This is a genomic window from Collinsella sp. AM34-10, assembly GCF_003469185.1.
Lineage (GTDB): Bacteria > Actinomycetota > Coriobacteriia > Coriobacteriales > Coriobacteriaceae > Collinsella.
Map to the genome: position 1 here is coordinate 382 of NZ_QSIL01000007.1, position 57,671 is coordinate 58,052.

The following is a 57,671-nucleotide window of genomic DNA, read 5'->3' on the forward strand; positions in this document are numbered from 1 at the left end:
AGCGCGTCCGCGCGTTCCTCAACCGCGGCGTGACCGGCGACACCGACATCAACATCATCGACACCGCCGAGTTCGCGATCCCCGGCCTTGACGACGAGTTCCGCGTCATCGTGTCTCCGTGGATCCTTTCCTCGCTGATCACCGATCGCCTTGCCGCTTACTACGAGACGGTCACCAAGCACAACCTCAACTACCGTCGCTACTATCACCAGTTCGACTACTAATAGTTGACCACTCATTTAAGAAGCACCCTGCCCGGGCGCATGCGTCCGGGCATTTTTATGCCGAAATTCGCTAGGAAGGGGATCGAATGAGGCAGTTTATCGTGGCGTCCCATGCTCATTTCGCGTCTGGAATCGTCGAGAGCATCGGCCTGCTTTCCGGTGAGCGCGAAAACGTCCATGCGCTCTCTATGTATGTCGACGGAAACGAGGACCTGTCCAAGGAGGCTGCAGCGATTCTGGACGGCTTTGCCGCGGACGACGAAGTTGTCGTGTGCACTGACCTCTTTGGCGGCAGCGTCAACAACGAGTTCACCAAGATCGTCCAGACGCGTCCCAACACGCACCTCGTGACCAATATGAACTTGCCACTCCTTATTCAGCTGCTGTTCGTACCCGATTCCACTCCGATCGACGAGGCCATTCGCCAGATCGTCGAGGCGGACGACACTAAGGTCAAGTACGTCAACGACCTGCTGGGGCAGGCCGAACTCGATGAGTTTTAATCGTTAGGAGCACATCATGATTCAGATGATTCGTGTAGATTATCGACTGCTTCACGGCCAGGTTGCCGTTAGCTGGACCTCGGCTCTGGGTGCCGACTGCATCCTGTTAGTGAGCGACACGGTCCTCAATGACAAGCTTCGTCTGCAGGCCCTGTCCCTTGCAAAGCCCGAAGGATGCAAGGTCGTCGTCAAAAACACCGAGGATGCTGTCAAGGCGCTCCAGAGCGGTGTGACCGATAAGTACAAACTCTTCGTGGTTTGCGAGACGATTCAGCAGGCCGGTGCCGTCGCCAAGGCGATGGGAGTCAAGAAGATCAACCTCGGCAACGTTGCCTTTAGCGAGAATGCCCGCCAGGTCTCGACGAGCGTGTTCCTCACGCCCGAGAACGAGGCCTACGTGAAGGAGCTGCTCGGCGAGGGCTATGAACTGTTCATTCAGATGATTCCGGCAGATGCGAAGACTGACGCCGCGAAGGTCATCGGTTAGGGGCCGTCATGGTTATCAAGACAATCCTGATTTTCCTTATTGCCCTTTTGGGTTATTCCGAGTGGCTGACGGGCACGAGCTACCTCCAGCGCCCGATCGTGCTCGGACCTCTGGTTGGCCTTGTCATGGGCGACATGGTGACCGGCACGATCATGGGCGCCACGATGGAGCTTGCCATGGTCGGCGCCATCTCGGTCGGCGCCTATAACCCGCCCGATACGATTTCCGGCACTATCCTGGGCGTATCTCTTGCCATGCAGGCCGGCGCGGACGCTTCGGCGGCCCTGACCCTGGGTATTCCTATCGCCACGATCGTCCTGGCGCTCGACACGGCCCTGGGCCAACCGGTCATGCTGCTGCTGGTGCACCGTATCGACAAAAACGTCGAGGACGGAGACACCAAGGCCATCACGCGCAACATGCTCATCGCCGGTTACGCGCAGAGCTGGTGCGGCCTGCTGATTATTCCCCTGGCATTCTTCTTTGGTGCCGATGCTGTTGCCAGCCTGCTCAACATCATCCCCGATTTCGTTCAGACCGGCATGGATGTCGCCGCCGCCTTCTTGCCCGCACTCGGCTTTGCGATGCTGGCGCAGATGATTATGAACAAAACAGTGGCTCCGTTCTTCTTCGCTGGCTTCTTCCTCGTCGCCTACTTTGGCATTAGCACGACGGGTGTGGCGATCTTTGCCGCGATCATCGTCGTCGCGATGACGGTTTTGGGTGATAAGAAAAAAGCGGAGCAGCCCGCAGCGGCAACCGAGGATCCTGCGATTGGGAGTGGGTTCGATGAGTTTTAAGTTTGAGTCTTCTTACGACGGGCTGATTTCCCGCGCAGACCTTAAGAAGCTGTTCTGGCGCTCGATTCCCTATGAGCATTCCTGGAACTACGAGCGTATGGGCCATATCGGCTTTATGTGGGCCCTTATGCCGATCCTTCGCAAGCTGTATCCGCAGGATGCGGACTTTAAGGCCGCCCTTAAGCGCCATATGGAGCTCTATAACGTCACGCCGTACATCTCGACGCTTCCCATGTCCATCGCCGCTGCAATGGAGGAGGTCAACGCTACTGACGATAGCTTTGACACGAGCGCGATCTCTAATGTCAAGCTTGCTTTGATGGGGCCGCTGTCCGGCGTGGGCGATGCTTTCTACTGGGGCACGCTGCGAATTTTGGCAACGGGTGTCGGCACGTCGCTGGCGCTGCAGGGCTCTATTCTTGGCCCGATTTTGTTCCTGCTCGTGTTCAACGTTCCTCACTACATCATCCGTTACCTGCTGACGTTTGTGGGATATCGCTTTGGCTCGGACATGATCAGCAAGGTCCAGGAATCGGGCATTATGGACACGATCGTCAAGATGGCCTCTATCATGGGCGCCATGGTGATCGGTGCTATGACCATGGAGATGGTCACCGTGGACATTCCGCTCATGGTCGGTGCGGGCGATGGTGCTCAGACGCTCGCCGAGCTGCTCAACGGAATCTTCCCGGGCTTTGTCACGATGGGGCTGTTTGGAATTGTCTATCTCATGCTCAAGAAGAAGATGAATCCGCTGCTCATCATGCTTGTGATCCTGCTCGTGAGTATCGCTGGCGCGTTCTTTGGAGTGCTTGGTGTCCAGTAGGGTATCCGTCAGTATCCGTCATAATGAAAACAATGTAAGAGGGGGCGTCGCGCACACTGTGCTGCGGCGCCCTTTTGCCGAAAGGTGGACAAGATGGAGTATCCGCAGCTTGCCGTCATGAATATCAGCCATCGTTATTTTGACCTTGAGGAATTCTTTTCTTCGGCAGCGGCCTCGGGCTATACGTGTTGCGAGCTTTGGACCGGGGCGATGCATCTGTATGTCGATTGCCATGGATACGATTCGCTCGAGCGGGTACGGGAGCTGTCGCAGCGGTATGGGGTTCGGATTGTGGGGCTTTGTCCCGAACAGAACAACCCCAAGCCGTGGAATATCGCGGCGCGCGGGAATGAGGCGCGTGCCCGCACGCTCGCGTACTTTAAGAACGTTGTAGATATCGCGGCGGAACTTGGAGCCGAGCAGGTCATGGTCTCGAGCGGCTGGGCATTTTTGAACGAGCCGATCGAGGACGCGTGGGGTCGCAGCGCCTCGATGCTGCGTGCGATTGCCGAGCATGCGGGAGAGCGCGGCGTGCGACTGGTGCTCGAGGCCCTACAGCCGGTTGAGTCGATGATCGTGAACTCGGCGGCCGATACGAAGCGCATGATCGAGGCAGTTGATCATCCGGCACTTAAGGCGTGTCTGGATTTGGGCGCTATGGCGGTGGCGGGGGATACCATCGACGATTATTTTGATCTGCTTGGCGATGATGTCGCCCACGTGCATTTTGTCGATGTTGCGGCAGATGGCACGACGCATCTTGCTTGGGGTGACGGCGACCGCGATATGCGCGCCGACCTGGATAGGCTGGTGGCGCGCGGCTATCGCGGAGTTGTTTCGGCCGAGACCTATGATTGGCGCTATTTCGCCAATCCCGCGGCAGCCGACGCTCAGGTTATGGCGGAGTACCGACGCGCGATTGGCGCCTAAGTGGGACAGGGCGCCGAGTTGGCGTTTGACGCTTTTTGAGAAACGGGACGTGCTTTCCGCTTGAGGCTTCTGGCGGAAAGCACGTCCCAGAACAGGCGCTCAGAATGGGACACACTTTCCGCTGAGGACCTCAACCGGAAACCGCATCCCAGTTTTTGGCTGGCGGGCGGGACGCGCTTTCCCCTATGTTTCCAAATGAATACGCTGTGAGCCGAGAGAGACGATTTTCCCCGCAAGCACTCTAGTATGCTAAAGTACCCAGAAGACCGGCGGAGCTATGCCGGTCTTCTGCTCTATATGAAACACAGCATGAGGAGGCTCACCAGATGACGGCCACACCGTGGGGATTCCGGGACATATTGCCCGAGGAGGCTCAGGCGCGCGAGGAGATTGCGCTGACGGTGAAGGGCTGCTTCAGGGAGCATCATTACCTTCCGGTCGAAACGCCGCTGCTCGAGGACAAGGGTTCACTCGAGGAAGGCGGCCGCATCGCGGACACGCCGTTTAAGCTTTTTGACGATGATGGCCGTCTGCTGGTGGTCCGTCCCGACAACACATTGCCGATCGTGCGTCTGGTCTCGACCCGCATGCGCGCGGCCGACCTGCCCCTGCGCCTGCGCTATGAGGCGCCGGTGGTTCGCGAGTGCCAGCGCAATGCCGGTGGCTCGCGTCAGTTTACGCAGCTGGGCTTTGAGCTTATCGGTGCGGGCGACACCGCGGGCGATGTCGAGATTGTCTCGCTCGTGGCCGAGGCGGTGCGCAAGCTGGCGCTGCCCGCTGCGCGCATTATCGCAGGTAGCGTGCGTCCGTTTAAGGAGCTGCTCGCGGCGTGCGAGGATCGCGAGCTGGCTGCCGAGGCCCTGCGCTGCGTGCACGCCAACGACTTTGTGGGCCTCGATGCCCGCGTGGCGGCAAGCGCCGAGTCCGATGCCGTCAAGGTTGCCATTAGCGAGCTGCCGCGCTTGCACGGCGGCGCCGAGGTACTCGACCGCGTCGATGTGCTTCTGGCGGCGGCGGGCATTGTCGCGCCGCTCACGCGCGAGCTGCGCGCCCTGGTCGAGGGCCTGGCTCCCGAGGACGCCCAGGTGCTGTCGTTCGACTTCTCCATCATGAACTCGTTCGATTACTACACGGGTCTGGTCTTTAAGGCCTATGCCGGTGGCTTGCCCGATCCGGTCGGTTCGGGTGGACGCTACGACTCCATCTTTACCGGCGCATTTGGCGACGGCATCGAGGTACCGGCGGCGGGTTTCGCCTTTTCGCTCGAGCGTCTGGAGGCTGCGCACACCTCGGCCGAGGACGCTGCTTCCGATGGCGATCACGCCGCGGGCCGTGGCGCCGAGGGCCCGCTGCGCATCGCCGTGCCCAAGGGCTCGCTCAAGGCCGATACGCTCGACGTGCTCGAAGCCGCGGGCCTGGACGTCTCTGAGTTGCGCGATCCGGGCCGTCACCTAATCGTGCGCGGCCGCGACACGCGTGCCGGTGAGGGCGCGGTCGGAGATATCGAGTTTGTCATCGTGCGCCCCAGCGATGCGCCCGCCTTTGTGGGCTGCGGCGGTGCCGATTGCGGCATCTGCGGTTGGGACTCGCTTATCGAGGCCGACCTCAACCTGCTGCAGCTGGTCGATCTGGGCTACGGCCTGTGCACTTTCATTGAGGCGGAGCCCGCGTGGCGCGCCGGCCAGGCCGAGCGCAACTATGCCCGCCGCGGGTCGCTTCGCGTGGCCACCAAGTATCCGCGCATCGCGAGCGCCTGGTATGCCGAGCGCGGTGTGAACGCCGATATCGTCTCGCTGCACGGTAACATTGAGCTGGGTCCCATCGTCGGCATGACCGATCGCATCGTGGATATTACCGCCACGGGCGCCACGCTGCGCGATAACGACCTCGTTATTACTGGTCGCATTATGGACTGCACGGCCCGCTTCTTTGTCAATCCGGGTGCCGCACGTCTGGATCCGCGCGTACGCAATCTGGCAGATCGCTTGGCGGCAGCCGTGAAGGACAAGCATTTTGAGCCCGTTGCGGGCTCGGCACAATAGCGCGAGCACGCACGGGCGCCCCAACGTCCGGGCGGCGGGCCGACTGGCGCCGCCGCCCGGTCTCTCGTTTTTCGAACACAACCTCGACCGATAGGGGATACCGAAATGAAGACCATCAAGCTTGCTCCCGGTGAGCGCCTCGTTACCAACCAGCTCAACCGTAAGGGCGTGCTGCCGCAAAACATCGTCGACGCCGCTCGCGATATCGTGGCCAACGTGCGTGCCAACGGCGATGCCGCGGTGCGCGATTACTGCCAGCGTTTTGACGGTGTTGAGCTGCAGAGCTTCCGTCTTCCGCAGGAGCAGATCGATGCCGCGCTCGAAGGCCTCGATCCGGCCTTTGTCGCCGCGCTCGAAAAGGCTGCGCGCCAGATTCGCGAGTTCCACCAGCGCGAGGTCGAGCAGAGCTGGTTTACCACGCGCCCGGACGGCACGATGCTCGGCGTTAAGGTGACCCCGCTTGCTGCGGCCGGCATCTACGTGCCGGGCGGTCGCGCGCAGTACCCTTCCACCGTGCTCATGAACGCCATTCCCGCCAAGGTGGCCGGCGTCAAACGCGTGGTTATGGTGACGCCGCCGCAAAAGGATGACCTGATCAGCCCGTATACGCTCGCGGCGGCCAAGCTCGGCGGCGTGGACGAAATCTATATGGTGGGCGGCGCCCAGGCCGTGGCCGCGCTGGCGTACGGTACCGAGACCATTCCGCGCGTCGACAAAATCACCGGCCCGGGCAACGCCTTTGTTGCCGCTGCCAAGCAGATTGTCTCGGGTGACGTGGGTATCGACATGGTCGCCGGTCCCTCCGAGGTCTGCGTGCTGGCCGATGCCACGGCCAAGCCTATGGTGGTCGCGGCCGACCTGATGGCTCAGGCCGAGCACGATCCGCTGGCGGCCTGCTATCTGGTGACCTGCGACGAGCAGTTTGCGCGTGAGGTCGAGGCGGGTATCGACATTCTGGTAGCGCAGTCCCCGCGTGCCGAGATTACGTGCGCTTCGCTCGATAACGAAGGCGCCATCGTGGTGGCCGCCGACATGGCGGCCGCCGTCGAGGCCGTGAACACCGTGGCGCCCGAGCACCTTGAGCTGCACTGCAAGGATGCGATGGGCCTGCTCGGCGGCATTCGCAACGCCGGCGCCATCTTTGTGGGCGCTTGGAGCTCCGAGCCGCTCGGCGATTACGTTGCCGGTCCCAACCACACGTTGCCGACCGGCGGCACGGCCATGTTCTCCAACCCGCTTTCGGTCGAAGAGTTCGTTAAGCGCTCGAGCGTTATATGCTATACGCCCGAGGGCCTGCTCTCCGACGCTCCCGCTACGCAGCGTCTGGCCGAGGCCGAGGGCCTGTGGGCGCACGCGCTTTCGGCCGCACTGCGTCGCCGCGTGTTGGAGCAGGGCGAGGATGCCGTGAGCGCCGAGTCGCTCGCCGCGGCCGACCTGACCAAGGTTGCCTGGCCGGGCGACGCCGTGGCGACGGTTGCCGAGGGCGTGGACCTGGCGGCTGCAGGCGCAGATGGCGCTGGCGTAACCGGCGGGGAGGCCTAATATGGCCGAACTCACGCCTCGCATGAAGGAGCTCGTCCAGCCTTACCTGGCCGGTATTGAGCCCTACGATCCCAACTTTACGCCCACGCGCATCAACCTTTCGGCCAACGAGAACACCTATCCCGTGCCGGCTGGCGTGCGCGAGGCGGTCGACGCCGCCCTGGCTGCCACGCCGCTCAACCGCTATCCCGATCCCATGTCCAACGATCTGCGCGACGAGCTTGCCGCTTGGCATGGTGTGGCGCGCGAGAATGTCTGCGTGGGCAACGGCGGCGACGAGCTGCTCTATAACTACCTGTTGGCGTTTGGCGGCGCGGGACGGACCCTGCTCAACTGCCCGCCGTGCTTTAGCGAGTATGCGTTCTTTGCGTCGCTCTGCCAGACCGAGGTGCGCGACGTGTGGCGCGACCCCGCGACCTTTGAGCTCGACCAGGCCGCCGTGCTTGCGGCGGCACCCGAGTGTAACCTGGCAATCGTGACCTCGCCCAACAACCCCACGGGTGACGTGGCACCGCTCGACTTTGTCGCGGCGCTGTGCGATGCGTGCCCCGGCATGGTAATGGTTGACGAGGCCTACGTGGAGTTTGCCGACGATTCGTTTGGCGCGGCCACCACGGCGCAAGGCCTTATCGCCGAGCATCCCAACCTGGTGATTCTACATACGCTGTCCAAGGCGTTTGGCGCCGCCGGCACGCGTCTGGGCTATGTGATTGCGGCACCCGAGGTCGTCGACGTGTTCGCGGCGATTCGCCAGATCTATTCAGTTAACGTGCTGAGCCAGGCGGCAGCACTTGCCTGCGTGCGTGCCCGTGATGCCTACACGCCCGTGGTGGCACAGATCGCATCCGAGCGCGAGCGCGAGCTGTGCGCCCTGCGCGCAATGGCTGCCGATGGCATGCCCGTGGAGGCATGGCCGAGCGCGGCGAACTTTGTGCTCGTGCGCACGCCGCATGCCACGCGCGTGCGCGAGCGTCTGCGCGACGAGTATTCGATTTTGGTGCGCGACTTTAGCTACGCGCCGGGGCTTGCGGACTGTCTGCGCATCACTGTGGGTACGCCGCAGGAAAACGACGAGGTGCTGGCCGCGTTTGCCGCGCTGGTGAAGGAGGAGATGTAGATGGACCGCTATGCCGAGGTAACCCGCAAGACGGGCGAGACCGACATTGTCGTAAAGCTCGACCTGGACGGATCTGGCGTGTGCGATATCTCGACCGGCGTGCCGTTTTTCGACCACATACTCAACGCTTTTGGCCGCCATGGCCTGTTCGATCTGACGGTGCATGCGGTGGGCGACGTCGAGGTCGACGCGCACCACACCGTTGAGGACACGGGCATTGTGCTGGGCGAGGCGTTTTGCCAGGCGCTGGGCGACAAGGCGGGTATTACGCGCTTTGCCGACGCGGCGATCGCCATGGACGAGACACTCGTGATGGCCGCCGTGGATATCTCGGGTCGCGGGCAGGCCTATTGCGAGCTGCCCGTGCCGACTGAGCGCGTGGGCAGCTTTGATACCGAGCTGGCCGTCGAGTTCTTCTATGCCTTTGCGCGCGATGCCAAGCTCACGCTGCACGTGCGCGAGCTGGCGGGCGGCAATTCGCACCACATTATCGAGGCCGCCTTTAAGGCCGTGGGCCGCACGATGCGCCGCGCCTGCGAACTCGATCCCCGCGTGCAGGGTATCCCCAGCACCAAGGGCTCGCTGTAACCGTCACAAGGGTAAAACCACCACGAAGATGCCTGTCCTCTTTGTGGTGGTTTTGGATGATGAGAAGTGGAGGGGTCGCGTGGGCGAACCGAAGATCGTGGTGGTCGACTACCACAAGGGCAACTTGTCGAGCGTCGTGCGCGGGCTTGCGCGCGCCGGTGCTGCCGCCTGCACGTCGGACGATCCGGAGCAGATCCGCAACGCCGACGGCCTGGTCATCCCGGGCGTGGGTGCGTTCTATGACGCGATCGCCTTTATGCGTCAGAGCGGCGAGGAGGTGGCCGTGCTCGATGCCGTTGCCGCCGGAACTCCGCTGCTCGGCATCTGCCTGGGCCTTCAGCTGTTTTTTGAGCGCGGCAACGAGGGCGTGCCTGCGAACGAGGACGCGGACGCGGACGACGATGCCTCCGAGCAGGCCGGTGGTCCCTGGGTCGATGGCCTGGGCATCATGCGTGGCTCGTGCACGCACCTGGAGTCGAGCCGTCTGAAGGTCCCGCACGTGGGCTGGGACCAGGTGCGCATGACGCCCGCCGGTGCGGCCGATCCGTTGCTTGCCGGTTTTGCCGAGGGCGCCAACATGTATTTCACTCACAGCTACGCGGTGGCCGACGACGTCGATGCCGCCGATGTGTTGGCGCGCACGCACTATACACGGAGCTTCCCGTGCATCGTGCGCCACGGCAACGTGTGGGGCTGCCAGTTCCATCCCGAGAAATCCTCTGCGCTGGGTCAGCGCATCCTTAAGAACTTCGTGAGCATCGTCGAGGGGGCCGGCCGATGATTCTGTTTCCCGCAATCGATTTGATCGGCGGCAAGGTCGTGCGCCTGGAGCGCGGCGACCGGAGCCGCTGTAAGGTGTATTCTGACGACCCCGTGGCCGTTGCCCGCTCCTTTGCCGAGCAGGGCGCGAGCTGGGTGCACGTCGTCGACCTGTCCGCTGCCTTTGGCGAGGACGAGGACGCGTGCGCTGCCAACTTGGCAGCGATTAAGGCCATCTGCGGCGTCGACGGTCTGTCCGCGGACGTGGGCGGCGGCGTTCGTTCGCTCGCGCGCATCGACGAGCTGGCCGGCTACGGCGCGCGTCGCATCGCGCTAGGCACGGTGCTCGTGACCGAGCCGGGATTTGCCGAGGTGGCGGCGCAAGGCTTTGGCGAGTTACTGGTGGCAGACATTGCCGCCCGTGACGGCCAGGTCAAGGTGAATGGTTGGCGCGACGGCGCGGGTGTGGCGCTCGACGACGCCGTGGCGCAGCTCACCGAGCTGGGCTTTAAGCATCTGGTGTATACCGACATCGCGCGCGATGGCATGCAGACGGGCATCGACGTGGCGGCGTATCGCCATGTGGCCGAGGTCGCGGGCTTTCCCGTCGTGGCTTCGGGCGGCATCTCGATGCTCGACGATATCCGCGCACTGGCCGCGGTGGGCGAGGATGCCATCGAGGGTGCCATTACCGGTCGTGCGCTCTACGAGGGCAACTTTACGCTGGCCCAGGCGTTGGCCGCCGCCCGAGGGAAGGAGTAGCCCATGCTTGCCAAACGCGTGATTCCCTGTCTGGATGTTAAGGACGGCCGCGTGGTCAAGGGCGTCAACTTTGTGAGCCTGCGCGATGCTGGCGATCCGGTGGAGCTGGCGCGCGCCTACGATCGCGAGGGTGCAGACGAGGTCGTCTTCCTGGACATTACCGCGACGAGCGACAACCGCGCGACGACCATCGAGATGGCGGCGCACGCGGCCGAGGAGCTCGCTATTCCCTATACCGTGGGCGGCGGTTTCCGCGACTTGGCGGGCATGCGAACCATGGTTGCCGCCGGTGCCGACAAGGTGTCGCTTAACTCTGCCGCCGTGCGCGATCCGTCGTTGATCAGCCAGGCCGCCGCGGCGTTTGGCAGCCAGGCCGTGGTCGTGGCGATTGATGCCAAGCGCGTGGGCCTGCCCGGTCAGCCGGATGCCGACAAGTGGGAGGTCTTCACGGCGGGCGGTCGCAACGCCACGGGTATCGATGCGGTGGCGTGGGCCGAGGAAGCGGCTCGTCGCGGCGCCGGTGAGATCTTGCTCACCAGCATGGATCGCGACGGCACCAAGGCTGGCTTCGACCTGGCACTCACCCGCGCCGTGGCGCGCGCGGTGCCGATCCCGGTGATCGCAAGCGGCGGCGTGGGCACGCTCGAGCATTTTGCCGAGGGCGTGATCGAGGGCGAGGCCGATGCCGTGCTGGCGGCCAGCGTCTTTCACTTTGGAACTTTCAGCATTCGCCAGGTGAAGGAGTATATGGCCAGCCAAGGCATCCCTGTGAGGCTGGACTTCTAGTGCTGCGGCTTGCCCAGGCACCGCATCTTGCCGCTCAAACCGTCGCTCGCGTACCAAAGTACGCGTCGCTCCTCTTTCGCGGCAACCTGCGGCACCTGGACAACCCTCGCCGACCTGTGGGATTTCGTTTGTTACTTGGGAGAAATGATGACTGAGGTAATAAATGCTACCGAGCTTAAATACGACGCCCGCGGGCTGATTCCTTGCGTGGTTCAGCAGCATGACACCGGTGAGGTGCTTATGGTTGCTTGGATGAACGAGGAATCGGTGGGGCTGACGCTCAAGACCGGGACCACGTGGTTTTGGAGCCGCAGCCGCCAGGAGCTCTGGAACAAGGGCGCGACGAGCGGCAACATGCAAGCGGTCAAGGAGCTTTGGGCCGACTGCGATAGCGATACGCTGCTGGTCAAGGTCGACTCTCCGGGCCCGGCTTGCCACACCGGCAACCGTACCTGCTTCTTTAAGCGCGTGGAAGGGGGAGTGCGATGAAAGTCGTGACGCCGTTCGAGGTCGCCGAATGCAACACCGAGCTCCTCCGCGCGGGCGTGCCATGCCGCGTGCACCTGACTGATGCCTGCGGGGCGCAGTCGCTTTGGCTCGAGGCCGAGAAGGAAAGGCTCGATGAGGCCCATGCCGTCATCGTCGAGTTCTTTGAGAAAAAGGGCGCAAAGCCTCGGTTCGATGAGGCCGGTACCTACTTTACGCTGCAGTAACGAGAGGAAATAACCATGGGAGTCAGAACAGCTAACGTGCAGCCGGGAAACATCGGTGAGACGCTGACGGGACTGGCCGAGGTGATTCACAGTCGTCGCGACGCATCGCCGCAGGAGAGCTATACCGCGCGTCTGCTGACCGACGTCGAGGACGAGCTGCTCAAGAAGCTTGCCGAGGAGGCGAGCGAGGTGATCATGGCCTGCAAGGATAACGACCACGATCACATCCGCTACGAGGCCGGCGACCTGATCTACCACCTGCTCGTGACGCTCGAGCGCTACGGCATCACCCTCGACGAACTGGCCGGCGAACTCAACGCCCGCCGCCGCTAGTCATTGGGGACGTTCTTAAACGACTAGTTAGGCGAGGGGCGTGGATTCCCATTCGCCGGTGGGGTGGGGGATATCGAAGGCCCGGTAGCCGCAGTCGTAGGCGTGGGCCTGGGCCTCGCGGATGTTCCAGCAGATGTCGCAGGCGCGGTGCGCGTCCGAGCCAAAGGTGATGGGCACCTCGGCATGGGCGAAGCGGCGCAACAGCCCGGTCGCGGGGTAGTAATCGTCGAGCCCCTTGCGCGGTGCGGCGGTCGAGACCTCAACGCGGCGACCCGTATCGTGGGCGCATTCGGCCATCTGCTCCCAAAACGGCGCGGGGTCAAAGTCGGGTGCAAAGCCGTCCTTCGAAAAGCGCATGACCAGGTCGGGATGGGCCATCGCGTCAAAGTTGAGTGAGCTTTCGCAAGCACGGCACCAGTCGTCGACGTAGCACTCCCACACGCCGCGCACGCCTAAGTTTTCCCAAACATGCAAGTTGGTATCGTCGTCGATCCAACCGCAAAGGGAATCGGGTGTATCGGGGCGCGCGACGTCCTCTGTCCCTGCCGTGCCCGCGGCGCCTGCCGCAATATCGCCCGGGTTGCCAATCCAGTGCACGCTGCCCAGACGTACGACGGCGCCCTGGGACCAGTGCTCTACCAAGGGCTCGCAGCCCTCGTACCAATCGCATTCAAAACCGTAGATAAAGGTGAGCTCCGGCGCAATCTGCGCGGCGAGTTTGCGGGCGTCCTCAAAGGCCAAACGATGTGCCGGCAAGTCGCCCTCGACGACCTGCACCTCGCAGTTAGCATCCATACTGGCGGGCAGGGTAAGGTGGTCGGTCGAGACCATGACGCGGCAGCCGGCGGCAGCAGCGGCACGGACGTTGTCCTCGAACGAGGCGTGCCCGTCCGAGAACGAGGTATGAGTATGGCAATCGACCAGCGGGCAGGCGGGCATGGCGACTCCTTTGCATTTGGTGAATCCGCTCCATTGTAATGGCGCAGCTCTCAACACGCCGCGCACGCCGGGTGCCGAAATCGAGTGGAAAGGCGGGGCGGCGCGTGCCGGCGCCGGCGACTACTTGCTTCGTGCCGCCGCGCGTTTGGCCTGCACTGTTACCATCGCGTGTCTCACGGCGGTGATGGGGCGATAGCGGATCATACGCGGTCCCGACCAACGCATAACCTCGCGGATCTTCTCGCGCATGGCAGGCCGGTAACAATGCGAAGGACATGCCGAGCAAAATGTCTTGGTGCCCATGTGCGGGCAGTGCTCAATGCGCGCGATGGCGTATTTCTGCAGCTCGGCGCATTCGGGGCAGAGCGTAATGGTTCGAAGGCCGAGTTTCACGCGCACGGACTCATCGCCGCCAGCCTGTTCGACCACATGCCCGCCGCCATGATGCCCACGACACCACAGCGCAATCATCTGCGACACCATTTGGGCCTCACGCTCACGTTTGCGTGCTAGCTCCGGTGTGTCGACTGGGCGCGCCATTAGCTCAGCCTCCCGTGCTCGACCGAAAGCGAGAAATCGGCAAACGCGCAGGTGCTGGCACGGTGGCTTACGAGCACAATGGTCTTGCCGCGGCGCTTGAGCTCGTCAACGGCCTGCATTACGGCTGCCTCGTTGAGAGCGTCAAGTGCGCTGGTGGGCTCGTCGAGCAAGATGAAAGGCGCGTCGTTGAGGAAGATGCGCGCAAGGCCGATGCGCTGGCGCTCGCCGCCCGAAAGCGAGTCGCCCAGCTCGGCAACGGGCGTGTCGAGACCCTGCGGCAGGCGGTCGATGAGGGCGGTAAGCGAAGCGGAGCGGCAAGCGTCGAGCAGCTCGGCATCGGTGGCGCTGGCGTGCGCAACCAGCAGATTCTCGCGTACGGTGCCGCAGAACAGATGTGTGTCCTGGGTCATATAGGCCTCGTGGCTGCGTAGGCTCGCCGTGTTGATGTGGCGGGCATCGACGCCGTTCACCGTGATGGTGCCAGCTGCGGGGTCCCAAAAACGCATGAGCAGCTTAAGCAGCGTCGACTTGCCCGAGCCCGAGCGCCCCATGATGCAGGTCATGGTACCGGGCGCAAAGGTGCAGGTCACGTCGTCGAGGATGAGACTCGCAGCGGTGTCGTTCGCGATCTGCTCCGTGGCGTCCGCACCGCCCGCGTCCACGCCGCCCGCATAACTAAAGCTCACATGCTCGGCTGCGGCGCCGGCAAACTCAACGTCCTGTCCGTCGGCGACCTCGGCGCACTGGGGCTGCTCGTCGAGCAAATCGAGCACGCGTGCGCCCGAGGCGAGCGTCTCCTGCAGTGAGGCACCCAGGCGGCTCACGGCCATCACCGAGCCAAACGACGACACAAAGGTAAAGACGGCGACAAACGCTGCGGCAAAGTCAATCGTTCCCGCAGCCACCAGCTGCAGCGCACGCCCGAGCATCACCAGATTAGCCACAAGAATAAGCGCATCGGCTACGGCCTCGCTGACCGCCTGGCGGCGCTTGAGGCGCGCGTCCACGGCGCCGACTTGCTCGGTCAGCTTGCCCAGGGCACGGCTGCGATCGGTGCCACCGGCAAACTGGATGGTCTCGCCCGCGCCGCGCAGACTGTCGAGTACAAAGGCGCCCAGCTTACCGGCGCCCTCGCGGCTCTGGCGGCCGGTGGTGCCGCATGCCTTGGCCGAGGTCAGGGGCAGCAGCACGCCCAGGACCGCGTAGGCCACGAGCGCGATGCCCGCGAGCTCGGGGCTCACAGCCAGCAAAAAGCCCTCAAACACAACGGTGCAGACCAGAGCTATGGCAATGGGCGAGATGGTGTGCGCGTAGAAGACCTCGAGCAGCTCGATATCCGAGGTGACCAGGCTCACGAGCTCGCCCTTGCCGCGGCCCTCGAGCTTGGCGGGGGCGAGCTGGCGCAGGGCGCCAAACACCAGGTCGCGAATGTGTGCGAGCAGACGGAATGCGATGTAATGGTTGCAGAGCTGCTCGCCGTAGTGGAGCGGCCCGCGTGCGATGCCGCAGGCGGCACAGGCCGCGCATGCTGCGATCAGACCAAGCCCCAAGGCGTTGCGGCCCAGCGCGGCCATAAGGCCGAGGGCGCCAAAGGCCGGCACGAACGCGGCGGTGAGCATGCCAATGCTGCCCAGCGCGACGGCTAGCACAAGCCAGCCGGCAAGCGGTCGGACGAGCCCCATCATGCGCCACATGATGGACGGCGCCGAGCGACGGGCGCGGCCGGAGTCAGGCGCCGCGGTAGCGGAAGACGAGCCGGCACCGTTGAGGCCATCGGTACAGGCAGCGCTGCTGTCAACAGCCTCAACCGCGCCGGCATCCTCGGCACCACCCTCCGCATACGCATATGCCGAGAGCTGCTCCTGGCTGTTCCACATGCGCGCATAGGTGCCCGCGCCCGATAGGAGCTCATCATGGGTGCCGCGCTCGGCAATGCGACCGCGCTCCAGCACCAGAATCTGATCGGCGTCCACGGTTGTCGACAGGCGGTGTGCCACCACAATTACAGTGTGCCCGCCGGCGAGCGATGCAATGACCTCGCCGATTGCGGCTTCGCTTGCGGCATCGACGTTGCTCGTAGCCTCGTCAAACACATAGATCGGCGAGTCGTGCAGCAGGGCGCGTGCCATGCACACGCGCTGGCGCTGGCCACCCGAAAGGTTGGTGCCGCCCTCGTTAATCACCATGTCGAGCCCGCCGTTGGCCTGCACAAAGGCCGCCACGCGCGTGCGGCCGAGCGCGCGCAAAAGCTCGGCGTCGGTGGCGTTGGGCTGGGCGAGCAACAGGTTGTCGCGCAGGGTGCCGGCAAACAGGTAGCCGTTGGTGGGCACCAGCGTGACGGCGCGCATGAGTGAGGTGGCCGTGGCATCGCGCAGTTCAACGCCGCCAATGCGCACGCTGCCGCGGTAGGCGCCCTTGCGGCCCGAGATAATCCCCGCGAGCGTGGACTTGCCGCCGCCGCTTTCGCCCACGAGTGCCACGAGCGAGCCGTGCGCAATGGTCGCGCTGGCGCTGTCCAGCACCGTGCGGTCGCCGTATGCATAGCTCACGCCCGCGAGCTCGATATTGCCGCGACCGTCAAGCTCAACATCGCCGCGCTCGGGCTCGGGCGTATCCAAAATGCCAAACATGCGGCGCGAGGCGGCCATGCCGTTCATGGCCGTGTGGAACAGCGATCCCAGGCGGCGCATAGGCAAAAAGAACTCCTGCGACAGAAAGACGATGAGGAAGGCAGCCTCAAAGCCAATCTTGCCCGTGGCGAGCTGCAGCGTGGCTACGATAATGCCGAGCGCGGCGCCCATATAGACGACCAGGTCCATAACGCAAATGGAGCGCAGCTGCATCACCAGCAGGCGCATGGTCGCTGTGCGGAAACGCTCGGACTCGGCGTTGATGCGCTCGTGCCAGCTGCGATCGGCCTGGTAGACCTTAAGGGTGGTGAGACCCTGCACGGCCTCCAGGAACATGCCGCCCAGATCGACATAGCTGCCCCAGTACTCGGCACCGATCTTTTTGGCGTTGCGCATGACCATCATGATGGAGACGGGGATGACCGGAACGCAGGCGAGCAGCAGCGCGGCGGGAAGACCCGCCTGGCCCACGAGCAGTACAAACAGCGTGATGGGTGCCAAGCCGGCAAAGAAGAGCTGCGGCAGGTAACCGCCAAAGTACACCTGGAGTTGCGTGGCGCCCTCGACGCTGGTCTGGACGGCCTCGGCGGTGGGGGCGGTTTCGGTGTAGGAGGGGCCGAGTGCGGTGAGCTTGTCGTAGACGAGCGAGCGCACGCGGCGGACGGCCTCGAACGCGGCCTTGTCGCCGGCGCGTTGGGCCAGGTAGATGGAGGCGGCGCGCACGATGATGGCGGCGGCGAGCGGCAGGGCCGCCTGTGCGAGGGCATCGACGGCGAGCGCGGCGGAAAGACCGTTCGTGACGATGCCGCCCAAGATGCGCGCAAGCATCCACATCACCGTGATGTTTGCCATGAGCGCGATCCACTTAAACAGGACGCTTGCCATAATGTAGGGCGTTGCCTGCGGAACCAGGGAGAAGAGCCGCTTCTCGAACATGAAACCTCCTATACCGTAACGGTGCCGGGCGGGGTTCTCGGCAGCCGCTTAGTTAGCCAAATGCAACTAGAGTAACATCGTGCAGCGGGTAAGTATGCCGAGGGCTATTTTTTGGCCGATGAACTGCGTAGAAAGTTCAAAATAGTTGAGTGCGGCGAACTTTGTGGTGGACGGAGTGCGGGCGCAATTCTGATCGTGTGCGGCCCCGCTCCAAAACGTGTACGTCAGCCTCCAAAAGCTGCAAAAAATGACATGTTTGGAGGCTGACGTACACGTTTGGATAGGGGCGAGGGCGGCGACGGACGAAAGTCACGCCTGTGCCACGTCCGATGTGCTAGCGTTTGGGTGAATAAAACGAGCCCGCGCGGAAAGGATCCGGACCGTATGCAATGCGATAGTACATCCCCGCTGTCTCGCGAGACCGATGCACCCGAAACTATCGTCAAGCTGGAGTGCGACATCGACGATGCGTCGCCCGAGGTACTCGCCTATGCCGCCGACCGCCTGCGCGAGGCGGGCGCCCGCGAGGTGCACTGGCTGCCCGTTTATTGCAAGAAAGGCCGTCCCGGCTGGCAGCTGCAGGTGATCTGCTCGCATGAGGATATCGAACGTCTACAGACGATTATCTTTTTGGAAACCACGACCAATGGCATCCGCCGCCAGGTTATGGAGCGTGTTTGCCTGCCACGCCGCTTTGAGCGCGTAGCGACGCCATGGGGCGAGGTGTCCGTTAAAGTGGCCACCCTGCCCGACGGCAGCGAGCGCGCGGCGCCCGAGTACGAGGACTGCGCCCGCCTTGCCCGTGAGTGCGACGTGCCGCTCCAGCGCGTGATGCAGGCGGCACAAGCCTCGGCACTGCGATTTGAGTAACGCGGCCGGTGGCACGCCACGTCCAGCCCCATCAACCCCACCCGAAAGGACCACCATGAAATACCTCATCGCCTCCGACATTCACGGCTCGGCATACTGGACAGAGCGCCTGTGCGCCGCCATCGAATCCGAGCAGCCCGGCCGCATCGTTCTGCTGGGCGACCTGCTCTACCACGGCCCGCGCAACGACCTGCCGCGCGACTATGCCCCCAAGCGTGTGATTCCGCTGCTCAACGCTCTGGCCGACCGCATCATCGCGGTGCGCGGTAACTGTGACGCCGAGGTCGACCAGATGGTCCTCGACTTTCCCGTCATGGCCGACTACGCCACGCTGTTCGACGAGACCGGCCGCGAGCTGTTCCTGACGCACGGCCACGTCTTTGGCGCCGGCATGCACAACAGCGTCGACCACGCGCCCGCGCTGCCCGAGGGCTCCGCGCTCGTCTACGGCCATACGCACATTAAGGTCAACGAAGCGAGCGCGACGCACCCGGGCCTGTGGCTCTTCAATCCCGGTAGCGTGAGCATTCCCAAAGACGGCACGCACAGCTACGGTATCTACGAGGGCGGCGCGTTCCGCCACGTGATCCTGGAGGAGGAATAACTATGGCGCAGCACATGGCTCAGCAAAATGCCGAGGGTTCGCGCGACCTGTCCACGCTGGTCGACGCGTCGGCCGAGCTGCAGCATCTGGTGCAGACTATCTGGCGTCTGCGTCAGCCCGATGGCTGCCCGTGGGATCGCGAGCAGACGCATCAGAGCATCGGCAAGAACATGATCGAGGAAGCCTACGAGGCGCTCGATTGCATCGAGGCCGATGATGCCACGCATCTGCGCGAGGAGCTCGGCGACGTGCTCATGCAGGTAGTACTGCATGCGCAGATTGCGGCGGACGCCGGCGAGTTTACGCTGGCCGACGTGGCGCGCGATATCGACGCCAAGCTCATCCGCCGCCACCCACACGTGTTTGGCGATGCGGACGCCGAGAGCTCCGACGAGGTGCTCAAGATTTGGGATGAGGTCAAGCTTGCCGAGAAGGTTGCCAAGGACAAGGCCGTGGCAGCGGGCGAAGCTGCGCCCGAGGGTCTGCTCGACGGCGTGCCCACGCATCTGCCGGCGCTGATGCAGGCGCAGAAGGTGTCGCGCAAGGCGGCTGCCGTGGGCTTTGAGTGGGAGACGGTCCAGGATGTGTGGGACGAGGTAGCTGAGGAGCGTGCCGAGTTTGAGGCCGAGGAGCCCGGCTCGCCCGAGCGCGAGATGGAGTTTGGCGACCTGCTCTTTGCCCTAGTCAACGTTGCGCGCAAAGAAGGAATCGACGCCGAGAGCGCCCTTCGCGCCAGCACGGCAAAGTTCCGCCGTCGCTGGGCTGCGATGGAGGCCGCCGTGCACGAGGCGGGCGATGACCTCGCCGCCTGCTCAACCGCTCAACTCAACGACCTGTGGGACCAAGCAAAAGCAAGCGAGTGAGGCCTGCGTCTCTCACGGCATCCATTCGTAGAGAGGTCTCTACAAGCAAAAAGCCATATACAACGGAAGATGTGCCAGCTGTGCTTCGGCATCCCACTCGAGTTGTTTAGGGTGCAACACGTAAGCCATCCCAATCTTCTTGTTAAAGCGCGCGCGGAATCGGTCGAGGGAGATGGTTCCGTATCTGCGTGGCGACTTAACTTCGATGGGGCTGATGCGCGGCTTTCCGGCGGCATTGACATAGGGTCGGGTAACGAGGAAGTCGATTTCCATGCGCTCCTCCCCCTCCTTCTTTCCGCTTTGGGAATAAAAGAAGAGTCTGTATCCATTGGCCTTTAGAGATTGGGCAACGTAGTTTTCGGTAAGCATTCCTTCGTTCAATCCGATGTCGCCGCGAAGCACGGCCCTGTAAACGTCTTCATCGGTATCGTTGTTGTCAGAGAAGGCAAGCGTTACAAGCAGGCCGGTGTCCGCCATGTAGCACTTGAGGGCCGTTTGCTCCATGCTGAGTGAAAGGCCCACGCTCGGTTCGCTTGCGGCATAGCAGATATTGGCAATTCGCGCGTCTGCCAGCCAAAAGAAGGCTTCTTCGTAGGTGCGCATGCGTGCGTTTTTATCAAGTGAGGAAAGCTTGAATCGTTTTTCGTGCCTAGAGAGCTGACCCGGGATGCCATCGAGTACGGAGACGACTTTGAATTCGTAACCGGTTGCAAAACGAGAGATATCGTTGCGATAGAGCTGGACGATTCGGCGCTTCGAAGCGTCGACGGGCGCAAAAGCGCGCTGTTCAACATAGATGGATACCGGCTCAGGCATGCCGCCTACGAGCATGTATTCGCGCATAAGGGAGAGCGCTCTGCGATGTAGGGCATCGGGGAGCGGCTTCATCTTGTTAAAACTCATGCGAATGAGATCGGCCAGCCCCTTTTCGTCCATGCCCCAAAGAAACTCCTCAAAGTCGAGGGGCTCAAGTTCCAGAGACTCTTCCTCGGATGGGATGACGATATCTTTAATGTTCTGCTTGATGCTGAGCAGGGATCCAGTTTCGATGTAGTCGTAACGTCCGTCTGCAACGAGATACTTGATGAGTCCGCGTGCTTGCGGGTACATCTGGACCTCGTCAAAGACGATAAGCGTCTCGTGTTCATAGAGTTTGACGTTATAGAAAACCGAGAGATAGAGGAAGAGCGAGTCGAAGTCAGTGCGATAGTCCTCAAAATATTGCTTAACTTCGGCAGGTGCTTGAAAGAAATCAATGACAAGGCAGGACTTGTATTCGGTTTCTCCAAACGTGCGGGCAAGCGTGCTCTTGCCGACGCGGCGGGCTCCTTCAATAAGAAGTGCTGTTTTACCAGCGTTTTCATGCTTCCATTTTAGTAGTTTGTCATAGGCTTTTCGTTTAAGCATGGCTACCTCGTACACGATATCCAGAACTTTTATAACCTGATTATGCACGATATCCAGAACTTCAGACCCTTAGAATTGCACGATATCCAGAACTTTGAACGATGTAAAAGCACATTATTGGCTCTTTCATTCGCAAGCCAGGTAAAGACGGTATGCCGATAGAAGAATTTAATGGGGGGGGGCGACCTCTAGAGATGAATGCTCGGTGCAAAAACAAGCGCCCCAAAGAATGATTTCTCCAATTCATATGTATCCCTCGGCTAACTTAGGGCATAATGCAAAAAGTGCGACATGGCTAACTTACGGAGGCGCACCAATGGTGCACAGTCGGCCAGTCGCTTGCATCAACCGTTTCCAAGTGAGAGGGAGACAACATGAGTGACATTTTGGATGTCTACGGTCGCGAGGTGCTCGACAGCCGCGGCAACCCCACCGTAGAGGTCGAGGTCGTGCTCGAGGACGGCAGCTTCGGTCGCGCGATGGTGCCTTCGGGCGCTTCGACCGGCGCCTTTGAGGCATGCGAGTTGCGCGACGGCGACAAGGGTCGCTACCTGGGCAAGGGCGTCTCGCAGGCCGTCGAGCACGTCAACAACGAGTGCGCCGATGCCGTCGTGGGCCTCGATGCCTTCGACCAGCGCGCCGTCGATGCCGCACTGATTGCCGCCGACGGTACGCCCAACAAAACCAAGCTCGGCGCCAACGCCATCCTGGGCGTGTCGCTGGCCGTTGCCCGCGCCGCTGCCGAGTCGGCGGGCCTGTCGCTGTACCAGTACCTGGGCGGCGTCAACGCCCACCTGCTGCCCACGCCCATGATGAACATCCTCAACGGCGGCGTGCATGCCGACAACAACGTTGACTTCCAGGAGTTCATGATCATGCCCGTGGGTGCTCCGAGCTTTGCCGAGGGCCTGCGCTGGTGCGCCGAGGTCTACCACACCCTCAAGGGCGTGTTGCACGAGGCCGGCCTGGGCGGCGGCGTGGGCGACGAGGGCGGCTTCGCGCCCAATCTCAAGACCAACGCCGAGCCGTTCGAGTACATTACCAAGGCCGTGGAGAAGGCTGGCTTTAAGCCCGGCGTCGACTTCATGTACGCCATGGATCCGGCATCGACCGAGTTCTACAACGCCGAGACCGGCATGTACGAGCTCAAGGGCGAGGGCGTTGAGTACACGAGCGCCCAGATGGTCGATTACTGGGAGAAGCTTGTCGACACCTATCCCATCATCTCCATCGAGGATGGTATGGCAGAGGAGGACTGGGACGGCTGGGTCGAGCTCACCCGCCGCATTGGCAACAAGGTGCAGCTCGTAGGCGACGACCTGTTCGTTACCAACACCGAGCGCCTTAAGAAGGGTATCGAGCTGGGCGCCGCCAACGCGATTCTGGTCAAGGTCAACCAGATCGGCACGCTCACCGAGTCGCTCGAGGCTATCGAGACCGCCAAGGAGGCCGGCTACGCTTGCATCGTGAGCCACCGTTCCGGCGAGACCGAGGACTCCACGATCGCCGACCTGGTCGTGGGTGTTAACGCCGGCCAGATCAAGTCGGGCGCCCCGTGCCGCAGCGACCGTATTGCCAAGTACAACCAGCTCATCCGCATCGAGGACGAGCTCGAGGGCAGCGCGCGCTACGCCGGTAAGGCCGCGTTCTACAACATTCGCTAAACGGGCGAATTTGGCGAGGGGGAGGCTGACTCGGTTCCTCCCCGTCTTGGCTGGATGCCGCAAAGAACTATGGGCGCTGGGCCATACGGCTCAGCGCCTTTTTTATGTCGAGCAAAGGCTGGCGAAGGCGGTGCGGGCGCTCGTGCTATAACTAAAGGACTTAGCGCAAACAAACCTCAACCGCACAAGGCGCACATGGATCAGATTTACGACAACAGGTATTATTCCGCCGGTTCGCGCGAGCCGTCGCCTCGTCGTGCGCGTACCGCACAGCTTGGCGGGTCTGGTTATGCTGGTGCTGATCGCTCCAGGTATAGCTCGCCGGCGACTTCGCATCCCAATGCTCAGCCAAATAGTTCCTCGGATAGTCCGGTGCGCCCATCGCGTTCCAAGCATGCGTCGCGCCCTTCGACCCAGGCGTCCGACAAGCCGCGCCGTCCCTCAAGCCGTCTTTCCGGCTCGGACTTTATGCACTACGCCAACGACAACGCAGCGGTCAAGGCAATTTACGACTTTACCCACGGTCCTCAGCGAGGGCTGTTTATCGGTATTGTCGTCGCCCTGGTGCTCGTGAGCCTGTACTTTCCCGTGCGCGACCTCTACGTTGCCAAACGCTCGAGCGATATCTTGGCCAAGCAGGTCGAGATTCGCCAGCAGTACAACGACGAGCTGCAGAAAAGCGTCGACAAGCTGCTCTCAGAGGAGGGCATTAAGGACGCGGCGACCGAGGACCTGGGCCTGGTGATGCCCGGCGAGACCAAGATTGACGTGCTGGGCCTGGACGACGATTCGGACTCGTCGTCGAGCAAAAAGTCCTCGAACGCCAAGAAGGCCAGCGAAGTCGCCAAAGAGATCGAAGAGGTCGGCAAGGACGCGCCGTGGTACATCCAGACGCTCGATATGCTGTTTGGATTTAACGGCGTCGAGGGCCAGACGGTCGTGTCCAACGGCAAATAGCGCCCGGAGGGGAGCCTGCAATGGCAGATTGCAAACGCTATAAGGTAGCCGCGATTGACCTGGGAACAGTGTCGTCGCGACTGGTGTTAGCGCAGGTCGAGGCCGGGGCGATCGTGGAATCGTCCAAGCATACCGAGATCACCGACTTGGGCGAGGGCGTGGACGCGACGGGCCGCTTTTGCGAGGCGGCCGTTGAGCGCGTGCTCGCCGCATGCCGCATGTTTGTGGACGAGGCACGTGCCTTTGGGGCCGCGTGCATCTGCACCACATGCACGAGCGCCGCGCGCGATGCGTCCAATGCCGCCCTGCTGCTGGACGGCCTGCGCGAGCTGGGGCTCGAACCGCAGGTGATTCCGGGCGAGGTCGAGGCACGCCTGACGTTTTTTGGCGTGGCGCACGACTTTGCCGGCGAGCGCATTATTGTTGCCGATTCGGGTGGCGGATCCACGGAGCTCGCGACGGGCGTCTATGCGCCGGAGCGTGGCGTCTTTGCGCTAGAAGGGACGCGCTCGCTGGACATTGGCTGCCGCCGTGTGACGGAGCGGTTTTTCTCGGCGCTGCCGCCTGCGGACGGCGAGCTTGCTGCCGCTGCCGCATGGGCAAACGAGCAGTTTGCGGGCTACTTTGAGAGTCTGCCTGTCGACTTTGAGCGCGCCGAACGCTTGGTCGCAGTGGGCGGCACGGTGACTACGCTGGTGGCTCTGGTCCACGAGCTGGAGCCGTATGATTCGAGCTTTGTGCACCTGCGCGAGCTTTCGCTGGAGCAGGTTTCGGCCGCTATCGAGCGCATGTCCGCGCTGGATGTTGCGGGCATCGCCGCGTTGCCGGGCGTGCAACCCAAGCGCGCGGGCGTGATCTTGGCAGGTGCCGTGGTGATTCGCGAGCTCATGCGAGCCGGCGGCTACGACACGCTCACCGTAAGCGAGAACAGCCTGCTCGCCGGCATGGCCGCTACCATCAACGAGGTTCTCGACGGCGCCATCCCCACCATCGGCTGGACCCCCAGCCTTAGCGCCCTTTAACTATTCCACTGCAACTTAGAGCCCCACCGGCGTCCAAAAGAAACGAGCCCGCATCCCTTGGGGACACGGGCTCGAAAGCTCCATATGGTAGGGGCGGTGGGACGTCCGCGTATTTGCTGCGCAAATCCGCACCGGCTTCGGTCGCCTGCCGGCGCCCTCGCCGGCTCGCTGCGGACGCTGCGCGTCCGCTTGACGCTCGCCCCCTCGCGGGTTCGAGCCCCAGCGGCGTCCAAATAAAACGGGCCCGCATCCCTGGGGGACACGGGCCCGAAAGCTCCATATGGTAGGGGCGGTGGGACTCGAACCCACAATCCTTGCGGCGAGAGATTTTAAGTCTCCTGCGTATGCCAATTCCGCCACGCCCCCGTGAGACTAGAAGTCTAGCACAAGCCGTCCGTTACGCGTTGACGGCCATCGAGTGTTGGCCCGACTTCTCCAGGAACTCCTGGAACTTGGCTTCGTCACCCTTGTTTTGGTACTGCAGGGCCAGCAGGTATTCCAGGCGGCAGCTCTTGACCTTGTCGTCACCGGCCTCCTTGAGCATGCGCTCCAGCTCGGGAATATCGTTGTGGCGCTTGAGGATCATCGTGTCGTACATCAGCTGGCACTCGTGTGCGACTGCCTCGGCCTGACCGCCCTCAAAGCCCTTGATCTCGTGCAGCAGCTCCTTGGACTTTTTGCGGTCCTCCTGGCCAACGTAGTAGTTAAAGGCCTTAATGACCAGGTCGACACGCTGCATCTTGGGCAGGTTGAGTCCCAGCAGCAGGTCGAACATCTCGTCGGCGCGCTTATGGTCCTCGCGCAGCAGATAGGAGTTCAGGCGCAGGTAGTCGCGGTTGTAGCGCGGGTACAGCATGCTGGTGAGTTTGCCGTCGAGCAAACGATCGAACTCGTCCCACTGCTTGGCGGCCATGAGCTGCTGCAGGCGTTTAAACGTGGTGCGTTTTTTGACGCTAAAGAACACCGACACGGCGATGCAGATGATAACGACGGCGGTCCAGAGTGTGCGAGAATCGGGCATATTAGGGTCCTTAGTCGCTCATAAAGCGAGCGGTATGACAACATGTACTAGATGTATTATACGCAGCGCGAAAGCAAACTGGCATAAAAGCTCATCGAGGCCGAGTGCCATCGCTCGCTGCGGTACACTTACCTAAAGTAAACCATGAAGGGAGACATTACCTATGAAGAAGATCGTTTTGGCTTGCGGTGCTGGCGCTGCTACTTCCACGCTCGTTGCCCAGAAGGTCGCCACCCTGCTCGACGCCAACGGTTACGCCGACAAGTATGAGATCGTGCAGTGCGCCATCTCCGAGGCCAAGGATTACTGCGATGAGGGTGCTGACCTGCTGATCGCCACCACCGTTGCCCCCGAGGGCCTCACCTGCCCGTACGTGAGCGGCGTGCCCTTCATGACCGGCATGAACCGCGTCGCTGCCGAGAAGGCCGTCCTCGACGTCATGGCTCAGTAGGCGCTGACTGTATGAGTGAGCAGAACGCCAATCCGGTCGAGCTCTTTGGCATGCGCGTCGCCCATGTGGGCATTAACGCTGCCGACCCGGCAGACGCCCTGGAGATTGCGGAGCTGTTCTCGACGATGATGGGCCTGCCCGTTATCGAGACCCCCGTTTCGTACTTTAACGATTCGCTGGTCGAGATCATGAAGCAGAACGGTCGTGGCGCCAAGGGCCACATCGGCTTTGCCGTCAACGACATCGATGCGGCGGAGAAGTGGTTTGCCGAGCGCGGGCTCGAGGTCAACGAGGAGTCGCGCGTGCTGCTGCCCGACGGCGGCACCAAGCTCGTGTACTTTAAGCGCGAGTTCGCCGGCTTCGCCGTGCACCTGTGCCGCGAGTAGCGCACAAGCTGCTATAGCTAGCAAAAAGGGATAGAGCCGCCTGGCCCTATCCCTTTTTTATGCCGAGGGGACGACCTTCTGAAAGGGCCATAAAATCCAGGTCTAATATTTTTCCGAGAAGTGAACGAGCAGAATCGGACCCCTGAAGCATCGACACTTTGAGGATGCCGTTTCCTGCGGTTTCGATGCTGGAATCCTGCGATTTTGCGGCCAAAAAATGCGGATGGTTCGGGGGTCCAAAAACAGGCGTTCACTTCTCGGAAAAGTATTAGACCTTGATTCGCGCGGGTGCCCCTACCGCGGCAGGCGAATCGTAAAGCGGCTGCCGACGCCCTCGACCGAGGTCACGCCAATGACGCCGCCATGGCTATCGACAATCCACTTGGCAATGGCGAGCCCCAGGCCCGAGCCCTGCGCGCCGGCATCGCGTGCGTTATCGGCTCGGTAGAACCGTTCAAACGCGTGAGCTGCGGATTCCTGGTTCATACCGATACCCTCGTCCTCAACACTTATGTCGATCGTGCCCATGCCCGCATCGGGCGTTATACCAAATGTGACGGTCGTGCCTGCGTCCGAATACTTGGCGGCGTTTTGCACGATCACGCGCAGAGCCTGCTTCGCGAGCGCCACGTCAACGGGCGCGTCGCAGCGCGGGTCGCTGGCAAACGCAGCGTCAAAAGCCAGCCGATATGTGTGCCCGGCATCAATCATCTGCGATTCCTCGCACACCTCGCCGACCAGTGCAGCCAGGTTGGTATTCACGCGCCGCAGCACGGTGCGGCCGGCATCTCCGCGTGCCAAAAACAGCAGTTGTTCCACGAGCTCCTGCATGTGCTCGCTTTCGGCCTTGAGCGAGGCGATGGACTCTGCCAGCACGGCCGGGTCGTCTTTGCCCCAGCGGTCGAGCATGTTTACGTAGCCCTGAATTACCGCGATGGGCGTGCGCAGCTCGTGACTCGCATCGTTGACAAAGCGCATCTGCTGCAGCTTGGCCTCTTGCATCTGGCGCAGCAGGCGGTTGAGCGCGACCTCGATGCTCGCCAGGTCGGCGTCGCCAGTGGTGACGCTCGGCGAATCGACGCTTGCTCGCTCGATGGCCTGCTCCAGCGTTTCCATCTTGCCGCCGGAGAGCTGCATGCGGCCGAGCTCGTCCACGCGCAAAGCCAGGTCGTTGAGCGGCGCCATGGTGCGGCGCACGCGCCTCGCGCCGCCGAGCATGTTGAGCACGCTGATGACCTGCCAACCCACAACGACAAGGTAGAGAGGCCATAGCGTGACGAGGTCCTGCGCGAGGGGGAAGGTCTTGCTGGTGCGCGCAAGCTCGACGGTGTAGGTGAGCGTTGTCAGGTCCCAGCCGCGCGCGGGCGTCAGCGACATGCCGTGAACGGTGGCGCCGGGAATCCAGCCTGCGGTAAACGCGCTGTCGGGCAGCGTCTGGTTGTATCCATAGACGAGGATCGCCGCCGCAATCACCACCAGCAACAGATCGAGCCAGACGTAGCTCACCAAGCGGCGCCACATGTAGCTCCAGTTGATGGCGCGGGCGATGGAGGTGACGCGCTTGGTCTCGGCGTTACGCGCGACAGACATAGCCCACCCCGCGCACAGTTTGGATGATGCGGGCACCGCCGGCGTCTTCGATCTTGGCGCGCAGGTGCGCGATGTGTACGTCGACGTTGTTGGTGTCTCCTACGTATTCGTAGCCCAGTGCCTCGTGCACGATGCGCTCGCGCGTGAGCACGGTGCCGGCATGTGCCATAAGCAGGGCGAGGACGTCGAACTCGCGGGCCGTGAGCGCGATGGGCGAGCCGCCGACCGTGACTTCGCGGCGGTCGGGGTCGAGCGCAACCGAGCCCACGGTGAGCGTGGCAGGGGAGGGTGAAGCGGAGGCCTGGGTCGAGTTGCTGGCCGGGGGAATCGCAACGGCGCTCTCGCCCGCGCCGCCCGCCATACCCGCCCTGACGCCGGCGCCGCCAACGCCCGAAGCCGTCCGCACGGCCTCCGAGCGCTTCAGCGCCACACGGATCCGTGCGAACAACTCCTCAATCGCAAACGGCTTGGTCAGGTAATCGTCAGCGCCGGCATCGAGCCCGGCCACCTTGTCCATCACAGCATCGCGCGCGGTGACCATGATCACCGGCACGTCCTTGTGCTTGCGAACACGCCGCAGGACCTCCATGCCGTTGAGCTGCGGCAACAGCACATCGAGCAGAATCAGATCGTAGTCGCGCTCCAGCGCCAGGTCAACGGCGGTGCGGCCATCGGCGGCGTGCTCCACCTGGTAGCCCTCGTGCTCCAGTTCGAGCGTCACAAAGCGGGCGATTTTCTCCTCGTCCTCTACGATAAGGATCCGTGCCATGCGTGCCCCCGTCTGCGATTACTTGTCGTCGTTCAGATTTTGCTTGATGCCGTCCGCGGCATCGGCGGCGTGATCCATCAGGTTGTTGATGCTGCCGGGCACGTCGCCGTCGCTGTCGATACGGTAGCGCATGCCAAAGAACAGACCAATCAGCATCAGCCATATCGTGGCGCCCCAGGCAAACAGGGCGACGATGGGAATCAGGATGGGGATGTTGAGGATGATCGCATCGCGGCGCGTGGCGATAAACTTGGTGTCCAGGCTCAGGCGGAAGAGCTTTTTGAGGTACTCCCACACGCTGTCCATCTTCTTGGAGAAGTCGGTCTTTTCGCTCGACTTTTCGTAGGCGGCCTGCGCAGCGACCATCTCGGCCGAGGGCTCGTCGACCGGCGCGGACTCGGTGGCGGCGTGTGCCGACGTGGTCTGGGTCTTGCCCTGCGACTCGAGCCAAATGATGGCGTCCAGAACGTTGCCGTCGGCGGCGTCGAGCGCGGCCTTGGCGTCGGTATAGCTCACGCTGCACTTGGTGCGGATGGTTTCAACTTTTTCGAGGTCGTCCATGACCTTTCCTTTCGTTCGATGGGCGCGACGCTGGGCGATTTGCCCGGGCGCGAGCGTTGCGTTCGGCGGCCTGCGTTGCGCGGTGCCGCCCCGCCCTTGGTCGAACTCTATAGTGCAGGTTATAGATTAAGCGATTCTTGAGCCAAGATTAACGTTGGATGAGTTTTTGGGTGGCGCGGAGGCGGGCGGGGGCAGAAAAGGCAGGTTTTGCGTGGCGTGAAGGAGGTGCAGTCTGATCTTTGGGACGGCTGACAGCGAGGTCTAATACTTTTCCGAGAAGTGAATGAGTGAAAACGGACCCCCGAAGCATCGACACTTTTCGGGTGCCGTTTCCTGCGGCTTTGATGCCAGAATCCTGCGTTTATGCCGTTGAAAAATGCGGATGCTCCAGGGGTCCAAAAACAGACGTTCACTTCGCGGAAAAGTATTAGACCTCGATAGCAGGGGATGGTGGGCCGATGACAAAGTGGTGGCAGAAAAGGGGTACGCAAAGCACGCCGGTCATAGGGAATCAAAATCACGTTGCAAAAGCATGAGAATATCCTACAATTGCAACATGAAGTACTTTAGCAACATAACGGCGATAAGCGAGCTTTCCGAGAGTGAGGGCGTGTTCACCACAGCCCAGGCGGCTCGTATGGACATCTCTCGAGATGCGCTGGCACACTCATGCCGCGTGGGGCGTCTTGAACGGATATGCCACGGCGCCTACCGGATGTCGGGCACGCAGCGCCGAGACACTGACGAGCTCAACGCTTTTTGGAAACTCACCAATCCCTCCCTTTGCGCGTGGGAGAGAAAACGCCAGTGGGATGGCATCGCCGTGAGCGGTACGACAGCGGCGAACCTACAGCAAATGGGCGATTTCTATCTGTCCCCCTACAGGATGACCGCGCCCATGCGCATCAATACGAGAAACGAATCCCTTTCTTTTGCAAAGCGCGAGATCGCTGAGCAGGACATCGTCTGGCTCGACGGCCTGCCGGTAACTAAACCCGAGCGCACGCTTGTTGATCTTTGCCTCGATTGCGAGGACCCCTCATTAATTATCGATGCCTATAACGACGCGCTTGGGCGAGGGCTCGAGATACAGCGGCTGAAAGATCTTGTAGAGGAGAACTCTAAAACCGCCAAACGACGCGAGTTGATGATGCCCTTGTTGACGGCGCTGAACGAGTAATGAAAAACGGAGGACATGGTGAAGTACAAAACACCTGCCGCACTGGAGATGGCTGTTAGGGATGCCGCAAGAGAATCGCCGATGGATACTAATCGGGCGATCGTCGGTTTCTACTTTCATCGCTTCCTATGTCGCGTTTTTTCAGAAGATGACGGCCGCTTTGTACTCAAGGGTGGCCAAAGCGTCCTGGCGCGAACACTCGATGCGCGTGTCACAAGAGATATTGACTTGGTTGCTCAAGAGGAGAGCCTCGAAGAGGCTGTTGCCGATCTGGCGCGGGCGGCTTCGATTGATCTGGAGGATTTCGTTTCGTTTGTCTTTGATCGTGCAGAGCAGATCAAAAAAGAAGATGAGTATCGGTGTGGTGCGAAGGTGTGGTTCACCCCCTTTATGGGAACCAAGAAGCTGCAGCCAATTTCAATTGACTTGGTAATTGATGAAGTGCGGGGACTTGAGCCTGAGGTTCTTGCGCCGATCGATCGTTTGAATATTGAGGGGCTCCCAGTCTGCGACTATCGAGTATGCCGAGTGGAGAGTGCCCTTGCAGATAAATTGCTCGCAATGGTAGAGATGCATGAGGGCCGTGCCTCTTCGCGAATCAAGGATATAGTCGACATCTTGGTGTACGCGAAAACTTGCTTCGTCGATGGGACTACGCTTGTCGAGAGGGTCGAGAAAGAAGCATCTGCCCGCAAGGTGGCAATGCCGGAAGAGTTCGTGGCGCCTCTCTGGTGGAAACAAAATGGTTCTGCGCAGTACATAAAGATGGCGAGGCAGGCGGGGGTACTTGATCTCGCGGGGAACATTGCTGGGGCAGAAGGGGTCGTCAATCGGTTGTATACACCGTGCTTTAATCATTCGGCGAATGTGCGCAAATGGAATCCTCAGACCACGGGATGGGAATAGGCTAGATAGTTAAGCCGGCGGCAGGATTAGTTCCTGCCGCCGGCTTAAGACGTTTCTACTGCCTATGTATGCGCTACTCACAGGCCTGGTCGACCACCTGAGTAACGGCCTTCTTTGCGGCTTCGAGGTTGCGCTGGGCTTGGGCGACAGCGGCCTCGGCTTGTTTCTTGGCCCTTACGACCTCGGCAAAGCGATTGATGGATTCGCTATACTCGCGCGTACGCGGGTCGAGTGCTGGTGGGACTTCGATCTCGAACAGATCGGTAGGGCGGATGGCGTGGCTGTACTGATTGTCGGACAATACCTGCAAAACTATGGACCCATGGCCGTCGGTGAGGTACGCCGCGACCATCTCTGCATACACCATGCGCTCCTCGTCGGTCATCGTTGGAATCGCCGGGCGAATGGCGGTGGTGTTGTGCGAGGCAACTAGATGCTGCTTTGCATCATCGATGCCGACCACAAGTAGGTTCGACGCGCCGTAACGACCGAGTATGCGCGGCATGACGATATCGCCGCAACGAAGCTCGTAACGAGCCAACACGTCTGGACTTACCTTTACAGGTTCGGAATCCAGCTCCGACGCGCCTTCCGCAACATCCTTGGGCAGCAAATAGCCGTTGCGGAAATCCTGAGATGAAATGCGGCGCACCTCGACAGCGTCGATGTCATCCGAGGTGGTGCTGTCTCGGGGCATAAACGGCACCACGCGCATAAAGCTGTCGCCGAGCGTTGCGCTGTAGTTTTGAGCTACGGAGATCAGGCCAACCCTGCCTTTGGAGAGCGCGGCGTGGTGTTGGAGTAGCTTGCGCGTTTCGAGCTCGACGGTTTCAATGGAAACCGTTTTGCGTGAGTCGCACTCGATGCCGCTCCAGTCAGGGGAGAAAGCCAAGGGAAGATTGGGGTAGCGAGCCCCGTCGGCAAACCGAAGGCGTGGCATGGGCGTGGCGGCATTGCGGAATGAAACGCTGCGATTTCCCGTCGACAATACAATAAGTGCGTACATGCCGTGCATCGGAGATTCGGCGAGCGGGTGATATAGGACGCTTTCGACGAGCCCCTCGCGCAACAGAATCGCGCGTGCCTGCTCGGCGTTGTCCAAAGACTCGAACGGCAGCAGTACGGCGGCTCGAGTACGACCGGAGAGGGCTAGTGCATACAGGCACCAGAGATAGGCCTCCCAATCGCAGAAGCCCAGGTAGCCAGGCTCCAGATCATTAATGAGCGCCTCACATGCGCTGTTGATTTCGCGAAAACGTTTGCGAACGCAAGCTGTGGCATCGATAAACACCGGCGCCGCGTTGTCATTGCCCGTGTTCTGCTTGCCGGGCTCAAGTTCGCAAATATTAGGTACGCCGTTGCCGTTCAGCCTGAAGCATTCACGAAGCGCCTCGCAGCCGATGGCGCCAGGTAGGCGAACGGTGAGTAGGCGGCTGCCTTGTTCTAGGTTAAGCGCGCGCGAGAGGGCGGCGGCGGTGAGACGTGGCAATGATGTTGTTTCACGCATGTATAGAGCCCTTTCTTCTTGGTGGGCTATATAATAGCAGAAAAATTTAAAAATTTCTAATGACGAGAACAGCCTACTGTGCTATCCTCGAAGCAATCCAAAACCAACTCAATACCAACTGCTTGATGCAATCGCTACACAGCCTTTAGGCAAACCGCGCTATCAAGCAGGGTGATTTCACTAACGAAGCTGCAGGTTAGGTCGATTGTCATCATCCATACCTCAGAGCATTCTAAAACTTAGAACAGACTTACACCAAACACCCGAAACCGGATAGAAAGAAACATTCATGAAGAAACGGGACAACATCTACGAGGCATTCCTCAGTGCGATCGACGAGGATCTCCGCGACATGTGCGAAATGAACGGAAAGGTAGAACGGTCTCTTCCGTGTCCGTACTGCGGCGAGAAGAACGTCGAGCGCCTGGCCAAATCGCTCGTTGGCGTGCTGGAAGAGCGCTCGCCCGATATTCCCGGGCTGGTGCCCGAGCAGTATCGAGCCGATGTACACGAGGCCCGCGAACTTTTGACTGCCGCGACACTCGCTTTGCTGCCACTGTATTTTCCCCCGCGCGATAGCCGCATAGGCAGTGTAGCGACTGTGGTGAGTATGTTTAGGCACGGGCGTACTGCGGACTTTAAATCGGCTGGTGTTCTCTTGTTCGAGGAAGTTGCGACAGGGATGAAGTACAGCACCAAGCAGGGTGCCTATATCCCGTCCTCCTTCGTGCGCCATACCGATGGCAGAAAGCCATGCGACCGGCTGCACCGCGATGGATCGCGTGGCTTTACGGCGGATGAAGATGATGCCGTCATGTTTTATAAGCGCTACCTCAAGGTGCAGCGACGCGTGTTCGATACGAGTCCGCGTTTCAACTTTGAGTTATGCGTCAAACGCCCGTTTGAGGCACTTTTGGACGAACGACACACTTTTTATTACATGGAGGAAAAGATGGAAATCGATTTGACCAACAAAGTACACGGACTCGAAAATCGCTATCTCCTCAATATCAAGCATCATAAAGATTACGACCTGCTTGACAAGCTGATGATCCATGCACTGCTTGCGTACCTGGGCGACACAACGGTCTCAACTGCTGCTCGCGAGAGTTATCTGGCGCAGGCCGAGCGCCTGATCGGTCACGCGACCAAGTCGCCGCACTCGGCACAGCTCAATGAGGACGACGGCGACGATCGCATTGCTTAACAACCACTAACGCCACGGACAAGAAAGGGGTCACGCCATGCCAGTCATCAAGATGTACGGCTACGAGGCCGCGCAGCAAACGGAGTATCAGACCAAGAAGTGGGCGACTAAGGAGGAGATGCGGGCACTGTCGTCCGGCGATGAGCAGCGCGACGTGATCCTGGCGCAGGGTGCCACGGTGGCGTTCTACGAGGACGACAAGCATTGGGAGACGAGTGTGTCCAACAATGTTTTTGCCTTTGGAGGTACCGGCAGCGGCAAAACGGCGAGTTTCATTTTGCCCAACCTGCTCAATCACCACGAATGCTGTTATGTGGTCACAGACACCAAGGGTGAGCTGCTGCGCCGTACGGGGAAAGGCTTTGAAGAGGACGGCTACGAGGTAACGGTTCTCGATACTGTTAATCCCGAGCAGTCGGCCGGATACGACCCTCTGCGTTACGTGATGGATGTCGAGGATATCCCCACCACAGTGGCGGCAATCATGGAGGGGGTCGATCCTGACGGCCGTAGCCTTAGGTATGATCCGTTCTGGAATAACGCGAGCGATCTGCTGCTTCGAGCGATTGTTGGAATCCTGTTCCTCCTGGAGACCCTTGCCGGCACCCTTACGCCGGGTGAGGACCCCAATGCCCCGCGCCGCTACCTTAAGATGAACAACGTCTTTAAACTGGCTGCGCTCATCAAGGTTACGGGAGATGGTGAGGGGCGATTCCCGTTGGACTACCTTGTAGAAGAGGTGGAGTCCAGGGAGTTTCTCGATAAGTTTGGTGCGGAGAACGCTGATCTGTATGGCGTTGAGCAGTATCGCGATTTTCGAGGTGCGGCAGATAGGACGCTTAAGAGTATTCTGATCACGCTCAATGCAACTATCTCGCGGCTTAAGACGCCTCAGCTCATGCGCGTTTTTGAGAATGACGAGATGCGTCTTGATCGTATTGACGAGGGCAAGCGCATGATCGATCTTAAGGTGAGCGACAACGATTCGGCTAATGCATGGCTTGCGAACGTTGCCCTTAAGCAGCTGTTTAACCTTGCCCAGCGCCGTGCCGATGCCAGCCCCAGCGGCCATTTGCAGCGTCGCGTGCAGTTTGTGCTCGATGAGTTTCCCAATGTGGGCCGCATCCCCGATTTTGAGCGCAGCATTGCGACTGTGCGCAGTCGCGGCATTAGCTTTTTGATGTGTGCGCAATCGCTGAGCCAGCTCGATGTCGTGTACGGCAAATCCACGGCGCTTACCATCCTCGATAACTGCGATAGTTTGGTCTATATGGGCGGCGGCAGCAACATCGCGACGCAGAACTACATAAGCGAACTGTGTGGCGAGTCGGTTTTGGGCACCAAGTACGTGGGCGCCGAGCGCACTGCCGTAGATGTGCGCGGTTGCGTGATGACCCCAGGCGAGGTTGGGCTTATGCCCCGCACCGATTGCCTGGTCAAGGTGACCGGCATGCGTCCCTTCCGCGCCAAGAAGTACTTTTGCGCCGATCATCCCAATGCTGCCAAGTGGCTGAGGGATTAGCCCTTGCAGCTTTGTGTACCCCATCTTGCATGTTTTGTCGCACGGCTTCCGTTAGTCGTAAGCCGTGCGGTCCAGTTTTTGCCTCCTTACCGATTCCGTTTAGAAGGGAATTGCCATGCCCGTTATGTATCGTGAGCCCAGCATCATAAAGAAGTCCAAGGACGGCCGTGTTGCCGCTGTCGATATGGCAAGCGAACTGCTCAACAGCCGTGTGCTGCTGCTGGAGGGCGAGGTCAACGATGCGACCTGCAACGGCCTTATTAAGTCCATGCTGGTGCTGGAGCATCAAAGTGCGACCGAGCCCATCACCCTCATCATCAACAGCCCGGGCGGCAGCGTCACGGCGGGGCTGGCGCTCATCGACACCATGCAGTCGCTCGATTGCCCCGTGATCACGGTGGGCGAGGGCGTCGTGGCCTCGATGGCCGCGGTGATCTTGGCCTGCGGCGACCACCGTCAGGTGTACCGCCACACGCAGGTGCTCATCCACCAACTGATGGGCGGCATGGGCATGGCGCAGCAGACCGATATCGAGATCGTGGCCCAGCATACAGCGGCCATGCGCGCCGAGCTGGACGAGCTGCTGGCCGAGCATGGCAACCTGAGCGCCCAGGAGTTCCACGAGCTCACCGAGCGCGACTGCTGGTGCAACGCCAGGCGCGCTCTGGAGCTGGGCCTGGTGGACGAGGTGATTGCGCCCAGCAAGAAGGCGCTCTAGCGGGGCGCATGCCTTACAAGTACGTTGTGCAGGGCGAACAAGTGCGTAAATTCACAGCCAGAAAGAGGTTGAACATGAACAGGATTTGGGACGTCGATGGCATTGAGTGGGAAGACCTGCCCACCGTGAGCGACCTGCTGTGCGCTGCGGACACAAAGATCCTGGCGCGTGAGGTTGCCCTTCGATACGGCGGCAAGCCGGACGGCCGCGGCCGTGGCGATAGCGAACGCAGCCTAAAGCGCGCCCGCCGCAAGGTCAAAAAGCTGCGGAAGATGGATCCCGAGCCCAGCGACAAGATCATCCTGTTGCCCAAGCATGTCATCAATCGTCGCGATGCGGGCCACGGTTTTGGCTATTACGACGTGGGGCCGTGCATCTTTATGCGCGACGGCGTGCAAAGGCTGGGGGAGGACGCACTCGCCAATGTGCTTCCGTGGGAATTGATCCTGATGGATGATGAGTCCGCGAGCGAAATGCTGGGCTTTCGCGTATGGCTCGAAGGCGAGTGGGATCTATGCGAACGTTATCGCTTTTTGGCCGTGGTGTGTGTTCGCATGCTGAACAACATCCGGGCGCAAAAGGAGCTGCGCAAGTTCCTCGAGCAGGGCGATGCGGCCTGCGATATGGACGAGGACGATGTAGTTGAGGACATTCGCCGCGACGTGCTGTATCCCGAGGAAGTAATTAACGCCAAACTCGGCGGCTATTGGGACGCGAGTTTGGGACTCAACCTGCCCTGGAAGGACGAGCATCGGCAGACTTGCACGCGGATTGACAGGGCTATCGATGACCTGTTTGCCGAGGAAACGAAGCGCTGCGCTGCGGAGCTTGGGAAGAAGCTCGAGCGCGGGTATGAGGAGCGCGGGGAGTTACTGAACGGGATGTCCTTGTGAACGGTTGCCGACGGTCCGATAAAAATCTGTCCGGACGAAATGATAGAACGATAGCGTAAATAGCATCTGCACTTTAAGGAGTTAACAATGGGAATCGCCTATAAGGAACTGTTTCGTGTAAACCGTCCTATCTGTGGGCCTGGACCAGGAGGTTTCTTCATTAAAAGATTCAAGGAAGGCGGCTACAGTGAGGCTGAATTGCTCGATTTAATTTCGGGAGTGGACTTTTCTCTTGGTGAAGTGGATGAGGACATTAGCCTGAAAAAGAAATGCGAAATAGTCGAACAGGCGGTGAGTGGGGTGCATTATACGAGTTGGGCCCCCAGCGTGATCAGCATGATCATCTCACTTACGGTCGGAGGGTGTCTGTCTGCATGGGCGGGCAACAATTCAATCGCTGCCGGGGTTTTCGTGACGCCATGCCTGATTGCCTTGGGAATATATGCATGGTTTCGTTTATGCTTTGAGCGAAATCAAACGGTACTGTTGGGTGCGCTGAACCACATAAAGACACTTCAGCCGTAGTTGCATGAAATCGCCGATCGCCTGCCGTGGGCCCTCGGGACCGCCCTCGCGGCGCCCTTCCCGCTCTTTCCGGACATGGCGTCCTCCGATCTCCCGGGGCCGGCCGACCCGGCCCTCAGGGTATCGGATTCCCAAATTCATCCGTACATGTACGGATGAATTTGGGAGGTGTTCGGATGAAGTTGATATTCAAGGGGTGCGGCAGTTGGCAGGAATCTCAAGCGCCCAACCGCCAATCTCCACATTTCTTTGCTAAACTAGCTTTGCGCGGGAAACCGTGCATAGTTCGGGAGCATGTCCCCCAACTGGATCTAGGTTCGGATGCCGTTGCCCGGACTATTGGTGAAGGTTGGGGGACTTCCTACTTTCCATAGCGCAAGAAGTCGTAGATGCGGACGCACTTCCGATAATGCGAATCTTTCAACAGAGCCCTCTTCTTGGCAGGGTCGTTTCCCACGTCAGCCAGTGCCCGCTTCAGCAACGCTTCCAAGTCGTCGACGTCCATCTCTTCCTCTGAAAGGCACGGGATGAACGCGAACGGGCTCTTTGGCGCGCATGCATTCGCAAGGCCCTTTATGCTCAGCGACCCTTCGAATCTGCGACGAGTCGCAGGCATCGATTTGCGGAACGTTTCGCTTCGATAGCTATCAATCGAGGTGAGCGTTGGGAGATAAGTCGCTATGTCCTTACCGACCTCTCCACCGAGTCCGCGCGTGTACTTGAAGACAGGCATGTTGTTGGGCCGTTGGCGCACGTACATGTTGAGGTAGTTCTCGACGATGAACTTTGGGTCATAGCGAAGGTTATCGAGCACGATGTCCTCGAAGATATCTTCAGGTGAAATCGGCTTTCCGATGCTACTTGGTGACACCGACAGGCCGATGACGATCTTCTGGTCCGGGTCAAGGTCGTTGAGGACATTGTCTATCCCTGAGACGATGATGTCGGAACTCGGGTCGATGTGCTCCGCAAGCCTGAACACGCTGCCCCTCAACTCGCGGATAAATCGCGTGCTATACATTTTCCGGAAGCTGCGCATCGCATCGTAGATCGACTCGAAGTCATCCGTGGTGATCTTCGTCATCGAAAGCGTACGGTCACCGAAACTCATAGCAATCTCGCCAACAGAGGTGTCGGTTGCGTGCTGAACGAAGATGAGCCGCTTGCCCAGCCGTTTGAGCTTGTCATCTGGTAGGCATTCGCAGATGTCACCCAGTATCGACCTGATGTTCTCGTCTTGAATCGAATAACCGAGGAAGATGACGGGATACTCGACGAAGAGGGTGAGCAGCTTCGCCGAGAGATACTTCCTCTTCTGCGCGAACTCCGCATAGTCAGCGCTGGTCAGGACGATGCTTCCCGCCCTCGAGACTGAGCCATGGATCTTGTATATCTCCTGAGAGAAAGCCTGGTCAGAGAACAGGAGGTCGCTTTCTCCGACGTAGGTCGTGAAACCAGGGAATAGGGTCTCACACATACAGTCATAATTCGTGGTGATGATGCCGGCAACTTTTTCCCTGCCCGCCTTCGCCAGCTTCTCAGTTTCGGCGCTCTCGACGAGACGAGCTCTCGCGATCTTATCTGCGACGTAGATCTTCATGGGCGAAGCGTCCCCGGTAAGCTCGTCACTGTGATCTTCGCGGAAGGCAGCGAATTCATCCGATGCAAAGAGCTCGTGGTTTACTTCGCTTTCCATGAGCGTGGCAACGTACGGCAGTTCGGACTCGACCTCGCCGTTCTGGACAGCAATCTTCGCCTGGCTCTTGAAGCGCGCGAAGGCATATGGGTCGTCAAGCACCTCGGCGCAGATATCCGAAAGCAGCCCCTCCCATCCCGGCGTGCCGCAGTAACGACGGGAGAGGCCAGAGCCGATGAAGAGAAACGGATAACGCCCGGCATCATCAACAGCTTTGTGGATTATCGATTTGATTCTCTCGTCCATAATCTTTCCTCCTGTACCAATCGACATGCTCGTGAAATGTTATCCCACCAACTTCGGCGAGTGCGGGCTGAAAGCATCGTTGCCGTTCTGCCCGTCGACCAATCCGCACGCGAGACTCAGCGGCACAACTGCAGCGTTCTCGACCTCCACGCTAAGCACGTAGTGGAAGTCCGCCCCCTGGCTCCCACGATTCCGCTCGTAACCAATGGCGGCCAGCCGGTCGGCTAGTTCGTCTCTCGAAACCAGCTCGTTAGCCTTCACCTTGCAAAGCATGGGTTCAAGTTCGTAAGTGTTTGTCTCGCTGATTGCGTTCCTGTAGAAGCGGAAATGGGTCGTACGAAAGAGATCTTTATGATGGGAGTACACGTGCCCGTCCTTAATGGCGTAGAAGTAGAAAAGGAACTCACCGCCCTCGTTTAGCCTGCCGCTACTTTCAAGGAAGCGGTAAATTTGTGGCGCTACAACGGAGAGCCGATTACGCTTCCGAAGCGATTTGCCCCACGAGCTGAGTTTATTGAATACCACAACGATATGATATTTAAAGGGTAATTGGACTATCTCCCGACCAAACGAGGATTCGGATTGGCTTGCTGAAATGTGGCAGTGCCCTGTTCTAAGCAACGTATTTGCGATAGAGTCGCGCGGGAACGGTGCTCGGGGCCGTTGCACCAGTAGCAAATTACTTATATCGAGCGATGTGATGCTGCGATTTCGGAAATGCTTGCCTGGTTGTGGCGCCGACTTCGAAAAGCTGGTTTTTATTTCCATTACAGCTGAAACAGGCCGTCAAAATTCATGGAAGATCTTTTCGATAGTAATGGATGAACTGAGGAGGTTTGTCTGGAGGGTGGATCGAGGTTCAAGATTGTTGCGCTCTGAAACGTTTCAGCTGAGGTCGGAGAGCGATCGCATGAGTCGATTTATATTTCGGCAGCGTTGCATCCATAGAAGAGAGAGGGATGCGTATTCGTTTGGCAGCGAGGGCGTGAGTGGGCGGGAACTTCGTGGCGTACAGCAATAAGGCTATACCTAAAAGCCTTTGTGTTGAACGGGTTTTCGCGGGAGCGGAGGGTGCGTGCCGCGAGGGACGGTCCGCGGCACGACCGACCCGGCGCGGCATCCGGAGCGGACGCGGATGCGGCGCGGACGGCCTCTGACGGGCGAGCATGCGACAGTGGTTGCCCTGCTGGGCGGCAATAAGCTCGAATCGAGCACGAGCGATTCTTGTCCGGGCGAAGCGTTACAACTGGATTTGTTCTGTTGCCGACTGATCTTGAAGCATGTTGGAAGAAACGAAATTATAATTATTTATTTGTCTGTATCTATCGAAATGGAGACCGAGCGCGTGGAAAACGAGAGGAACATAACGGCAGTTGACCTTTTCGCCGGCTGCGGCGGAATGTCCCTCGGCTTCGAAAAGGCTGGCGTCAATGTTGTGGCTGCCTACGACAATTGGGACGCTGCCATTGATGTCTATCGCGCTAACTTCCAGCATCCTGTTTTCAAAAGGGATCTCTCCGACGTTTCCGTATCCGAGGAAGTTGCCGGCTTCGCTCCGGATATCATCATCGGCGGGCCTCCTTGTCAGGATTTCTCGCAGGCCGGCAAGAGATCCGAGGATGGTGGGCGCGCAATCCTCTCTGTTAGATATGCCGAGATCATCGCGAGGTGCAAGCCTCGCTTCATCGTTATGGAGAACGTCCCACGCGTTCGAACGAGCAAATCCATGGAAGCGATTCGGGCCACCCTCAAAGCGCAGGGTTATGGCTTGAGTGGGCGAGTGATGGATGCAAGCCTGTGCGGGGTCCCCCAAGCTCGCAAGAGATACTTCTTGATCGGATGCCTTGGGGCGCCCGACGGGTTCCTCGACCCATATCTTGAGAAGGGCCTTTCTGACCATCAGATGACAATTCGTGAGTATCTCGGTAACGAGCTTGGAATTGATTACTACTTCAGAATTCCGCGAAGCTACACGAGGCGGGCCATCTTCAGCATCGACGAGCCCTCGGTCACTATTCGTGGTGTGGACAGGCCGATACCGCCGAACTACAAGCTTCACCCCAACGACGCGGCGGACCTCAGTCAAGCCCGGTGCTTGACTCCAAAGGAACGCAGTAGGATCCAGACTTTCCCGGAGTCTTTCAAGTTCTTTGGGAGTAAGACGGATATCAACCAGATGGTGGGCAACGCCGTACCGGTAAACCTTGCCACCTACGTTGCACGAGCGCTACTAGAGTACAGGAGGGATGTGAGCGATGGACTGCGTTGATCTTTTCTCGGGATGCGGCGGTATGTCGCTCGGATTCCAGAATGCGGGCTTCAACATAAAGGCGGCGTTTGATAACTGGCAGGCGGCTGTCGACATCTATTCGGCAAACTTCGACCACCCGGCATTCAAATACGATCTTTACGATGCGGAAGCGGTCCCGAAAATTGAAGAGTATTCGCCGTCGATGATAATCGGTGGCCCCCCTTGCCAGGACTTCTCCATTGCGGGCGCCAGACAGCGCGGCAAAAGGGCCAATCTCACCATCCGATATGCTGAGATAGTTCGGGACGTCAGACCCGAGTGGTTCGTCATGGAGAATGTTTACAATATCGAGCGGATGGACGTCCTGCCCGAGGCGCTGGAAATATTCCGCAATGCTGGATACGGTCTCACGAGGCGCGTCCTCAACGCCAGTCTATGTGGTGTGCCTCAGATTCGCAGGCGCTTTATCCTTGTCGGTCATCTTGGTGATAAAGATGACTTTCTCGGCGAACTCTTGGATTCAAGGCTGAGCGACAAGCAGATGACCGTCAGGGATTACCTTGGCGATTCGCTCGGCACGCAATACTTCTACATGCATCCACGCAACTTCCAGCGTAGGGGCGTCTTCACGATTGACGAGCCAGCGGTAACGGTACGAGGCACCAACCGTCCGATACCGCCAGCATATAAGAGGCATCATGCCGACAAGGCTGATATTTCTGAAGGTGTGAGAGCCTTAACATACAAGGAGCGCAGCTATCTGCAAACCTTCCCCGAAGAGTTTGAGTTTGTCGGGTCCAAGACAGACATTGAGCAGGCGATTGGCAATGCCGTGCCAGTTAAGCTTGCTGAGTACGTTGCTAGATGCATAGCTGACTATGCAGCAGATTAATTGTGGTGGTTGCCATGTCCTTTGTCGATGAATGGAATTTGAGCTATCCCATTCCGAATTCTATATATAGCGAGAATACGCTATCCGTTCGCGGGAGAACAGTTGGACAAGGTGGTGCTGGACAGTACGAACTCAAAGGTTCAGGCTCTCTTGCAAACGGGGATACGCTGACTGCAGTTGACATTATCGGACACGCAATCATCTTGGAAGTAGTCGTACCCTCTACTGGGCAAGTTGTCTCCCTTGGCACGCGTTATCCCGTTGCAAAAAAAGGCGGAAAAGTACGTGTGCAAATACAAGGAGACGGGGCAAAGCGTCCAAATGTCGGCAACTTGTTTGCCGCACTGCTGTTGTTGCCAGTGACGGGCAAAGTAAACGATTCATCGCCGTTGCAAGAGGACGGTTTTGCGGAAAGGACATTCTGGATGGATGCAGCCGAAGTAAAGCCTGTGGGCGTCTCCGAAGATGCATATATCTTGGAGCTAACGAAACTCTTCTTCGCCACTGGAAGCAGATACAAAGACGGGCAGTTTTCGGGTGCGATAGATTACGACTACAAGTCGAGAATTGACGATCTTATTGCCCTTTGCAATCGCGGATGCAAGATGAGGGCTGGTAGCCTGACCACGGCATTCAAGTATTTCGCTGACGTTTACGCAGGGAAACTTGAGTTTGATTACAGCGTGGCTGAGTTCATGCGAAACCTCATAGCGAGCCAATTGATTGCCGAAGAGGGCATCGACTACGAACAAGGCGATGACGTGCTGCCCGCAATGCATCAACTAATCGACCTTGCTGCAAAGAATTCATCGAAAGCATCAAGCAGAGAGAAGAGGACTTTTCAGCTAAACAACCTTCCAGCTGAATTTAAAACCGACTTCTCCAGGCGCTACATCACGTCACTACTGGCAAAGCCCTTTGTCATCCTTGCTGGCAACAGCGGAACAGGCAAGACGCGGATTTCCAAGCGTTTTGCAAAGTACCTTGAGGTCTTGGATGAAGACGGGGAGCCAAACTGGTTGCTCGTCCCGGTCGGTGCCGACTGGACCGACAACACCAAGGTGCTGGGCTTCTTCAACCCGATTGCAGACGGCGGCAAAGGCGCGTACGAAGAGACCGGCATACTGAGACTCATCGAACGGGCCAACGCTAACCCCGAGGTTCCGTATTTCCTCATCCTCGACGAGATGAACCTGAGCCATGTCGAGCGGTATTTCTCAGACTTCCTCAGCCACATGGAGACCATCGGCGAGGATAACCTCATCGTGCTTGATGGGTACGGCGATGGCGGTGCTGACAGGCTGCCCTATCCGCAGAACCTGTTCGTTGTCGGCACCGTGAACATCGATGAGACCACTTACATGTTTAGCCCCAAGGTGCTCGACAGGGCAAACGTCATAGAGTTCAAGCCGTCGAAGGCCGAAGTCCTCGCAGGGTTCAAAGCCATCGAGGATGCGCCGGACGTTGCCGTCGCAGCTTCCGGCGTCCCCCAGGCTTTTCTGCGTCTCGCCAAGGACATATGGGAGGGAGCCAATTACATCAGCGAAGATGATGCTAACGCCATCTTCGAGAAGTTCGGCAAGCTGTATGAAGAGCTGGAGAAATGCGGCTATGAGTTTGCCTTCCGCACCGTGCGCGAAGTGCGAATGTACGTTAATGCCGCGCACGAGCTTGACGGCGAGAACTACGAACTCGAGCGTTCTGTCGATGAGCAGATTGTCCAGAAGGTGCTGCCGAAGCTCCATGGTAACAAACGTGAGATCGGCAATCTGCTTAAAAGCCTGAAAGACATATGCGATGGCGAGCTGAGCTCCGTTAAGATAAGCCAGATGGCAGCGAAACTCGATAACGTGCAGTATGCGAGCTTCATCTAGCCTATGGACGGCAGCATCGGCGCAATCCGCTTTGCAGCGGATGGAAGAACAATAGCCAGGCTCTACCAGAGCGGTGCGCATGACCGAGTCGATTGGGACGAGGAACAGCAGACCGGGCTAACCGGGCTGACGTGTTTCGGTCTCAAGCCGGAAGCATCCCAGAATGGCGCTGGTTCAACACCAGCCTTCGCCGTCAAGGACGGTCTTGACGGGAGTCCCACGCTTCGAATCAACGAAACCACATGTTATGTGCTCGAATACGAGCGGACCCCTGATGGTGGCCTGCATCCTCGCGCCTCGTTCCAAAACGAAGGCAAGAATATCAGGTGCGACAGAAACGGCAATAGTGTCACCTTCCAGTTCGTGAACTATCTCGGGCGTTCGAGGATTCGATTCGGCGAGGAAGCTGATGCGCCGATGCTACAGTTCGAAGTCGTCCCGCTCAAGATTGGCTATGAAGACGATTACATCGAGCTCACCGAGGAGCTTGCCGCAAGGTGCGCTGCGCTGCTCCTTGACTACTCGGGCTCCACGTCGAACGTTTACAAGCAAGCCGACGAGAATCGCGAGACGCTGCTTGAGCAGTTCGTCTTCCTGCGGCAGTTCTGCTACGAACCGAACCTCCAAGCCCTCTTCGAGGCGATAAAGAGGAACCCTGATAGGACGCTGGATCACGAGGACGAGCTGCGGTCGGTTGGGGCTGGCATGCCGTCCCGGAGGTTTTATACGAACCCCTTCTCGAACAGCCGGATGTGGACGCGCTTGAACTGCGGCGGCGATGCGGGAGGCGTCTACCTCCCCCAGATGGTCAGCGTCACGCGCAAGTACGACCTGCTCGACACGCCCGCCAATCGGTTTGTGAAATTTGCCCTGCATGAGATTGACCGGATCTGCACCTCTCTGATGACTGTCCTGGATGCCGAGAAGGGCGATACTCGGCAGACGGAGTGTTATCGCGAAGCCGCCGCGCTGCACGCCATGCTGGATACGATACTCAGCGACGCCTTCTTCGACGATGTCGGCACCCTGCAGATGATGCCTCAGAACAACCAGGTGTTGCAGAAGCGCGAGGGATACTCGCAGATCTTCTTCGCATATTCCATGCTCGATATGGCGCTGCAGCTCGACTGGAAGGGCAAGGATGACATCTACGAGGGCGAATCGAAGAATGTGGCCCTCCTCTACGAGTACTGGATCTTCTTTGAGCTGTACGACATCGTAAGGGGGATCGAGGGGTGCGAGCCGATAAGCACCGATGACCACCCATTTATCGGGACGAATCCCGACGGTGGGCTGTCAATATCCCTCAAGCAGGGCGTACGCTCCTGCCAGTCATTCCAGATTGCGCAGTGCGGCGCGAAGGTAAACCTCTACTACAACCGCACCTTCTCGCCCCGTGACTTTCATGCCACTCGTTACGAGGGTTCGTACTCGAGACCGTTCAGACCCGACTACACGCTCGCGATATTCCCGGATGCTTATACAAACGAGCGAGCCGCAGTGCAAGATGGAGCTGTTGCATTCGTCCACTTCGACGCCAAGTACCGCATCACCGACTTGACGGGGCTTGTCGGCAAGGATGTGGGCACCGAGGAGGCAGAGCGCGAGGAACTTAACGAGGAGAAGGCGGCCTCCACCACGAACACCTACAAGCGCGGTGACCTGCTGAAGATGCACACGTACAACGACGCGATACGGCGCACGGTTGGCAGCTACGTGCTTTATCCGGGGTCGGGCGAAACGGGCGAGAAGGGCCAATTCCGGCTCTTCGAGGAGATTTTGCCGGGTGTCGGCGCTTTCGCCATGAAGCCGAGCATCAGCAGGACGGCAGAGAATGCGTTGCGCGATTTCATAGAGAAGGTCATCGGCGAGAACACGGCAAGCAATACGCGGCTGAACCGGCTGAGCTACTTCACCGAAATGGTTGTGGCTGAGCCTCCAAGCGCGGGCAAGACGGATAGCGACTCCTACGGGCATGGTGGCGAATCGTTCGTGATTGGCTACATTCGAGGGGACTCTCCCGATGACTACTATCACTTTCTCGAAAGCAGCGGCAGGCTCCGCAAGGGCGGGCGCTTTCTCTTCTACTTCTATGCCATTAAGGACGGGCATGTCTACTCGCACCATAAGGATCTCTTCCGCACGTCGTGGTTCCGCTTCTATCGGAACGCCATAAGCCAGACGAACACCTACGAGATCGAGCCTGTGGCGTGTCGCATAACCTCGAATGAGCTGGTTTCGAGGGACGAGCTGGCCGACCGCCTGGCCGACCTTGGCTACGTGCGGGATCGTGGGAATCAGGGTGCCGACTTCTACTATGTCCTGTCCGTGCGGGTGGAAGATGACGCGGCAGAACCCTTAAGCCTGGGGCGCAGGGCGGTGGATGAACAGAACGGCAACGATGCGTTCAGCCCCCACTCGCCAAAGATTGTTGGGTGATCATCTGGTCATTTTCAGAGTAGCGGTAACACCTACGGGCGCGCGAGGGGCAACGCATGAGGCCAATCGTCTACAACGGGGTTGACCTGTCGGGCGTGTGCTCTGCCGAGGTCATCGAGAAAGTTGCCCTGCCCGTGGAGGCGGAGACCCTGGCGGTGCCGAGGCGTGCCGGCGCACTGCTGGTGGCGGGGCGGCTGTCCCCCAGGCTAGTGCGGGCGCGGCTGTTCATGGACACCCGCCCGCGCCTTCAGGACGATGTTCGGCGACAGGGACGACGCAGCGGCGCTGCCACGTCGCGCAGGTAGCGGAGGAGGGTTGCTCCCAATGGCCCGCGGCGTCCGCGCCCCGGTGCCACCCCGTGACCGGCGGCTTCGCTCGAAGCCGCTACATCAGGCTCGTTCCCGCTTTTCCGGGTCATATCCCTTCGTATACACGGTAAAGCTAAGGCTATCTATCGTGCCGGTGCTGTAGACGCATGCGTCGGGCGCGCTCCGTGTGCCTTGGGCGGTCGGGTCGGTCGAGACACAATCGTCCCTATCTATTCCAAGCAATGGAATGGGCTTTGCCACCTGGTCGGCGCTATTAATTTGCGCAATGATCTCCAACAACTCGTATAACTTGATAAGCCATGAGCTGTATGGGTGCTCGCCGGGTCCCTTGTGCTTCAGCGTGCACTTTGATTGCGGGCTTTCGGCGAGCTGGCTCAAGCGTTCAAAAAGCGCCGGGTACTCGGCTTCGGGAAACTCGACTTGTACATACTGTATGCCATTGAGGATGAATCCGTACCACAGTACGGGGTATGGAAAACCGTTCCTATCTGGTCGCCTGATTTTTGTCCTGCAATTGGGCTGGTTGACGATAGACAGCCATGCCGCATAGAGCTCGTCGGAAATTAGGTCGCTCGCTTGGTATGTTGGGCCAAGACCATCGAGAACAAAATTGCCAAGGCTGTCAAAATAGTGGGCACAATCCGTTAAACCCTTTTCGTATGCCGTGTCGGCTTTTCTCCGTATATTGAGTGCGACGTCGCGGGGTGATTTGCGACCAAGATGTTTTTTGGCGTTGTGCCGCGGGTTGCAATAGAGCTTGGTCGCCGCGTTATATCGATCGCAGTACTTGCTGTTAGGGCCGGTCGGAAAAAAGAGCGAACCACAGGTTTGGCATGTTATCGGCATAATGCCGCACAGCAGCAGCTCGTGGAGGATGCGGGCATAAAGGCTTGCAAAGGAACATTCCTCTTCGGTGAAGTAAAGCTCTCCTGCCTTTGCAATAACAGCTTGAAGCCTTACGAGCCTATTGAGGTTTTCCTGGTCGTTAAGCTCTGCATACGTATGGAAGTCTCCATTTGCGTAGATTTGGTTCTCGCGCATAGCCTCGAGATAGTTCTTGCGAAACGCCTGCATAAAGGGGGCGCTATTCATGCGTTTTATATCGCTCAAATGTTCTTCGAGCTTTTGAGCCGTTTCGTTTCCGGGCAAGTGCTTTTTGGCTGCGTATGCAAAAGCGTCGCCAAAGCGGATGATTGCCGGCAGCTGATTATCGAATAATCGAAATTGTCGCGGGTCGCTTGTTTTGATGGCGGCTGGGAAAAACTCTTCGTTTTGCGCGAGCAGGCTAGGTGCCTCGGTGTTTTTAAGCAGCGGGGCAAGCTCCAGACATTCCTGATAAAAAACAATGAGAAGCGCTCGAAAGAGATCGGTATTGGTGCAAACGCAAGCTGTTTCTATCTGCGAGTTGACCTTTGGATAGTTGTCTCTTGGATTGTCGCGTTTATACGGCACCGGTTCTGTTAGCCCGGTCTTGCCGTTGGTAGTTGTAATGTCCATGTCGTTCGACACGAGCTTGAGATAGGAGCTGAAGAGGGACGCCATTTCTTGCTTATTGAGTTGGGCCGATGTCGTGATCACCGCGCGGTACAGGCGGTTGATTTCTTTGCACTCAATAGCGTTGTTGTTCATCCAGCAGCTGTAATAGCGATAGTCGGGAATCGCTGTGATGTTCATGACACACTGCCTGCAGACATTTTCAAGGAGATACCTGGCCATGCCAGATATCTCTCCGTGTGCATGGCGCGTAATGGCTTTATCGAATATCGGAGCAAAGAAATCGAGGTCGCGTTCCTTTTGTTTTTGAAGGTTGACTTCGATTTCGGCTTCGTTCAATTCTGCTTGCGCGGACTCTTGGTCGGAATCGTCTGGATCGAGCCAGTCGTCATGGTCTGGTTCGGCTGCGTAGTCCATCGAAGCGTGTTGCGCATCGTGGGGAGCAGGGGGCTGACGAATGGCGTTCTGCAAATCGATGTAAAAGCGCAATTTTGCTCGCTCACGAAAGTGGCCCCCAATCTCGTTGAAAAGCGAGCTTAAGTCGACGCGTAATAGGTCGTTGGCTACGGAGACGAGATTCCATGCGCTTGCATTGCCGGTTGCGTTTCCGTCATCGGCGCAATCAATCTCTGGCGTTCTGTTAAGAAGAAGCATGCGGGGATTGACGGGAGAGCGAAGAAAGCCAGCCTCGAAACCCCAGCTAAACGGCTCTTGTTCGGAATCAAGCATTAATGCTCCAAACAGCCAAAATTTAAAACCCGATAAAAGTCATATTACGCGGCTGTTTGCGGCTGTTCAATGGAATCAAGCGAAAAGGCTTAAAACCAGGGAGGCCGTTATGTCCGATTGCATCAAGCTCAACAAAGGAAACATCGATGTATGCGAGCGCGAGGTTATCGTTCTTCGCGAGATCATCGCTGCCGCCATGGGTCGTTTGCACCAGATGCGCAAGCAGTGCGAGCGCGGCTATGTGTCTTCGGAGGATTTCGAGAATGCGTTGGATGCGTACGGAGTAATCAGTGAGCGAGTCGATGAGCTTGACCAGCTTGGTTTCGAGTTCAGATGGTCGTCAGTCCCCGATGCCGGAATCGATGAGAACGACGGGCTCGAATGGATCGAGGACGACAACCCTCCGCGTGAGCGCGGTTTTGATATTGCTTGTTAATGTGACCGAACGGTTGATTGGAGACAAAATGTATCCGTACTACGAATGTGACAACTATCCCATGAGCATTACAGATGATGACGGCCCGTTTCTGATCATGGAGGCGAGGCTGTCTGGCGACGACGAGCTCAATGATGATTTTAGGAAAGGCGCCAGTTATAGATGCTCGTGTGCGACTGTTTCTGCGGCGATTGATCTTTGCAGGTCGATGACGGACGGCGATGCCGATCCTTGGTATGAAAGTTGGGAGAAGGCGGTTGAGCGTTATCCGCTCGAGAAATGCGAGGATGCGACAACGCTGTATTGGATCGAGCCGACCGATCCGCACAAGGCGCTGTGCGCCCTCCAACCCCATTGCGATCTTGAGCCATACGTGGCTGAGGCAATTGGCGCAGTTGACACGTATCTACTGGAGTGCGCGGACTATCCCTTTACGGTCGATCATTTAGATCTAAAGGACGTTGACGTCCTGCTCAGCGCTGCTTGGGGATTGGCTCGAGTCCTCGAAGAAACTTGGGGCACTTGCGACCCTGATGATGTTTTGGAAAAGATCGAGGATGCTACGTACAGTGCGTATATAACGGTTAAGGACCTGATCGCGGGCGAAGAGGCGGCCAAAGCCAGCGCAAAGTCCGATGACAATCTTTAGCCACCGCACTGAACGGCGCGACCGATCGGAAGGCTGCCGGGAAAAGCTTTAGCAAGCGCCCCGACCAGGTTCAGGAGTCTGCCGCCGATGCATCCCTGATGCGTGTCGCCCTTGCAGTGATCGATGCCAAAGAGCGCGAGGCGTTGGAGTGCGATCTTAAGAAACTGCTCGCTTCGTGCGAGTAGTCGCTGACTGCTCCTCTTTCCTTTCTTTCTTCTCTCAAGCGGCATGGACGCCGCCGCCTTGACCGCCCAGCGCGAGTTTTGTCCGCACGGGATGGTATCAAACACGTGTAACAACTAAATCGGAGGTTTGACCATGGCTATGTGGGATCTCAACTGCCAATCGAATCCGTCGTCTGCGGACGACAAGGAGCTCGCTCCCTATCTTGCACGTCAAAAGGCGATGCGCGAGTTTTTTGAGCGTGCGCTGTTTGCCCCCAAGGATCAGGGCAACAATGGCCTGTACTTTTTGGGCGCCACGACGGGCTCGGGTAAAAACTATACGGCCGAGCAGGTCACAGCCGACCTCATCGCCGGTGGCTGGGACGATTCGGGCTGTTTTAACAAGTGCCCGGGCCGTCGTTACCTGGTGTTTGTGGTGCCGGGTAAGGACAACCGCGACAACTACGTTGCGAGCGTGCGCAAATTGCTGGTTGAACAGGGCATGGATGGCGATGCCGCGCAGCGCATGGTGTTCGATCTTCCGCGTGCGGGCGATAACATCCTGCATTGGATTGAGACTACGCGCGGTAAGGGCGCCGTGGGCGTGCGCGACATTCCGTGTCCCATCGAGGCGGACGACGAGAGCTCTCATCGCATCATTAAGCGAGCGTGGGGCAACGCGATGGAGATCGCCGATGACCTTTTGGGCATCCTTGACACTCGAAATCGTCTGGGAGGTGTTGCAGACCGTTTGACCCCCGCCCTTCGCGACAAGCTATCGTCGGCGGATGCGAGCTTGCGTTGGGCTGTGAGCCACGAGCTCAAAAACATCACGCGCGGCATGGAGGTGATCCCCCAGATTTGGCCGTCTGCCCTGCTCAATGACGAGAGCATACCGCATGTGATTGCCCTGACGCCGCAAAAGCTCATCAATAGGATCGATACAGTGACCGGTGCAGGCGTTGTGCTCTTTAACGCAATGGCTGCCGAGAAGGGCCTGTTTATCTTTGATGAAATCGACCACATGAAGGCCGACATACTGTCGACGCTGACAGACGATCCCGTGACGTTTCAACCGGACGAAGTATTGCGTATCCTCGATCGTCATTTTAACGGCGGTGTGGTGGACCCCTTGCTACTGGGGAATCGAGATCAATGGATGGCGGTCTATACGCACGCTTCCACGTCGGGCGATCACAAAGGGTCAAACGCCGAGAGGAACAGGGTTTCGCGGGCGAGCGTAGAGGAAGATGCCGAAGAAATCGCCAAGGATGCCAAGAAAATTCAAAAGGCACTCGCCTCTTGTATTAAGGACATGAAACTGCGTCCGCCTTTTGCGCTGTCTGACGAGGCGAAAGAAGAGCAGCTCTCCGGTCGACATCTGTTTGGCAGCGACGATATTTCGGTGGGCGACAACTCGGCGAATCCGTTGCGCTTCAAACTCAATGAGGGCGGTACTCGCAATATGATTATCACTCGCGGAGGGAGTGGGCAGCAAACCGTCAGCAAGGCGGTGCGTCGTGCACGCGGTCTGGTCAGGATGGTGGTGGGTCATCTCGCCCGTTGCGCCACGCTTATGGACAAGCTGTACTACGGCAGCATTTCGTACAAGGACGACCTTTCGCGCAAGAACATCATCGATGCCCTGGGCATTAGGAACAACCAGACCAGCGAGAAGTATTTTTGGGATTCGTTGATGCTGGCGCTGTTCTTTAAAGATCGCAAGAATGACGAGATCGATGCCGCCGACGACTCGATGTATGCGCGTGGTGTCGATTATCTAGTGATGGAAACCACCATCGAGCACATGTTTACCACGTACCTAACCAGCCACGGCATTGAGCGCATGCCCGAGGCCTACCTTGCCTCCATTGCCGCCAAAGCGCCTTGCGTGTGCATGAGCGCAACATGGAGTGCGCCGACCGTCAAAAACTTCAACCTCGATTACCTTGACGAGGTTCATGGCGTGGTTCGCAAGGACGCTTGGATTGGCGAGCTCAACCAGGAAATCGTGCGACAGACTAAGCTGTTTAACAAACAGGCTGCGAAGGAGTACGACGTCGATATTGCCTGGGTGGATGAGTCCAAGGAAATTGCCGGCATGGTCGCGCTGGCAGGCGGCGCCTTTGGCGGCATCATTGTGTCGCCCGACGAGGTGTACGAGCGCGCGATGCGGTTCTTTGACGGGATTGGCGTGAGTGAGGGACTTGCGGTGCGCTTGCGCTTAAAGATTGCTGACAGGGTGGGCGTGAGCGACGCCAAGAGCATCGAGTTTGAGCTGAAGTGCCTGAGCAAGACGCTTGTTGCCGTGAGTACTTGGGCCCGTGGTGTGGCGCGTAACGAGCAACGGGCGGGAGCCGTTTTTACCACGCGCCACATGGGAAACCATGGCGAATTCAATAGTCTGGCGCTGGATCTTGCGCGCGAGATTGTCGCGGAGCTGGTGATTAGAAACATCAAGTGCCCCGAGATGTCGTACGAGAAATCGCTTGAGGCCGCCAAGGACATGGTGCCGTGCTTTAACGCTGCGGAATGGGATGCAGGTTGGCGTGGCGCTCAAAAACGTCTCGAGCTGGGCCAGCCGACCCTGATGTTTATCAATCTTTCGGCCGGTGGCTTTTCCAAGAATCTCAAATACAAGGTGCCGGAGAATCTGTGCGACATGGTTCATCAGGTCGATTGCGGCTTTGAAAATGCCGACCGTCGCCCCAAGATGGATCTTGATTTCTTATATATCGAGTCGCCCACAAGTCGTTTGACCTGGGGAGTGGAGATCAACTCAAATAAGTTTGTCCAGCAGGCGCTACTTGGCGTGGTGGAGCAGGAGGAACTGGTAGCGCGCGGCGAGGTTCCGTTTACTCAAAAGCGCCGGAACGTACGGATGCTTCTATCTGGCGTTAATAAGAGCCTGCCGGTGCGCGACACCCTCTCTTATCAGGTCGAAGGCGCTCGCATTGTGGCACAGGCTGTGGGTCGCCTGATGCGCACGAGTGTAAAGATGCCTTGCGTGCAGGTGCTGCTCGACCGCGAGATTGCGAACGATTGCAACTTTTCGTTCTTGCATGATTTGCCGATGGGCTACGAGCTTGAGCAGGTGGTTGGTGCCTGCGCCGCTGCCAACAACCATATGACGGACAACAAGGAACACGCTGCCGTTAAGCAGCAGAACCTTGCCGCCTTTAGGAACAACCTTGCCAAGCAAAAGCACGAAAAGCTGGCGTGGAAAGTTACCTCGCTAAACGCCGGGGACGAAGATCTCACTGCTTTTGATGGCGAGCGCGACTTTTACCTGCATCATTTTTGCCTGCCGTGGGAAGATCTCGCGCAATACCCAGAGCGCCGGAGTACCGCGCTGCGCATGTCGCATGCTGCAAATGGCTATGCCTATGCAGAAGGCGGGGCATGCAAGGTGTCGCACTTTGAATTCCCTAGCTACGATGGTGAGCCCGTCGAGCAGATTGCTGCTCGACTGGAGGATCGTTGCCACTGCAAGGAGGGCTTAAAGGGCGCGACGGTTCGCCAGGTGAGCCAGGCGGCGGCGCGCGTACCCGAGCTGCTGTCAATTCGCGAAGTGCGTGAGCGTTGGTCGAGCGACGGGGTGCCCACAACGCTGCAGCCGGCGGCGACGGCGCACATGACGCCCTATATGTTCCAGGCGGTCTACCTGGGTGAGCTGGGAGAATCTGCCGGAAGGGCAATCTTTGAGGCATATTACGACGGCCGCTATTCGCTTACGCGTGGCGATGCGGCACACGCCGAGACAGGTGGCGACTTTGAGGTGCTCGATGCTGCTGGCAACACGACCGGGGTATGGATCGATTTTAAGCACTATCGCATCGGTGCCTATATCGCTTATGTTCGCGACGGTCGCGAGGCGTCGGATGCCGAGCGCTTTAGGGCGAAGGCTCAAAAGGTTGGGGCGAAACGCCTGCTAATCGTCAACGTTTTGGCTGATGAGGCAGCGCTTGAGTGCGTGCCCAAGGCACTCGATGCTGAGGGGACTGTGTTCTCCGTTCCTTATATGGCCGCCGACGGTGCAATCAATTTGGAGATGATGGAGGCGATCGGCCGTGCAATCGAAGCATAACCAGCCGTGCGGTTTGGGAGACATCGCCGTATCAGAGCTCGTGTTGCAGCTCGATGCCGCTGCTGCCGAGGAGCGCTACTCGGTCTTTTGGTGCAACGTCGGCGATGCGGGCAAGCATGCCGTGGCGAACTTTATGGCCGATGTGTGCCAGACGGGCAAGGTCGTCGCGCTCACGCAGCTTGCAGACAACCGCGTCTTTCTGATGGTCAAAGCGGGCGTGCAGACGGGCGACCTTAATGCCTCGCTTTATCAGGAGCAGATAGTTCCGATTAAAACTAATTGGAACGAGTTGGACGATTACGTTGCGCTCCGCTTGCTGTTCAACTCCTGCTCTCAGTTTGAGGGGATTGAGGACGAAGTTCCCAATGACACCGGGCGCCTGTATGTCATTAGCGCCAAGGGTGCCCGCCGCGATGCTGTCGAAAGCGACGGAAGGGGACCTGCCAAGATCGAAACGGTTGAAATCGTTATCGATGAGGATTGCACCTTTGATCTTAAGATTCGGACGTTTACCAAGCGCCGTGTGCTTATTGGCAGGGCACAAGGTGACGAGAAAGAGCTCGAAAAGATTAAGAGCCAAGTGGGCTACAGGCTATCGCCCGTGGCGACGATGGTGCTTGCCCACGAACAAAAAGACGAGTACATCCTGCGCCGAGCCAAGGGCGACAAGCCGTCCAAGCGCCGTGATCTGACGTTCTCGGCCCAGGCGGACAAGGTCGCCTATACCAAGAAGGGCATTTTGTATCGAGAGCTGCAGATTCTCGAACGCCGTTACAGCGACTTCGCCCGGGTGACGCTCATGGAATACCCGCGTAAGAGTTTCTACGAGGTGCTCAAGGGTGATGAGTACGCGCGCGTGGTTGCGGAGCGCATGGCGGGGCAGCGAATCGTGGTGTCGTTTGCGCGCAATGGGCTTGCCGAAGTGGCGCGCCAGCTGGCCGATCGACTTAACGATTCCTCGTGGGGCGTTCGCGCAACGTATGGCGGAAGGGCCGTGGATTCGCGGGCGCTGAACCTTGTCGTTGTGCCCAATGAGGTTGCTGAGGACGACGGCTATGCCTTACATGCTGGCGTGGTGGAACAGCACGTGACACCGGATGTGTGCGAGCCACTGTTTAAGGTGGCGCCAAAGCAAAAGGATCGCAATGCGCAAGAGGCGATCCTGGGCGCCATGCTCAAAGAACTGCTGGTAAAGCAGGATGTTGTCGACGAGCGGGTGACGGCGTTTGATCTTGATGCTTTGGATATTGAGTCGGTGACGGTGTGTGGCTTGGTCGATGTGCCGCATAAAACAAAGGACAAGATTGAGCTGGATTCGCGTATCGCTACGTTGGCGATTGGCGCGGATGGGGGCATGCGCTATGCCTCACATTCGGCAGAGGATGGTCCCGAGTACGAGATGGAGCTCGATCTGCTGACCGCGGACGGCAAACTCGATAAGGGCGCCTATGTCTTTGACGTGCATGCGGACGGGCAGTCTATGCTTGCGCGCGTGCGGGATACGGGACTGACGACGTTTTCCAATAACTTTATGGCCCTGGTGGGTGAGCATCAGCTCACAGGCAAAGCAGGGCGTAAGAAAGAGATTTTCGAGAGCTACAACTCGCCTTATTACGGCATTGGAACGTTCGAGCGTGCGGGCAAGACTTGCTATTTTGTGGGCGTCAACAACGGCACCCAGGAGGATATGGCGACTGCGATTCACGTGCGTTCGATTGAGGTACTCGACGGCGATGATTTGTCTGAGTTGTTGGTTCAGCTGGCCAACATAGGCCTTTCGCGCTATAAGGCTCCGTCCGTGTGGCCGATTCCGGTCAAGTATCTCAACGAGTGCGCTGCGCGTGAGGGCGCGGTAGAGGATGGCGGTGGCGACAAGTGATGGTGTTGCGCAATTATCGCTCCTAGAACTTTTTGAAATTACGCTTGCATTGTAAAAGGGGAGAACATATACTGCAGCCATAGCACATCAGATGGGGTCTCAAAAAGAGACCAAGCAAACGAGTTTTCAGTTTATGTTGAGAGGTACTTGAGCATGACCAGCAGAATTTTCCCCCTTTACAACGACAATACCGACCATATCGATCTCAATACCATCTACGGTTGCAGTATTGGTTCTAAGGCCGAGAACTACATGTTCGCTCAAGATGATCTAGAGCTTAGCTCCGAAGATTATGAGTACCTGAATGATATTGAGCGCGAGCGGGAGTATGAGCTCGGCATCCGCTGATGGATGTGGGCTTGTCTCCAACTCCTCCGATTTAATTACCCCGTTATCACCTCTTTTTAGCGGGGCATATTGGATCGA

53 protein-coding genes, 1 tRNA gene and 1 pseudogene are annotated in these 57,671 nt (G+C 59.0%); 41 read left to right on the forward strand and 14 right to left on the reverse strand.

Annotation, left to right across the window (positions count from 1 at the left end; all coding sequences use genetic code 11):
* From DW823_RS09955 to hisE, 16 genes and pseudogenes are all read left to right on the forward strand, one after another.
* A pseudogene (locus tag DW823_RS09955) lies at positions 1-224 on the forward strand (SIS domain-containing protein); the annotation flags it as partial.
* A gap of 86 nt (positions 225-310) precedes the next feature.
* Entirely contained in the window at positions 311-727 is a 417-nt protein-coding gene (locus DW823_RS07320; protein ID WP_117564884.1) for a PTS sugar transporter subunit IIA, read from the forward strand.
* Between the two features lie 16 nt (positions 728-743).
* Complete coding sequence (locus tag DW823_RS07325; protein ID WP_117564885.1) at positions 744-1,214, forward strand: PTS sugar transporter subunit IIB; 471 nt, start codon at positions 744-746, stop codon at positions 1,212-1,214.
* An 8-nt stretch (positions 1,215-1,222) separates the two neighbouring features.
* Positions 1,223-2,014 (forward strand): PTS sugar transporter subunit IIC, encoded by a 792-nt coding sequence (locus tag DW823_RS07330; RefSeq protein ID WP_117564886.1) that lies wholly within the window; start codon positions 1,223-1,225, stop codon positions 2,012-2,014.
* Positions 2,004-2,840 carry a PTS system mannose/fructose/sorbose family transporter subunit IID gene (locus DW823_RS07335; protein WP_117564887.1) on the forward strand — a complete coding sequence of 279 codons (837 nt, stop codon included), beginning with the start codon at positions 2,004-2,006 and terminating at the stop codon, positions 2,838-2,840. Before DW823_RS07330 ends, DW823_RS07335 begins: the two co-directional genes overlap by 11 nt.
* Before the next feature lie 93 nt (positions 2,841-2,933).
* Positions 2,934-3,770, forward strand: coding sequence for a sugar phosphate isomerase/epimerase (locus tag DW823_RS07340; protein WP_117564888.1), 837 nt, complete (start codon positions 2,934-2,936; stop codon positions 3,768-3,770).
* A 326-nt stretch (positions 3,771-4,096) separates the two neighbouring features.
* Complete coding sequence (hisG, locus tag DW823_RS07345) at positions 4,097-5,812, forward strand: ATP phosphoribosyltransferase (protein WP_118081454.1); 1,716 nt, start codon at positions 4,097-4,099, stop codon at positions 5,810-5,812.
* Positions 5,813-5,917: 105 nt separating this feature from the next.
* Positions 5,918-7,354, forward strand: a complete 1,437-nt coding sequence (gene hisD, locus DW823_RS07350; RefSeq protein ID WP_118081456.1) for a histidinol dehydrogenase — start codon at positions 5,918-5,920, stop codon at positions 7,352-7,354.
* A gap of 1 nt (position 7,355) precedes the next feature.
* Entirely contained in the window at positions 7,356-8,471 is a 1,116-nt protein-coding gene (gene hisC, locus DW823_RS07355; RefSeq protein WP_117799854.1) for a histidinol-phosphate transaminase, read from the forward strand.
* Positions 8,472-9,059, forward strand: coding sequence for an imidazoleglycerol-phosphate dehydratase HisB (gene hisB, locus DW823_RS07360; protein ID WP_089573595.1), 588 nt, complete (start codon positions 8,472-8,474; stop codon positions 9,057-9,059).
* A gap of 79 nt (positions 9,060-9,138) precedes the next feature.
* The gene (locus DW823_RS07365) at positions 9,139-9,840 is read left to right on the forward strand and encodes an imidazole glycerol phosphate synthase subunit HisH (protein ID WP_118334194.1); all 702 of its coding nucleotides are present in this window, start codon (positions 9,139-9,141) and stop codon (positions 9,838-9,840) included.
* Entirely contained in the window at positions 9,837-10,580 is a 744-nt protein-coding gene (locus DW823_RS07370) for a HisA/HisF-related TIM barrel protein (protein WP_118081458.1), read from the forward strand. Before DW823_RS07365 ends, DW823_RS07370 begins: the two co-directional genes overlap by 4 nt.
* A gap of 3 nt (positions 10,581-10,583) precedes the next feature.
* The gene (hisF, locus tag DW823_RS07375; protein WP_117799852.1) at positions 10,584-11,366 is read left to right on the forward strand and encodes an imidazole glycerol phosphate synthase subunit HisF; all 783 of its coding nucleotides are present in this window, start codon (positions 10,584-10,586) and stop codon (positions 11,364-11,366) included.
* A gap of 147 nt (positions 11,367-11,513) precedes the next feature.
* Positions 11,514-11,855: a phosphoribosyl-AMP cyclohydrolase gene (gene hisI, locus DW823_RS07380; protein ID WP_118081460.1), complete on the forward strand. Its 342-nt coding sequence runs from the start codon at positions 11,514-11,516 to the stop codon at positions 11,853-11,855.
* A complete protein-coding gene (locus DW823_RS07385; protein ID WP_089573590.1) occupies positions 11,852-12,079 on the forward strand; it encodes a hypothetical protein in 228 nt (75 codons plus the stop codon). The genes hisI and DW823_RS07385 overlap by 4 nt, the downstream gene beginning before the upstream one ends.
* A gap of 15 nt (positions 12,080-12,094) precedes the next feature.
* The gene (gene hisE, locus DW823_RS07390; RefSeq protein WP_118081462.1) at positions 12,095-12,412 is read left to right on the forward strand and encodes a phosphoribosyl-ATP diphosphatase; all 318 of its coding nucleotides are present in this window, start codon (positions 12,095-12,097) and stop codon (positions 12,410-12,412) included.
* A 27-nt stretch (positions 12,413-12,439) separates the two neighbouring features.
* Here the strand turns inward: hisE and DW823_RS07395 are convergent, their stop codons facing one another.
* From DW823_RS07395 to DW823_RS07405, 3 genes are all read right to left on the reverse strand, one after another.
* Positions 12,440-13,351 (reverse strand): PHP domain-containing protein, encoded by a 912-nt coding sequence (locus DW823_RS07395; RefSeq protein WP_117767024.1) that lies wholly within the window; start codon positions 13,349-13,351, stop codon positions 12,440-12,442.
* Positions 13,352-13,471: 120 nt separating this feature from the next.
* The gene (locus tag DW823_RS07400) at positions 13,472-13,891 is read right to left on the reverse strand and encodes a nitrous oxide-stimulated promoter family protein (protein ID WP_089573587.1); all 420 of its coding nucleotides are present in this window, start codon (positions 13,889-13,891) and stop codon (positions 13,472-13,474) included.
* Positions 13,891-17,457 carry an ATP-binding cassette domain-containing protein gene (locus tag DW823_RS07405; RefSeq protein ID WP_118081464.1) on the reverse strand — a complete coding sequence of 1,189 codons (3,567 nt, stop codon included), beginning with the start codon at positions 17,455-17,457 and terminating at the stop codon, positions 13,891-13,893. The genes DW823_RS07400 and DW823_RS07405 overlap by 1 nt, the downstream gene beginning before the upstream one ends.
* Positions 17,458-17,841: 384 nt before the next feature.
* Between DW823_RS07405 and larC the strand changes: the two genes are divergently transcribed.
* Genes larC through mazG form a run of 3 tightly spaced genes read left to right on the forward strand, consistent with a single transcriptional unit; the run spans position 17,842 to position 19,794 of the window.
* Positions 17,842-18,327, forward strand: coding sequence for a nickel insertion protein (larC, locus tag DW823_RS07410; protein ID WP_117759428.1), 486 nt, complete (start codon positions 17,842-17,844; stop codon positions 18,325-18,327).
* Between the two features lie 55 nt (positions 18,328-18,382).
* A complete protein-coding gene (yfcE, locus tag DW823_RS07415; protein ID WP_117759430.1) occupies positions 18,383-18,931 on the forward strand; it encodes a phosphodiesterase in 549 nt (182 codons plus the stop codon).
* 2 nt (positions 18,932-18,933) lie between these two features.
* On the forward strand, positions 18,934-19,794 hold the full coding sequence (gene mazG, locus DW823_RS07420) for a nucleoside triphosphate pyrophosphohydrolase (protein WP_118081466.1): 861 nt from the start codon (positions 18,934-18,936) through the stop codon (positions 19,792-19,794).
* Positions 19,795-19,833: 39 nt separating this feature from the next.
* Here the strand turns inward: mazG and DW823_RS07425 are convergent, their stop codons facing one another.
* Entirely contained in the window at positions 19,834-21,216 is a 1,383-nt protein-coding gene (locus tag DW823_RS07425) for an ATP-binding protein (protein WP_233543044.1), read from the reverse strand.
* A 359-nt stretch (positions 21,217-21,575) separates the two neighbouring features.
* Here DW823_RS07425 and eno point away from each other — a divergent pair, with 359 nt between their 5' ends.
* From eno to DW823_RS07440, 3 genes are all read left to right on the forward strand, one after another.
* On the forward strand, positions 21,576-22,865 hold the full coding sequence (gene eno / locus DW823_RS07430) for a phosphopyruvate hydratase (protein ID WP_117769943.1): 1,290 nt from the start codon (positions 21,576-21,578) through the stop codon (positions 22,863-22,865).
* 195 nt (positions 22,866-23,060) lie between these two features.
* Entirely contained in the window at positions 23,061-23,822 is a 762-nt protein-coding gene (locus tag DW823_RS09960) for a septum formation initiator family protein (RefSeq protein WP_229025880.1), read from the forward strand.
* A 20-nt stretch (positions 23,823-23,842) separates the two neighbouring features.
* Complete coding sequence (locus tag DW823_RS07440; protein ID WP_117769942.1) at positions 23,843-24,844, forward strand: hypothetical protein; 1,002 nt, start codon at positions 23,843-23,845, stop codon at positions 24,842-24,844.
* A gap of 281 nt (positions 24,845-25,125) precedes the next feature.
* Here the strand turns inward: DW823_RS07440 and DW823_RS07445 are convergent.
* Both DW823_RS07445 and DW823_RS07450 read right to left on the reverse strand, forming a co-directional pair.
* Positions 25,126-25,210 (reverse strand) — tRNA-Leu (locus tag DW823_RS07445).
* A 31-nt stretch (positions 25,211-25,241) separates the two neighbouring features.
* Positions 25,242-25,865, reverse strand: coding sequence for a hypothetical protein (locus tag DW823_RS07450; protein WP_117746837.1), 624 nt, complete (start codon positions 25,863-25,865; stop codon positions 25,242-25,244).
* 163 nt (positions 25,866-26,028) lie between these two features.
* Here DW823_RS07450 and DW823_RS07455 point away from each other — a divergent pair, with 163 nt between their 5' ends.
* Both DW823_RS07455 and DW823_RS07460 read left to right on the forward strand, forming a co-directional pair.
* Entirely contained in the window at positions 26,029-26,316 is a 288-nt protein-coding gene (locus DW823_RS07455; protein ID WP_006235903.1) for a PTS sugar transporter subunit IIB, read from the forward strand.
* Positions 26,317-26,327: 11 nt separating this feature from the next.
* On the forward strand, positions 26,328-26,702 hold the full coding sequence (locus DW823_RS07460; RefSeq protein ID WP_117769941.1) for a VOC family protein: 375 nt from the start codon (positions 26,328-26,330) through the stop codon (positions 26,700-26,702).
* Positions 26,703-26,996: 294 nt separating this feature from the next.
* Here the strand turns inward: DW823_RS07460 and DW823_RS07465 are convergent, their stop codons facing one another.
* The 3 genes from DW823_RS07465 to DW823_RS07475 are packed head-to-tail and all read right to left on the reverse strand — an operon-like array spanning position 26,997 to position 29,622.
* Complete coding sequence (locus tag DW823_RS07465; protein WP_118081470.1) at positions 26,997-28,292, reverse strand: cell wall metabolism sensor histidine kinase WalK; 1,296 nt, start codon at positions 28,290-28,292, stop codon at positions 26,997-26,999.
* Entirely contained in the window at positions 28,276-29,061 is a 786-nt protein-coding gene (locus DW823_RS07470) for a response regulator transcription factor (RefSeq protein ID WP_118081472.1), read from the reverse strand. Before DW823_RS07470 ends, DW823_RS07465 begins: the two co-directional genes overlap by 17 nt.
* Before the next feature lie 18 nt (positions 29,062-29,079).
* On the reverse strand, positions 29,080-29,622 hold the full coding sequence (locus tag DW823_RS07475; protein WP_118081474.1) for a DUF4342 domain-containing protein: 543 nt from the start codon (positions 29,620-29,622) through the stop codon (positions 29,080-29,082).
* A 556-nt stretch (positions 29,623-30,178) separates the two neighbouring features.
* On the opposite strand from DW823_RS07475, the gene DW823_RS07480 reads away from it, so the two are divergent.
* Positions 30,179-30,802 carry a type IV toxin-antitoxin system AbiEi family antitoxin domain-containing protein gene (locus tag DW823_RS07480; RefSeq protein ID WP_118081594.1) on the forward strand — a complete coding sequence of 208 codons (624 nt, stop codon included), beginning with the start codon at positions 30,179-30,181 and terminating at the stop codon, positions 30,800-30,802.
* Between the two features lie 15 nt (positions 30,803-30,817).
* Positions 30,818-31,708: a nucleotidyl transferase AbiEii/AbiGii toxin family protein gene (locus DW823_RS07485; RefSeq protein WP_118081476.1), complete on the forward strand. Its 891-nt coding sequence runs from the start codon at positions 30,818-30,820 to the stop codon at positions 31,706-31,708.
* Between the two features lie 73 nt (positions 31,709-31,781).
* On the opposite strand, the gene DW823_RS07490 is transcribed toward DW823_RS07485, so the two are convergent.
* Positions 31,782-33,215 carry a hypothetical protein gene (locus DW823_RS07490; RefSeq protein WP_118081478.1) on the reverse strand — a complete coding sequence of 478 codons (1,434 nt, stop codon included), beginning with the start codon at positions 33,213-33,215 and terminating at the stop codon, positions 31,782-31,784.
* Positions 33,216-33,504: 289 nt separating this feature from the next.
* On the opposite strand from DW823_RS07490, the gene DW823_RS07495 reads away from it, so the two are divergent.
* The 5 genes from DW823_RS07495 (at position 33,505) to DW823_RS07515 (ending at position 38,080) form a co-directional block, all read left to right on the forward strand.
* Entirely contained in the window at positions 33,505-34,422 is a 918-nt protein-coding gene (locus DW823_RS07495) for a hypothetical protein (RefSeq protein WP_118081480.1), read from the forward strand.
* 37 nt (positions 34,423-34,459) lie between these two features.
* Positions 34,460-35,944 (forward strand): VirD4-like conjugal transfer protein, CD1115 family, encoded by a 1,485-nt coding sequence (locus DW823_RS07500; protein ID WP_118081482.1) that lies wholly within the window; start codon positions 34,460-34,462, stop codon positions 35,942-35,944.
* 115 nt (positions 35,945-36,059) lie between these two features.
* Entirely contained in the window at positions 36,060-36,662 is a 603-nt protein-coding gene (locus DW823_RS07505; protein WP_118081484.1) for a ClpP family protease, read from the forward strand.
* Positions 36,663-36,736: 74 nt separating this feature from the next.
* The gene (locus tag DW823_RS07510) at positions 36,737-37,555 is read left to right on the forward strand and encodes a hypothetical protein (protein WP_118081486.1); all 819 of its coding nucleotides are present in this window, start codon (positions 36,737-36,739) and stop codon (positions 37,553-37,555) included.
* A gap of 87 nt (positions 37,556-37,642) precedes the next feature.
* On the forward strand, positions 37,643-38,080 hold the full coding sequence (locus DW823_RS07515) for a hypothetical protein (protein WP_117862606.1): 438 nt from the start codon (positions 37,643-37,645) through the stop codon (positions 38,078-38,080).
* Positions 38,081-38,441: 361 nt separating this feature from the next.
* On the opposite strand, the gene DW823_RS07520 is transcribed toward DW823_RS07515, so the two are convergent.
* Complete coding sequence (locus tag DW823_RS07520) at positions 38,442-40,022, reverse strand: SIR2 family protein (RefSeq protein WP_158567295.1); 1,581 nt, start codon at positions 40,020-40,022, stop codon at positions 38,442-38,444.
* A gap of 39 nt (positions 40,023-40,061) precedes the next feature.
* Complete coding sequence (locus DW823_RS07525; protein WP_147350671.1) at positions 40,062-40,388, reverse strand: hypothetical protein; 327 nt, start codon at positions 40,386-40,388, stop codon at positions 40,062-40,064.
* A 979-nt stretch (positions 40,389-41,367) separates the two neighbouring features.
* Here DW823_RS07525 and DW823_RS07530 point away from each other — a divergent pair.
* Genes DW823_RS07530 through DW823_RS07550 form a run of 5 tightly spaced genes read left to right on the forward strand, consistent with a single transcriptional unit; the run spans position 41,368 to position 47,783 of the window.
* On the forward strand, positions 41,368-42,291 hold the full coding sequence (locus DW823_RS07530) for a DNA cytosine methyltransferase (protein ID WP_231505017.1): 924 nt from the start codon (positions 41,368-41,370) through the stop codon (positions 42,289-42,291).
* Positions 42,278-43,165, forward strand: coding sequence for a DNA cytosine methyltransferase (locus DW823_RS07535; RefSeq protein WP_117862603.1), 888 nt, complete (start codon positions 42,278-42,280; stop codon positions 43,163-43,165). The genes DW823_RS07530 and DW823_RS07535 overlap by 14 nt, the downstream gene beginning before the upstream one ends.
* 14 nt (positions 43,166-43,179) lie before the next feature.
* Complete coding sequence (locus DW823_RS07540; RefSeq protein WP_147350672.1) at positions 43,180-45,039, forward strand: McrB family protein; 1,860 nt, start codon at positions 43,180-43,182, stop codon at positions 45,037-45,039.
* 3 nt (positions 45,040-45,042) lie between these two features.
* Positions 45,043-47,478 carry a DUF2357 domain-containing protein gene (locus DW823_RS07545; RefSeq protein WP_118081494.1) on the forward strand — a complete coding sequence of 812 codons (2,436 nt, stop codon included), beginning with the start codon at positions 45,043-45,045 and terminating at the stop codon, positions 47,476-47,478.
* Positions 47,479-47,534: 56 nt separating this feature from the next.
* On the forward strand, positions 47,535-47,783 hold the full coding sequence (locus DW823_RS07550) for a hypothetical protein (protein WP_117862600.1): 249 nt from the start codon (positions 47,535-47,537) through the stop codon (positions 47,781-47,783).
* Positions 47,784-47,867: 84 nt separating this feature from the next.
* Here the strand turns inward: DW823_RS07550 and DW823_RS07555 are convergent, their stop codons facing one another.
* A complete protein-coding gene (locus tag DW823_RS07555) occupies positions 47,868-50,030 on the reverse strand; it encodes a hypothetical protein (RefSeq protein ID WP_118081496.1) in 2,163 nt (720 codons plus the stop codon).
* A 109-nt stretch (positions 50,031-50,139) separates the two neighbouring features.
* Here DW823_RS07555 and DW823_RS07560 point away from each other — a divergent pair, with 109 nt between their 5' ends.
* Entirely contained in the window at positions 50,140-50,466 is a 327-nt protein-coding gene (locus tag DW823_RS07560) for a hypothetical protein (protein ID WP_118081498.1), read from the forward strand.
* On the forward strand, positions 50,438-51,115 hold the full coding sequence (locus tag DW823_RS07565) for a hypothetical protein (RefSeq protein WP_147350673.1): 678 nt from the start codon (positions 50,438-50,440) through the stop codon (positions 51,113-51,115). The genes DW823_RS07560 and DW823_RS07565 overlap by 29 nt, the downstream gene beginning before the upstream one ends.
* Here the strand turns inward: DW823_RS07565 and DW823_RS07570 are convergent.
* Positions 51,112-51,345, reverse strand: a complete 234-nt coding sequence (locus DW823_RS07570) for a hypothetical protein (RefSeq protein WP_118081502.1) — start codon at positions 51,343-51,345, stop codon at positions 51,112-51,114. The two genes, DW823_RS07565 and DW823_RS07570, sit on opposite strands and share 4 nt — an antisense overlap.
* 88 nt (positions 51,346-51,433) lie before the next feature.
* Between DW823_RS07570 and DW823_RS07575 the strand changes: the two genes are divergently transcribed.
* The 3 genes from DW823_RS07575 to DW823_RS07585 all read left to right on the forward strand — a co-directional run bounded on the left by DW823_RS07575 (position 51,434) and on the right by DW823_RS07585 (position 57,593).
* On the forward strand, positions 51,434-55,366 hold the full coding sequence (locus tag DW823_RS07575) for a hypothetical protein (protein WP_147350674.1): 3,933 nt from the start codon (positions 51,434-51,436) through the stop codon (positions 55,364-55,366).
* Positions 55,350-57,245 carry a hypothetical protein gene (locus tag DW823_RS07580; RefSeq protein WP_118081506.1) on the forward strand — a complete coding sequence of 632 codons (1,896 nt, stop codon included), beginning with the start codon at positions 55,350-55,352 and terminating at the stop codon, positions 57,243-57,245. Before DW823_RS07575 ends, DW823_RS07580 begins: the two co-directional genes overlap by 17 nt.
* Before the next feature lie 153 nt (positions 57,246-57,398).
* On the forward strand, positions 57,399-57,593 hold the full coding sequence (locus DW823_RS07585) for a hypothetical protein (RefSeq protein ID WP_118081508.1): 195 nt from the start codon (positions 57,399-57,401) through the stop codon (positions 57,591-57,593).
* The last annotated feature ends 78 nt before the right edge of the window (positions 57,594-57,671 follow it).

Coding starts and splice junctions, on each gene's coding strand:
- hisF (WP_117799852.1), top strand. CDS start 10,584: ATGCTTGCCAAACGCGTGATTCCCTGTCTGGATGTTAAGGACGGCCGC.
- DW823_RS07455 (WP_006235903.1), top strand. CDS start 26,029: ATGAAGAAGATCGTTTTGGCTTGCGGTGCTGGCGCTGCTACTTCCACG.
- DW823_RS07545 (WP_118081494.1), top strand. CDS start 45,043: ATGGACGGCAGCATCGGCGCAATCCGCTTTGCAGCGGATGGAAGAACA.
- larC (WP_117759428.1), top strand. CDS start 17,842: ATGCAATGCGATAGTACATCCCCGCTGTCTCGCGAGACCGATGCACCC.
- DW823_RS07495 (WP_118081480.1), top strand. CDS start 33,505: ATGAAGAAACGGGACAACATCTACGAGGCATTCCTCAGTGCGATCGAC.
- DW823_RS07470 (WP_118081472.1), bottom strand. CDS start 29,061: ATGGCACGGATCCTTATCGTAGAGGACGAGGAGAAAATCGCCCGCTTT.
- DW823_RS07395 (WP_117767024.1), bottom strand. CDS start 13,351: ATGCCCGCCTGCCCGCTGGTCGATTGCCATACTCATACCTCGTTCTCG.
- DW823_RS07440 (WP_117769942.1), top strand. CDS start 23,843: ATGGCAGATTGCAAACGCTATAAGGTAGCCGCGATTGACCTGGGAACA.
- DW823_RS07505 (WP_118081484.1), top strand. CDS start 36,060: ATGCCCGTTATGTATCGTGAGCCCAGCATCATAAAGAAGTCCAAGGAC.
- eno (WP_117769943.1), top strand. CDS start 21,576: ATGAGTGACATTTTGGATGTCTACGGTCGCGAGGTGCTCGACAGCCGC.
- hisD (WP_118081456.1), top strand. CDS start 5,918: ATGAAGACCATCAAGCTTGCTCCCGGTGAGCGCCTCGTTACCAACCAG.
- DW823_RS07575 (WP_147350674.1), top strand. CDS start 51,434: ATGGCTATGTGGGATCTCAACTGCCAATCGAATCCGTCGTCTGCGGAC.
- DW823_RS07535 (WP_117862603.1), top strand. CDS start 42,278: ATGGACTGCGTTGATCTTTTCTCGGGATGCGGCGGTATGTCGCTCGGA.
- DW823_RS07585 (WP_118081508.1), top strand. CDS start 57,399: ATGACCAGCAGAATTTTCCCCCTTTACAACGACAATACCGACCATATC.
- DW823_RS07335 (WP_117564887.1), top strand. CDS start 2,004: ATGAGTTTTAAGTTTGAGTCTTCTTACGACGGGCTGATTTCCCGCGCA.
- hisC (WP_117799854.1), top strand. CDS start 7,356: ATGGCCGAACTCACGCCTCGCATGAAGGAGCTCGTCCAGCCTTACCTG.
- DW823_RS07480 (WP_118081594.1), top strand. CDS start 30,179: ATGAAGTACTTTAGCAACATAACGGCGATAAGCGAGCTTTCCGAGAGT.
- DW823_RS07555 (WP_118081496.1), bottom strand. CDS start 50,030: ATGCTTGATTCCGAACAAGAGCCGTTTAGCTGGGGTTTCGAGGCTGGC.
- DW823_RS07485 (WP_118081476.1), top strand. CDS start 30,818: ATGGTGAAGTACAAAACACCTGCCGCACTGGAGATGGCTGTTAGGGAT.
- DW823_RS07325 (WP_117564885.1), top strand. CDS start 744: ATGATTCAGATGATTCGTGTAGATTATCGACTGCTTCACGGCCAGGTT.
- hisE (WP_118081462.1), top strand. CDS start 12,095: ATGGGAGTCAGAACAGCTAACGTGCAGCCGGGAAACATCGGTGAGACG.
- DW823_RS07370 (WP_118081458.1), top strand. CDS start 9,837: ATGATTCTGTTTCCCGCAATCGATTTGATCGGCGGCAAGGTCGTGCGC.
- DW823_RS07520 (WP_158567295.1), bottom strand. CDS start 40,022: ATGGACGAGAGAATCAAATCGATAATCCACAAAGCTGTTGATGATGCC.
- DW823_RS07460 (WP_117769941.1), top strand. CDS start 26,328: ATGAGTGAGCAGAACGCCAATCCGGTCGAGCTCTTTGGCATGCGCGTC.
- DW823_RS07500 (WP_118081482.1), top strand. CDS start 34,460: ATGCCAGTCATCAAGATGTACGGCTACGAGGCCGCGCAGCAAACGGAG.
- DW823_RS07490 (WP_118081478.1), bottom strand. CDS start 33,215: ATGCGTGAAACAACATCATTGCCACGTCTCACCGCCGCCGCCCTCTCG.
- yfcE (WP_117759430.1), top strand. CDS start 18,383: ATGAAATACCTCATCGCCTCCGACATTCACGGCTCGGCATACTGGACA.
- DW823_RS07400 (WP_089573587.1), bottom strand. CDS start 13,891: ATGGCGCGCCCAGTCGACACACCGGAGCTAGCACGCAAACGTGAGCGT.
- DW823_RS07475 (WP_118081474.1), bottom strand. CDS start 29,622: ATGGACGACCTCGAAAAAGTTGAAACCATCCGCACCAAGTGCAGCGTG.
- DW823_RS07540 (WP_147350672.1), top strand. CDS start 43,180: ATGTCCTTTGTCGATGAATGGAATTTGAGCTATCCCATTCCGAATTCT.
- DW823_RS07450 (WP_117746837.1), bottom strand. CDS start 25,865: ATGCCCGATTCTCGCACACTCTGGACCGCCGTCGTTATCATCTGCATC.
- hisG (WP_118081454.1), top strand. CDS start 4,097: ATGACGGCCACACCGTGGGGATTCCGGGACATATTGCCCGAGGAGGCT.
- DW823_RS07560 (WP_118081498.1), top strand. CDS start 50,140: ATGTCCGATTGCATCAAGCTCAACAAAGGAAACATCGATGTATGCGAG.
- DW823_RS09960 (WP_229025880.1), top strand. CDS start 23,061: ATGGATCAGATTTACGACAACAGGTATTATTCCGCCGGTTCGCGCGAG.
- hisI (WP_118081460.1), top strand. CDS start 11,514: ATGACTGAGGTAATAAATGCTACCGAGCTTAAATACGACGCCCGCGGG.
- DW823_RS07405 (WP_118081464.1), bottom strand. CDS start 17,457: ATGTTCGAGAAGCGGCTCTTCTCCCTGGTTCCGCAGGCAACGCCCTAC.
- DW823_RS07330 (WP_117564886.1), top strand. CDS start 1,223: ATGGTTATCAAGACAATCCTGATTTTCCTTATTGCCCTTTTGGGTTAT.
- mazG (WP_118081466.1), top strand. CDS start 18,934: ATGGCGCAGCACATGGCTCAGCAAAATGCCGAGGGTTCGCGCGACCTG.
- hisB (WP_089573595.1), top strand. CDS start 8,472: ATGGACCGCTATGCCGAGGTAACCCGCAAGACGGGCGAGACCGACATT.
- DW823_RS07320 (WP_117564884.1), top strand. CDS start 311: ATGAGGCAGTTTATCGTGGCGTCCCATGCTCATTTCGCGTCTGGAATC.
- DW823_RS07340 (WP_117564888.1), top strand. CDS start 2,934: ATGGAGTATCCGCAGCTTGCCGTCATGAATATCAGCCATCGTTATTTT.
- DW823_RS07385 (WP_089573590.1), top strand. CDS start 11,852: ATGAAAGTCGTGACGCCGTTCGAGGTCGCCGAATGCAACACCGAGCTC.
- DW823_RS07570 (WP_118081502.1), bottom strand. CDS start 51,345: ATGCCGCTTGAGAGAAGAAAGAAAGGAAAGAGGAGCAGTCAGCGACTA.
- DW823_RS07510 (WP_118081486.1), top strand. CDS start 36,737: ATGAACAGGATTTGGGACGTCGATGGCATTGAGTGGGAAGACCTGCCC.
- DW823_RS07550 (WP_117862600.1), top strand. CDS start 47,535: ATGAGGCCAATCGTCTACAACGGGGTTGACCTGTCGGGCGTGTGCTCT.
- DW823_RS07465 (WP_118081470.1), bottom strand. CDS start 28,292: ATGTCTGTCGCGCGTAACGCCGAGACCAAGCGCGTCACCTCCATCGCC.
- DW823_RS07515 (WP_117862606.1), top strand. CDS start 37,643: ATGGGAATCGCCTATAAGGAACTGTTTCGTGTAAACCGTCCTATCTGT.